Source organism: Flavobacterium ardleyense (genome assembly GCF_033547075.1).
In the GTDB taxonomy this organism is placed as follows: domain Bacteria; phylum Bacteroidota; class Bacteroidia; order Flavobacteriales; family Flavobacteriaceae; genus Flavobacterium; species Flavobacterium ardleyense_A.
On sequence record NZ_CP137891.1, the window covers coordinates 3,114,259 to 3,171,929 of the forward strand.

Consider the following 57,671-nt stretch of genomic DNA (forward strand, 5'->3'; position numbering starts at 1 on the left):
AAAAATATGCGGCTTTGATCGCAACTACAAACGTAAGCGCGCTTGGAGACGTTGATATTAAAGAAGATAACAATGTGTTGTATATTACCGCAACGGTGCATAATGGTACCGAGAAAGATCAATTGTGGTATCTATATAACCTTGCTGATCCTGATTTTCGCGCAGGAGATTTAATTCTTAATATTAATGTTGATCCAAATGCAGCGGCACAAAAAATGCGCGTGGATACAAAGCACTCTAATCTGAATGTCCGAAAAGGACCAGGTACAGATACTGAAATTGTCTCTAAAGCGGCTCATCATTCGGAAGTAACATTGTTAAGTAAATTTGACGACAATTGGTATTTAATTCGTACCGAAGATGGCGTTGAAGGGTACTGTTCAGCAAATTATCTTACCGCCATTTAGATTGCAATTAAGTTTAATTAAGTGCCTCAAAAATAAAAATTTGGGGCACTTTTTCATTTTAGCAAAGATTCTGGATACTTAATTTCACATTAATTATAAAATAGTATGCTTGCATATAATTTTCTTAAACGGAGTTCCTGAATTGAGAAATGTTCTATCTTTATAAAAAACACGATATAATGAATTTTAAAAATAAAATGTTGCGAGATGATGCTCTTCTTGGTAAGACGATAGTGGTCACTGGTGGCGGAAGCGGTTTAGGAAAAGCGATGACTGCCTATTTTCTAGAGTTGGGCGCTAATGTCGCCATTACAAGTAGGGATTTAGAAAAACTTCAAAACACTGCAGCCGAACTTCAAAAGGATTCAAAAGGAAAATGTCTTGCGGTGCAATGTGATGTACGGCATTATGATCAAGTTGAAAATATGCTTGCTAGTGTTTTAAAGGAATTTGGTCAAGTAGATGTACTACTCAATAATGCGGCGGGAAACTTTATATCGCCAACCGAAAGACTTTCGGCAAATGCATTTGACACCATTATAGATATAGTATTGAAGGGATCAAAAAACTGCACATTAGCTTTTGGCAAACATTGGATTGACCAGAAGCAAGAAAGTGCAACAATTCTAAATATTGTTACCACTTATGCTTGGACTGGATCTGCTTACGTGGTTCCATCGGCAACGGCCAAAGCAGGAGTGCTAGCAATGACACGCAGTCTTGCAGTTGAATGGGCAAAATACGGAATCAGGTCTAACGCAATTGCGCCAGGTCCTTTTCCAACAAAAGGAGCTTGGGACAGATTACTTCCGGGGGATTTGAAAGAAAAATTTGATTTGGCAAAGAAAGTTCCATTGCAACGAGTTGGTGATCATCAAGAACTTGCAAACCTTGCTGCTTATTTAGTTTCTGATTTTTCGGCCTACATCAACGGAGAAGTAATTACTATTGACGGTGGTGAGTGGCTTAAAGGGGCGGGACAATTTAACCTGCTTGAAGCGGTGCCAGAAGAGATGTGGGACTTGCTCGAAGCGACAATCCGGTCTAAAAAAAGCAGCTAAAATTGTTAGAATTTAATGGCAATGATGCCACTAGAAACCAAATATTATACGTGACCTGCCCAGAGTCACGCGATTATGTATTGTTAACAACTAAGAATTGATTAAACCATAAATAATTGTATTTTTACAGCTCAAAATTTTTAAAATTAAATGGGTAAAATCATTGCAATAGCCAATCAGAAAGGCGGTGTTGGAAAAACAACAACATCCGTCAATCTTGCAGCCTCACTAGGTGTTTTGGAAAAAAAAGTTCTTCTTATTGATGCTGACCCTCAAGCTAATGCGAGTTCTGGATTGGGAATTGACGTAGAAAGCGTTGATATTGGAACCTATCAAATACTAGAACATAGCCATACGCCCATTGAAGCCATCGTTTCTTGTAGCGCTCCCAATGTGCATATAATTCCAGCGCATATTGACTTAGTTGCCATCGAAATTGAATTGGTCGATAAAGAAAACCGCGAGTATATGCTCAAGCAAGCGCTCGAAAGTATAAAAGATCAGTATGATTATATTCTAATTGACTGTGCTCCTTCTTTAGGATTGCTTACGTTAAATGCACTTACGGCAGCAGATTCTGTTTTGATTCCGATTCAGTGTGAATATTTCGCTCTTGAAGGTTTGGGGAAATTACTAAACACCATCAAAAGTGTTCAGAAGATTCACAATCCAGATCTTGATATTGAAGGCTTACTTCTTACGATGTATGATTCTCGATTAAGACTATCAAATCAGGTAGTAGAAGAAGTTCAAAAACACTTTAATGATATGGTTTTTAATACCATAATTCAGAGAAATGTGAAATTGAGCGAGGCACCAAGTTTTGGCGAAAGCATTATCAATTTTGATGCAACAAGCAAAGGTGCAACCAATTATTTGAGCCTTGCCGAAGAAGTAATCAAGAAAAACAGTATTTAAGTTAGATGGGAAAAGCAATAAAAAAACAAGCATTAGGACGTGGACTTTCGGCATTACTGAAGGATCCCGAGAATGATATTCAGTCTGTTACCGATAAAAATGCGGACAAGGTTGTAGGAAGTATTGTTGAGTTAGATATTGATTCAATTGAAATAAATCCGTTTCAGCCTCGAAGTAATTTTAACGAAGATACCCTTCGTGAATTAGCCACTTCTATAAAGGAGCTTGGTGTAATACAGCCAATAACAGTTCGGAAATCAGAGTTTAATAAATACCAACTAATTTCTGGAGAGCGTCGTCTGCGTGCTTCAAAACTTGCAGGACTTACACAAATTCCCGCTTATATTCGAATTGCCAACGACAATGAATCGTTGACAATGGCGTTGGTCGAAAATATTCAACGTCACGATTTAGATCCTATTGAGATTGCTTTATCATACCAACGATTGATGGACGAAATCCAACTTACACAAGAGCAAATGAGCGATCGTGTAGGGAAGAAAAGATCTACCATTGCCAATTACCTTCGACTATTAAAATTAGATCCAATTATACAAACAGGAATTAGAGATGGTTTTATCAGTATGGGTCATGGCCGTGCTTTAATTAATATTGAAGATCAAGATATACAAGCAGATATGTATCAGAATATCGTGCTGAATAATCTTTCGGTACGCGATACGGAGACTTTGGTAAAAAATTATCAGGAAGGTTTGAAACCTAAGGTTCCTGTTTCTAAGACTAAAGCTGCGACCTTTGCCATCGATGAGCAGCAGGAAATTAAAATTTCGACTTATCTAGGTACGAAAGCAGAAATTAAAGTGGCTGCCAACGGAAAAGGGAAGATTACAATCCCATTCAAATCTCAGGAAGACTTTAACCGCATCATCAAATTAATTCAAGCGGGTGAATAAATGGTTATACATAGTATATATTTTTCTTTTTTGCGCTCCAACGCTTAGTAGGGCGCAGGAAGATGATTTTCAAATACTAATCGCAAAAGATTCGATTATTGAATCAAATACAGATCCTTTACGTCCCGCAAAAGCTGCATTTTACTCGGCGATTGTTCCAGGACTTGGACAAGCGTACAATAAAAAATACTGGAAAATCCCGCTGGTTTATGGCGCGATGGGGACATCGATGTATTTCTATCTTGATAATAATAAAAATTATCACAAATTTAGAGACGCTTATAAACAACGTCTTGCTGGAATTTATACAGATGAATACGGCTTTCTTGATAACGCTAGGCTTATAAAAGTGCAGCGTACTTATGAACGCAATCGCGATTTGTCATTACTAATTACGGTTGGGTTTTATATTTTAAATATAGTTGAAGCCAATGTTGATGCGCATTTAATGCAATTTAACGTAAGTGAAAAGCTAACCTTAAATCCACAATTAATTCAAGACGAACGCACCGCTAAACCTTCTTTTGGACTCACTTTAAACTATAAATTATAATGAAAATTGCATTATTAGGATACGGCAAAATGGGTCAGGCAATTGAGAAAATTGCGGTTGAAAGAGGTCACTCAATAGTTATAAAAAAATCAATCAATGATTCTTTTGATGGTCTTGAACTGGCTGATGTTGCTATTGATTTTTCTATTCCATCAGCTGCCGTAGAAAACATAACAAAATGTCTTGAATCTGGAATCGCGATTATTTCGGGAACCACAGGATGGCTTGATGATTACGAAAAAATGGTTGATAAATGCAAAGCGAATAATGGCGCTTTTATTTATGGATCAAATTTCAGTTTGGGTGTCAATTTGTTTTTTGAACTTAACGAACATCTTGCGAGATTGATGCAGAAATTTCCGCAGTATAAGTCGGAAATTAAAGAGATCCATCACACCCAAAAATTAGATGCACCAAGTGGAACCGCAATAACTTTGGCGAAAGCCATAATCCAAAATTCCGATTATTCAAGTTGGGCATTAGAAAAAAAAGCAGCAGACGAACTTTTAATTGAAGTAGAAAGAACAGACAATGTTCCTGGTACTCACACCGTTTTCTACAACAATCCTATTGACACTATCAAAATTACCCACACCGCTCACAGTCGTGAAGGTTTTGCGCAAGGAGCAGTGATTGCTGCAGAATGGCTGCAAGGAAAAAAAGGTGTGTTTTCAATGAAAGACGTTTTGAATTTAAAATAAATTAATTTTCGGTTTAGTGCCGATTAATATAAGAGTTATGACTTTAACAGAATGGTTTGTATTTTTTTTGATAATTCAAATTGTGCACTTTGCAGGAACTTGGAGACTATATGAAGCTGCGGGCAGAAAAAGATGGGAAGCGGCAGTGCCAATTTATAATGCGATAGTATTAATGCAAATTATTAATAGACCTAAATGGTGGACAATTTTGCTATTTATTCCTATTATTAACTTAATAATGTTCCCAGTAGTGTGGGTAGAAACCCTTCGATCTTTTGGGAAAAATTCCACTACCGATACTTGGTTGGCAGTTTTTACGGCTGGCCTTTATATTTATTATGTCAATTATACACAGCCACTCAATTATGTAACGGATAGGAATTTAAATCCTCATACAAAAACTGGTGATACTATCAGCTCGATTTTATTTGCGATTGTTGTTGCTACTTTGGTACATACTTATGTAATGCAACCTTTTACAATTCCAACTTCTTCTCTTGAAAAATCACTTCTCGTTGGAGATTTTCTTTTTGTAAGTAAATTTCATTACGGAGCGCGAGTTCCGATGACCGCAATTGCGGCGCCAATGTTTCACGATACAATTCCTTTTATCAATAAAAAATCATATTCTTCTTGGCCGGAAATTCCATATATGCGTTTTCCAAAGTTGCAAAGTATCAAGAATAATGATATTGTGGTTTTTAACTGGCCTGTAGACACACTGTACAACATGTACAAAGCAGCAGACAAAAAGTACTACAAACCGGTTGACAAACGCACTAACTACGTAAAAAGAGCCATTGGTGTTGCTGGAGATACCGTTGAAATAAAAGACGGAATTGTTTATGTAAATGGCGATATCCTAAAAATGCCACTTCGAGCAAGACCTGAGTTTTCGTATGAAGTTACTACTGATGGAAGTAGTTTTGATCAGGCGTATGTAATTCAGGAATTAAATAGTACCGACGGAGTATATCAAACTTCCCAAACTACGTTCCAATTTCGAGCATTAACCGATGACGCCGTACGAAAACTACAGAATAATCCAACTGTAAAAAGTGTAGTTAGAAACATATCAAAAGAAACTGAACCAACCATTTTTGGTAAAAAAGAAAATTGGAATCTGGATAATATGGGACCTATTTACATTCCCAAAGAAGGAAAAACAGTTGCTTTGGATAAAGCGTCCCTGCCATTTTACAAAAGAATTATTACTGATTACGAGCATAATGATTTGAAAGTCATTGGTGATGAAATCCGCATAAATGGAAAAATCGCTACTTCTTATACCTTTCAGCAAGATTACTTTTGGATGATGGGAGATAACAGACACAACTCTTTGGATAGTCGTTATTGGGGCTATGTTCCTGCCAATCATATTGTAGGAAAAGCTGTTTTTATTTGGATGAGTATCGATCCCCATAAATCGGGATTCAAAAAATTCCGTACTGAAAGATTTTTCACAACCGTTGGTGGCGAAGGTGAGCCAGTTTCATATTTCAAGTTCTTCCTGATTGCAATTGCGGCATATTTTGGAATTTCGTATTTTGTAAAAAAGCGTAAAGAAAATCAGGCGTAAATTAGATTTAAAAACGATGGACATTCTTATACATCCTACTTATTTTCCTTCCATCAGTCATTATGTGGCAATGGCGAAGGCAAGTTCTATAACTTTGGAAATGGATGACAATTTCCAGAAGCAGACCAATAGAAATAGAATGTATATTTACAGCTCCAACGGAATGCAGTTGCTAAATATTCCGGTAAAACACTTGAGAAATAACCACCAGAAAACGCGTGACATCAAGCTTGAAACCGAATTTGATTGGCAGAAACAGCACTTTAAGTCATTGGAAGCAGCATATCGATCTTCACCTTTTTTCGAGTTTTTTGAGGATATAATAATGCCGGTTTTCGAGAAAGACTATATCTATTTGATGGATCTAAATCTTGATACGATGGACATAGTTTCGAAGTGTATTGGGATCAAAACCAAATTTCTTCAATCTGCAGAGTTTCATAAAGAGACAGATTTGGTTGATTTTAGGAATTTGGCAGCTGGTAAAAAAGACCAAACTGAAATTACTCCTTACACCCAAGTTTTTGGAGATAAATATGGATTTATCAATAATCTAAGTGTGCTAGATTTACTTTTTAATGAAGGTAGATATTCGCTTGATTACTTAAAATCTCAAAATTTTTAGAAGGCTTCCGCCAAAAATATTGCGGGTAGTGGACGAGGAATTTATTAAGAGGATGACGATTTCGAACTGTTCAGATTACTTTTCTATTTAATCAATTATTTATCACTTTCCTTACTATTTACAGTCTCGAATCAAGAGACTTTTGCGATGAGAAGTGGTGCGAACTCGAGCAAAGCGAAATGGCGACGCAAGTACCTTTTGTGCTTATTCTGCCCAACAAGATTGGGAGTGGAAACACGAACGAAAGAAATGCCCAAAAGAATTTACTTAGTTCTTGACTACCTTCGTAAATCGTAAATCCTAAATCGAATCTACATATTCAAACGGCTCATTATTGGATAGTGGTCAGAGTTTTTAAAATCCGTAAAAGTTTCAAAATTCTTAACTTTCATCTTCGGATCAACAAAAATATAATCGATTCTGGCGGGATAATATTTAAAATTATAAGTCTGTCCGAAGCCTTTTCCGTTTTCTTCAAAACTATCTAAAAGATTGCCTCGAATACTTCTGTAAACGTACGAATAGGCGCTGTTATTCATATCTCCACAGACAATTATTGGATAAGGAGAATCGCGTTTGTGCGCCATTATAAGTTCGGCTTGCGATTGTTGGGATCTGAAGGCTTTCGAAATTCGCTTTAAAATCATTTCAGACTTCTGCTGGTTGATTCCTTGAATATCATTATTAATTTCGTCAATATCGGGCGAAATCCGAATAGATTCCAAATGAATACTATAAATTCTAATCGTATCTAAACCTTTCTTAAGATCGGCAAAAATTACGTTATTATTGGAATCGGGAAGTTCTACCGACCCTGAATTTAAAATTCGGAATTTGGAAAAAATAGCTTGTCCTGTCTTTATCTTATTTCCCTGCATTACGATGTGCTTGTACTTATATACTTTCAAATCTACATTTGCCTTTTCTGAATATTCTTGAAGGCACAAAATATCTGGATTTTGCTCATCGATAAACTTCTTAATTTCGGCTGGAACATTTCTATCAGAAATCCAATCAAAAAGATTGAAAAGCCGAACATTGTAGCTCATCACCGTAAAATCTTTCTCCTGAGGGGCAATTTCAGTTTTTGAAAATTTATAAAATTTATTTATAAATGTAATTCCTAACAAGAGCACTATCGCAGACAAAAGAATTTGCCTTTTTAGCATTAGCAACCAATAAATAAAAAACGCAGCATTCAAAATAAGCAGCAAAGGCAAAACCAAGGTTAATACCGAGAGAATGGGAAAAAATTTGGGCGCCAAAAAAGGAAGTACATAGCCTAAGAATGTAAGCGTAGACAGCACTACGTTTAGACTGAACATTACTTTATTAAACACCGACAATTTCTTCATATGTTATACCTAACTAAAAAATTACTTATTTCCTGCTCTAAACAGGAAGTCTTTTTCATCTTTGCTAAGACTATCATATCCTGATTTACTAATCTTATCTAGAATTGCGTCGATCTGCCGTTGTGTACTGTCTTTCTTCACAATTTTTGAAGGCTCTGGTTTTGGCGCTGGTTTAAAATTCCTGTGTACTTTCTTAAATGGAGTTCGCTTCTTTTTATCAGTAATAGTTTGCAAAAATACAATGGTCGCGGTAAACCAATTGGTAAGATCCAGACCTCGTTTTAACTGAGTGGTAAAAATATAACCAAAAAATGCCCCACCCAAATGAGCAAGATGACCTCCAGTATTTGTTGATGAAAGCTGCAAAAAATCGATAATTAAAAAAACCACTGCTATATGCCACAATTTGACATTTCCTATTATTAAAAGTCGCAATTGCATCATTGGTGCGTACGTAGCGACGGCAAATAAAATTGCCATTACCGATGCAGAAGCCCCAACTACAGATGCCGAACTATTAATTAAGGCTGGTAAAATATTATAACAAATTAAATAAAATACACCCGCGAAAAGTCCGCCCGAAATATAGAGTCCTAGTAACTGTTTTTGTGTAAAATAGGTTAGAAACACTTTTGCCGCAAAGTTAAACATGATCAAATTGAAGATAATGTGCCAAATACCAGCGTGAAAAAATGAATAGGTAAGAATTGACCACGGCTTCCATAATAAATCTGAAACAGTAGAGGAAAGACTCACATAATACAAGAAATCTATAGTATTGCCCGACAGATGGATAAGTGCAGCAATTATATTTGGCACAACGAACAATACGATATTGAATACGATTAATCGCATGGTAATATCTCCGGACCTCAACTGTGTTTTTAAATCATCTAGTAGGCTCATAAAAAGATTTTATCTTAATGATTAATTCCAGCGTTTATCATTAAATTGATTTTTTTTCCAATAAAGCATCATCAAGAAACCAACCGCAGCTCCACCAATATGCGCGAAGTGCGCAATACCGCCACCGCCGCCAAAGATAGATTTTCCGGACACTCCAAGAAATAAATCCAGAAGTAAAATTGCAGGAACGAAGTATTTTGCTTTAATAGGAATTGGTAAAAAGATCATCATTAGTTCAGCATTTGGAAACATATAAGCAAATGCTACAAGCAATCCATAAATTGCTCCTGAAGCTCCGACGACAGGGATCATATACGCACCAATAAAGCTTTGAAACTGCTCCGGACTAAGAATTTGTTGCCAAACTGAATTAAATTTGCCTTCCGATAAAATTTGCATTACTTCGGCCTTGTTCTGACCGTTTTCTACAAGTGTTTTCATTCCATCTTGAAACATGTACCAATTGACACCTTCGTGCAGAAGTGCTGCACCTAGTCCGCAGGAGATATAAAAAAACAAAAATTTGGTTGGACCCCAAATATGTTCTAGACTTGATCCAAAACTATATAATGCAAACATATTAAATGCAATGTGCATCAACCCACCGTGCATAAACATGTGAGTTAAAATCTGCCAAATTTGGAAGCTTGAACTTTCTGGATAATAGAGTGCGAAAATATCCAATGCGATATCTCCAAGAAATTCCGAACCTATAAAAAATATAACATTAATGATAAGCAACTGCTTAACAAGAGGTGTGATGTTCATCATACTTTAAAACTTTTTATCTATATCTTCTACTCTAATTGTAGTAAAAGTGGTTTTTTGGAACGGGCATACATTCTGCTCTTTGCAAGCAAAAAGACCGTTTACTATATTTTCTTGATCTTGCTCATTTAAGGTAACCCCCGTCTTTACCGCTAGACTCTGCGCCATCGATTTTGCAATCTGATCACTCTGACTAAAACTCGTCAACGGAATATCAGAATGTAAATCAGACAGCAGCTGCTCTAAAACTAGCGAAACTTCACTCTCGGATACATTAACGGGAACTCCTGAAACAATCACGCTTTCGGCTTCATTCAGATCAAAGACAAAACCGACGTTGGTCAAGGAATCTTTCATTTCGTCAATTGCTTGAAGTTCCTCAGCTCCAAAATACAAATGTAGCGGAAAAAGCAATTGCTGACTAAGACCTTTTTTAATTGTAATGCTTTTTAAAAAATTCTCATACAAGATACGTTGGTGCGCTCTATGCTGATGCACAATTACCATCCCATTTTTAATTGGACTTACAATGTATTTTCGGTTTAGCTGATACGTTTTTGTAACCGTTTTTTCGTGAACATCATCAAAGAGTGACGAGGTAATAACATCTGCTTCAAATTCAAATCCAGTGGTAGGTATAGAATCTTTTTCATTTTCTAGTCCTATATACAAACTATCCCAATTTCCTGTTGCTTTTGGAAAGTGTCTGCCTGTAGAATGATTTACAGAAAAACTACTTGATTCGCGAGACGGAGTATTTGGCCTTGTATCCGCAAACGGATTATAATCACCATTAAATTCGACCGTGGGTGTTGCTGCAGAAGCATTTCTATAATCGTAAGGAGTATCAAGCGATGGATCTCTATCAAAATCTAGCACCGGCGCTACATTAAATTGTCCCAAACTGTGTTTTACCGCAGCCCTCAAAATGGCATATAATGCTTTTTCGTCGTCAAACTTAATTTCGGTCTTAGTTGGATGAATATTAATATCAATCGAACTTGGCGGAACTGTGAGATACAAAAAATAAGAAGGTTGTGAGCCATCTTTTAATAAACCATCGTAGGCCGACATAATGGCGTGATGCAAATAACCACTTCTTATAAATCTGTCGTTGACAAAGAAAAACTGTTCACTTCGGTTTTTCTTTGCAAATTCGGGCTTGCTTGCAAATCCACTAATTTTTACAATCTCTGTTTCTTCTTCTACCGGAACCAATTTTTCATTAGTTTTTCCAGCAAAAATATTTACAATACGCTGCCGAATATTGGATATCGGAAGGTTGTAAACATCACTTCCATTGTGATACATGCTAAAGTGTATTTGCGGATGAGCCAATGCTACGCGTTGAAATTCATCTATAATATGCCGCTGCTCCACAATTTCCGACTTTAGGAAATTACGCCTTGCAGGAATATTAAAAAACAAATTCTTGATGGCAAATGAGGTGCCTGTTGGCAAAACTGCCACTTCTTGCGAAACATACCTACTTCCTTCAATTACAATGTGATGACCAAGTTCGTCGGCATCTTGCTTCGTTTTAAGTTCCACATGTGCAATTGCTGCAATAGATGCAAGAGCTTCTCCTCTAAAACCTTTTGTTGATAAAGCAAATAAATCTTCAGCTTGTCTAATCTTGGAAGTGGCGTGCCTTTCAAAGCACATCCGTGCGTCGGTAACATTCATTCCTTGTCCGTTATCGATAACCTGCACAAGTGTTTTACCCGCATCCTTTACGATTAATTTAATGTCGGTCGCCCCTGCATCAACCGCATTTTCAAGCAGTTCTTTTACTACAGAAGCTGGCCGTTGCACAACTTCTCCAGCAGCAATTTGATTGGCGACATGATCTGGAAGTAACTGAATAATGCTTGGCATTCTTGATTTTTAATTAGCTGTCAAATTTACGTAAATATTGTAACAATAGGTTACATTGTAAGGTGCATTAACGCGAAGTTATCACAAACAAAAAAACCCATTTAAAAAAATCTAAATGGGTTTTGTAAAATATATTGAGAAATTCTTTACTCCTTGAGTTCCTTTGTGCCTTCTTCTAGTTGCAGTTGCGCATCAAGAAGATTTGTATTACTTGTTTTATAACAAAGATTAGCTTGCTGACGTAAAAACGCCATTTTGATCGCTGCAATAGCGGCCTCGGTACCTTTGTTACCATGCTCTCCACCACTTCTGTCTAACGATTGTTGTTGTGTATTGTCTGTAAGTACGCAAAAAATTACTGGAACGTCACTAGTAACATTAAGATCTTTGATCCCCTGAGTGACTCCTTCACAAACAAATTCAAAATGCATGGTTTCGCCTTTTATTACGCATCCAATTGCGATTACGACATCCACATTTTGAGTTTCAATCATTTTCTTAGAACCATAAACAAGTTCAAAACTTCCTGGAACATTCCATCGGGTGATTTTTTGCAATTTGGCACCGCAATCTAGCAGCGCTGCTTCACAACCTTGATATAACCCCTCAGTTACCTCATCATTCCATTCAGAAACAACAATCCCAAACCGAAAGTCATTCGCGTTTGGGATCATTTTTTTATTATATTCTGATAAATTTTTATTTGCCGTAGCCATATTTTTTATTTTTGTGACAAGCCAATCAGCGCATCTACTGAATTTGCTTCAGGAGTATTTTTGTAAGATTCCTTAATCTCAGTGAAATGCTTCAAAGCTTCATCGTTCTTACCCAAAGTTAAGGCAATTTTTCCAGCTTTTAATAAAAATCTTGGTGTTGTAAAATCATTTTTATCAACATTAGCAGCTTTCTGATAAAAATCTAAAGCTTCTTCGTTTTGATTTTTTTGAGCATACGCATCACCAATAGCTCCTTTGCTCAGCGCATCTAGAATCACTTCCTTAGTACTAAAGTCTTTAAGTGAAGCAATTGCCTCATCATATTTGCCTAAATTAAGGTATGATACACCAGCATAATAATTTGCAAGATTTGCAGCATCAGTACCAGAATACTTTTCAGCAATTTTTACAAATCCAAATTTTCCATCAGATCCATTAAGCGCCAACGTGAACAATGAATCACTAGAAGTACCTGCAACTGCTTTATCAAAATTTTGTTGTGCAGTAAACATTTCTTCTGAAGCTTCTGCCTCGTTAGGTTCTACAACAAATTTTTGGTATAAAACGTATCCTAAAGTAAGAAGTGCAATCGCACCTACTAAGATAAATATATATTTTTGGTTTTTTGCAACCCAAGCTTCAGCTTTTCCAGCACCTTCGTCAAGTGAAGTAAAAACACCTGCAGTTGTACTCTCTGCTTCGTCTACTTCTTCAACATTTTCAATGAAACCATTGTCATCCAGTTTTTCTTTCGGAGTTCTATAACCTCTTTTATTGTAAGTTGCCATTTATTTTTAATTAGTGAGCCGCAAAAATATAATTTTTATTCATATTAAAAAGTCATTTCAATTGAATTTTTCAATAATTTGCAGTTACTTTGAAATACTTCCGTTAAAGCAATCTATTTTTGCAGTCTATTTTAATTTCAGTCCCCTTTTTTGATGTATTTAAAAAACATTTCACTTTTCAACTACAAAAACTTTTCCGACATCTCATTTGATTTCGATACCAAAATAAATTGCTTTGTAGGCAAGAATGGCATCGGAAAGACCAATGTTTTGGATGCAATCTATTATCTCGCTTATGGCAAAAGCTACTTTAATCCTCAAGCTGTTCAGAATATAAAGCATGGAGAAGATTTTTTTGTCGTCGATGGTACTTTTGTGAAAGATGATCGCGAAGAGCAAATTGTCTGTAGTTTGAAAAAAGGCCAGAAAAAGATTTTAAAACGAAATAATAAACCGTACGAAAAGTTTTCTGATCATATTGGTTTTATTCCGCTTGTAATAATCTCCCCTTCAGATAGAGATTTGATTACCGAAGGCAGCGAAACTCGGCGAAAATTTATCGATATCGTAATTTCGCAGTTGGACTCAACTTATTTGCAAGGATTAATTTCCTACCAAAAAACATTGATTCAAAGAAATGCACTTCTCAAATATTTTGCAATTAACAGAGTTTTTGACGCCGAAACATTAGCAATTTACGATGAGCAACTATCACAATACGGAACGCCAATTTTCCAAAAAAGACAGCAGTTTCTAAGTGAATTTATTCCAATTTTTAATAAGCACCATCACAGCATTACAAATAGCGCCGAAAATGTGAATCTTGTTTACGAAAGTAGTCTTAACCACAAAAGCCTTTTAGAATCACTCAAAGAAAATCTTGAAAAAGACAAAGTCCTACAATATACGAGTAGCGGAATTCACAAAGACGATTTAATATTCGAGATTGAAGCAAATCCAATCAAGAAATTCGGCTCTCAAGGACAGCAGAAATCATATTTGATTGCCTTAAAGTTTGCGCAATTCGAATTTTTAAAAAAAGGCAGCGGTCAAAAACCAATTCTTTTATTTGATGACATTTTTGACAAATTGGACGAAGAACGCGTTTCAAAAATCGTGGAAATGGTCAACGAAGATACCTTTGGGCAACTATTTATTAGCGATACCCATTCAACAAGAACCGAAGAAATTGTGAAATCTTCTTATCAGAGTTATAAAATTTTTAACCTTTAAAACCGTAAATTAGCATTTCAAATATTTAAAATTATGAAACTAAGAATCCTATTTATCACAGCAATAAGCATCCTGTTTTTCAGTTGCAACGCACAAAGCAATAGTGACGTAAAGCTAGTGGATGCCAAAGAATTTTCAGCAGAGATTAAATCTGCCAATGCTCCACAGATTCTTGACGTGCGTACGCCACAGGAATTTAACGAGCAACATATCGCAAATGCTACAAATATTGATTGGAATGGCAATTCATTTGAGGAGCAAGCAAAGCAATTGGACAAAGATAAAACCGTCTATGTGTACTGCAAATCTGGCGGCAGAAGTGCAAAAGCGTCTGCAAAACTTGCCGAAATGGGCTTCACAGACATCGTAGAACTTGATGGTGGAATCACAAAATGGAATGACGCAGGAATGGACAAATAGCAATTTTATTGTGTTCCATATTTATTAGAATTAAGATTTTTTTTAAGAAGGCTTTCGCCGAAAGAACCCTGACGAAGTATTGACATTTTCAAGTCTAGAAGTTTTATTCTTCTATCAAATGTAGACCTTTCTAAAAATCCTTTTCCGAAACTATAATTTTATATGATTACAAAAGAAAGTTTAGCTTTTTTAGCAGATCTCAAGGAAAATAATGATCGCGATTGGTTTATCGAAAACAAAAATCGATATGAAATTTACAAGCAAAACTATTATAATTTTGCTCAGAAATTGCTTGACAAGATGATTGTTTTGGATGACAGTTTAAAAAATTTAGAGGTGAAAAATGTCGTTTTCAGAATAAATAGAGACATTCGCTTTTCTAAAAACAAAACCCCATATAAAACTCATTTGGCGATTTGGTTTTCGGCTGGAGCCAAAAAAGACAATCTTGCAGGATATTATTTGCATATTGAAAACGGAAAAAGTTTCGTGGCTGGCGGACTCTATTGGCCGGAAGCCGAAGCGTTATCAAAAATCCGAAAAGAAGTTGCGTTTTTCCAGAATGATTTAGAACAAATTATTGGAGATTCTGCCTTCAAAACCCTTTATAAAGAATTGGAGCGCAACGAAACAAACAGTTTAAAAACCTCTCCAAAAAATTACGACAAGGAGCATCCGGCGATCGAGTTTCTTAGATTAAAATCATTTGTAGCAAGTGCTCCGTTATCTAACAAAGAAATTTTAAAGAACGACTTTGCAGATAAAGTCGCGCAGAAGATGATTGTCCTAAAACCTTTGGTAGATTTCTTAAACCGTGGATTACAATCCTAAATAACACAATTTTCCGAATAAGAATTATTAAACAATATGGAAACTCAGAAAAATTTTTCTCTCAAAAATCACAACACTTTTGGTATCGAAGCTTCGGCTGCAGAATATATTAATATCAGCAGTATTGCACAATTAAAGGAAGTATTGGCATCTAATGTTGGCAGAGAATTATTTATTTTGGGTGGCGGAAGTAATATGTTACTAACCAAAAATATTGACGCACTGGTTTTGCATATTAATTTACGCGGAATCAAAATCATCAACGAGACGGAGAATTGCGCCATCGTACGTGCTCAAAGTGGTGAAAATTGGCATAATTTCGTTGTTTTTACTATTGAAAATGATCTTGGCGGCTTGGAAAATATGTCTTTGATTCCTGGAAATGTGGGCACTACTCCAATTCAAAATATTGGCGCTTACGGCACCGAAATTAAGGACACATTTGTAAGTTGCGAAGCGATGAATATTGCAACTCAAGAAATGAGAACTTTTTATAATGAAGAATGTGAATTTGGTTATAGAGAAAGTATTTTTAAAAATAAAATCAAAGGTCAGTATATAATTACTTCTGTAGATTTTAAACTTAGCAAAGGAAACCATAAGATCAACACTTCTTACGGCGATATCACTGCCGAATTAGCGAAGAACAATATTCAAAATCCAGGGATTTCTGATGTGAGCAAAGCAGTCATTTCTATCCGACAATCCAAACTTCCAGATCCACGAGAGTTAGGTAACAGCGGAAGCTTTTTCAAAAATCCCATAATTTCGAAAGAGAAATTTAAGGAAGTGCAAGCTAAATTTCCCGATATCAGGCACTTCCCTATTTCGGATACCGAAGTAAAAGTTCCTGCAGGTTGGCTTATTGAACAGGCAGGTTTTAAAGGTAAACGCTTTGGCAATGCGGGAATTCACGTTAATCAAGCATTGGTTTTGGTTAATTATGGTGGCGCAACCGGATCTGAAATTTTAGACCTTTCACAAAAAATTCAAAAGGAAATTTTTGATATTTTCGGAATTTGGATTGATGCCGAAGTCAACATTATCTAGAGGAAAATAATCTTAATTTTATTAGTATAAAGCATTGAAAAAATTAGAAATGATTGCCTAAATTTGCAGTCTTTTAAAAGCTAATCGCCTATATGCTACTCATTACTTTTTACGCATTTATATTTATAGTTTTTCTTCAACTCCTTTATTACCTAGTTATTTTCGGAAAGTTCGCTTTCGCTAAAATTACAACTGGTACACCAAAGAGATTGGCTGTTTCTGTGATAGTATGTGCCAAAAATGAAGCTGAAAATGTTTCAAGATTTGTGCCTTTGCTTGCAGCTCAGAATTTTCCTGATTTTGAAATTATCTTAATTGACGACGCTTCAAGCGACAACACCTTGGAACTTTTTGAAGAATTTGAAAAGCAATACAGCAATATCCGCTTAGTAAAAGTCGTGAATAATGAGGCTTTTTGGGCTAATAAAAAGTTTGCATTGACCTTAGGAATTAAAGCAGCTAAGAATGAATATCTCCTGTTTACTGACGCAGATTGCAGACCATCTTCTGAAAATTGGATAAGTGAAATGAGTTCGCACTTCACTCTTAAGAAAACTATTGTTTTAGGCTACGGTGCTTACGAGAAAATTGCCGGCTCTTTTATTAATAAAATTATCCGTTTTGAGACCATGCTGACTGCCGTTCAGTATTTTTCTTGGGCAAAAGCGGGAAAACCATATATGGGCGTTGGAAGAAATTTAGCTTATAAACGCGAAGAATTTTTCAAAACTAATGGATTTATAGATCACATGAAGATTCGATCTGGCGATGATGATTTATTTATCAATCAAGCCGCTACTAGTCACAATACTACAATTTCATTTGATTCGACAGGATTTACATATTCTGAACCAAATACGACTTACAAAGATTGGTTTAATCAAAAAAGGAGACACGTTTCAACAGCTGCGCACTATAAAGCATTTGATAAGTTTCAGTTGAGCGTTTTCTACATTTCTCAAATTATGTTTTTCCTCTTAGCAATATTATTACTAGCTTTTTTATACGAATGGATTATCGTTTTGAGTTTAATAGGTTTTAGATATCTTTTCACCTGGCTTGTGCTAGGATTTTCGAGCGGAAAATTAAAAGAAAAAGATGTGATGTATTGGTTTCCAGTTATCGAAATTGTGGTTATATTTACTCAGATGAATGTATTTCTTACCAATATTTTCTCAAAGCCAGTACATTGGAAATAGCAAAATTTATAGAGCGGGCACAAGCAGGCGATCAAGTTGCCTTAACCTACCTATTAGATTTTTATTGGAATGAAGTGTATGGTTTTATGCTTGTTCGCACCGAAAATGAAGCGGATACTGACGACATTACCATTGAAACATTTGCGAAAGCTTTCGAAAAAATTAAAACCTACAATCCCGAATTTCAATTCAATACTTGGCTGATTGCTATTGCAAAAAATGTTCATATTGATATGATTCGCAAGCGCAAGTCATCTCCATTTGTAACAATCGATGATTTTGACAATAGTGAATTTCTCAATCTTCCAGATACTTCACTTAGCGCCGAAGACGAATTAATTCAAGAGCAAAACTTGGCTCGACTACTAAAATATATTAAGGAATTAAAACCACATTATCAAGAGGTTATTCAGTTGCGGTATTTTCAGGAAATGTCTTATCAGGAAATCGCGGATAAATTGGAACAACCGTTAAGCAATGTCAAAATTAGAATTTTGAGAGCTAAGAATTTATTGGCGGAGATTATTCGCGGAAGGAAGTAAAACTGGATTAACTTTTACTTTGCATAATCACTTGCATTCTGACTTTCATCTTTAGGTAACTGTGCATTATCTAGCAATTTATTTGCCAAATTCAACTTTTTTTAAAATAGAATCCAACCCTTAAAATCTACTGATTTGGGGTCAATTTTTGCTTTTAACATTTTTATTTGGCTAAATCTACATCTGTGTTCAACTTGACATTATATAAAATTCAAATCTTTTACAGATAGTAAAACTTTGAGTTTTATTATGTGATTTGCTTCGCCTGTTCGCTTTGCTCGAGTCTCCTTCGTCGAAATGACAATTTTATGGAGTTTGGCTAATTGTAAAGTCCATATTATATTTTGCAATTTAACGAAAATTCATGTAACCTATTCGTCTAATGCCTGCAAAAAATACTATAACTATGGTCTTCAACACTATTATAATATTATTTCGATTTTACATTCCATATCCCCGATAGCGCGCATTTACTTCGTCAGTTCGGCAAAGCCTCGGGTGCAATCCGTGCCCGTAAACTGCTAAAGAATTCATTATTTAAAGATAATCTAGCTCAAGCTAGAAAACTGTTCAAAGCTCACATTTTAATAGATTTTTACAACAAAGCTTCAAATCATACTACTTGGTTTGTTTAGAAAAATAATTAGTATCAAATGCGAAATCCCCTAGCCCCGATTAGAGCGGCATCCTCTTTATGGTTGCGCGAAGCAGCAACTATGAAGAGATACAGCGGAAAGCGGGATAAAGCTCCAAAAAAAAATCATGAAAATGAAACGAATTTTCTAAAGGCTAAAAAAGTCTGAAAAAAGGTTGAATTCCAATTTAATCAAAATGCAAGTCGTACCTTTGCAAAGCATTATAAAATAGTACAAATGGAGACAGTTTTAGACAATACGTTACCGATTGGCAAACCAAAATGGCTTAAAGTAAAGCTTCCAATAGGCAAGAAATACACCGAACTTCGTGGGCTTGTAGACAAATATGAGTTGAATACGATTTGTACTTCGGGCAGTTGTCCGAATATGGGCGAATGCTGGGGCGAAGGAACGGCAACATTTATGATTTTAGGTAATGTGTGCACCCGTTCATGTGGGTTTTGTGGTGTAAAAACTGGACGTCCTGAAACCGTAGATTGGGGTGAGCCAGAAAAAGTAGCCCGCTCGATAAAAATTATGAATATTAAGCACGCTGTTGTTACTAGTGTTGACCGCGACGACTTGAAAGATATGGGTTCTATTATTTGGTTTGAAACCGTGCAAGCGATAAGAAGAATGAATCCGAAGACAACTTTGGAGACACTAATTCCTGATTTTCAAGGAATAGAGCGCCACTTAGATAGGATTGTTGAAGCAAATCCCGAGGTGGTTTCTCACAATATGGAAACGGTAAGAAGACTTACACGTGAAGTGCGAATTCAAGCAAAATACGACCGAAGTCTTGCAGTTTTAAAGTACTTAAAAGAGCAAGGAATCAATAGAACAAAGTCGGGAATTATGCTAGGCCTTGGTGAACTTGAAGAGGAAGTAATTGAAACTTTGCACGATTTAAGAGCTGCAAACGTGGATGTTGTAACTATTGGTCAATACCTTCAGCCGAGCAAAAAGCACCTACCTGTAAAAGAATTCATCACACCCGAGCAGTTTGCTAAATATGAAAAAATTGGACTCGATTTAGGCTTTAGACACGTAGAAAGTGGTCCACTTGTGCGCTCATCTTACAAAGCACAAAAACATATTTTATAAATTTATTTATAGCTTTTAATGTCAAAAATTAAAGTTGCAATTAATGGTTTTGGCCGTATTGGTCGAAATTTATTTAGATTATTACTTGATCATCCTCACATTGATGTAGTCGCGATAAACGATATTTCGGACAATCATACGATGTCTCATTTATTGAAGTACGACAGTATTCACGGAGTATTAAAGCGAAACGTTTCTTTTGATCAAGAAGCAATTTTGGTTGATGAAAAAAATTTCTTATTTTTTCATGAGAGGGATGCCATTAATTTACCTTGGGGAAGTTTAGATATTGACGTTGTAATTGAATCTACGGGGAAGTATAAAACTTTGGAAGATATTTCTAAACATTTACATGCAGGAGCAAAAAAAGTTATTCTTTCTGCTCCTGCAGAAGTTGATAGCATTAAAACTATCGTACTTGGAGTAAATGAGCATATCTTGGACGGTACCGAAACGATCGTTTCCAATGCTAGCTGCACGACCAATAATGCGGCGCCAATGCTGAAAATTTTGGATGAACTTTGCCAAATTGAAAATGCCTATATTACAACTGTGCATTCTTATACTACTGATCAAAGTTTGCACGATCAGCCTCATAAAGATTTGCGCCGCGCGCGAGCTGCTAGCCAATCTATAGTTCCAACAACGACTGGAGCGGCAAAGGCCTTGACAAAAATCTTTCCTTCCATGGAAGGAAAAATTGGAGGTAGCGGAATACGAGTTCCCGTACCTGATGGCTCGCTCACAGATCTAACTGCCTATGTAAAACGGGAAGTTACAATCGAAGAAATAAATGCAGCGTTCTTGAAGGCTTCGCAAAATGGACTGAATGGAATTCTCGATTATACCGAAGATCCTATAGTGTCTGTCGATATTTTGGGCAATCCAACTTCTTGCCTTTTTGATGCACAATTAACATCGGTAATTGGCAAAATGGTAAAAGTAGTAGGTTGGTATGATAACGAGATTGGATATAGTTCTAGATTAATAGATTTAATTATGCTACTAAATAAAAAATAAAGTAGTAAATTTATTCAAACTATAGCGTGAATTATGAGATTTTGGCAATACAGTCTATTACTGTTCAGTATCCTAACTTTTTCTCAGCCAAAAGCTGAAAAATTAGACAGCGTTGCGACATATCTTCAAATTGCAGCTTTTGACATCAAAACCAATAATTACATTGCTGCTCTTGATCACACTCAGAAAGCGATAAATTATGCAGAGGCAAAAAATGATATTGATAATCAAGCAAAATCGTATACGCTTCTAGGAGATCTTTATTTCCAAATTAAGAAATATGAAGATGCTTTTGATGGTTATGCCCACGCCTCCAAATTGTACGCCATACTTCCAGCGTCTTCTAACCAAGCTCTTGTATATTATAAAATAGGCCTTTGCTATATGCAAAAGAAGCAATATTCAATGGCTGAAAAATCATTTAATACTGCCAAGGAGATTTATCAATCTATTTCCTATCTCGATGCAATTGAACTTTTAGAATTGCAGAAAGGAATTTTATACAGAACGAACGGCAAAGTAGAAGAAGCTGCACAAATTTTTACTTCCCTCCTAGCTAAAACTGAAAAAGAAGATGTGTATAATATTCGGGCTGAAGCGCTTTATGAATTAGGCACTATTGAATTGGATAAAAAGCGTTCTAATCTTGCAATTAATTACCTAGATCGAGCTGCTATTTTCAATAAAAAAAATTTTAACCAAGATCTACAATCTAATATTTTCCTTGCTCTTAGTACTGCGCATGAAAATATTGGACAAAATACCAAAGCATTCGCTTACTTGAAAGAGCATTTGGAACTTCGAAATAATATATCACTTATAAATAATAAGCGACTTGGTCAGGCGGAATATAACAAGTTTAAAGAAAGTGAAAAACTCAAGACTATTGAGCAAATGCATTTGGAAAATGAGCAGCAAAAGAAATCAAATCGATTCTCGAAGGTAATTAGTATTTTAGCAATAGCACTTATATCAATTTTGTCACTCCTTAGTTTGTCTTTGTATAAGAATAATATTATTCGAAATCATTCCAATCAACTTCTCAAAGACAAAAACAATGAGCTTCAAGCTGCAAAAGATAAGGCAGAAAAAGCTTCAAAAGCGCGGACAGAATTTCTTTCCACTGTAAGTCATGAATTGCGTACTCCTTTAAATGCAATTAACGGAATAACGCATTTATTGATAACCGAAGAGCCAAAAAAAGATCAGTTAAAATACCTTAATGCCCTTAAATTTTCTGGCAATTATCTGTTGACATTTATTAATGAAATACTTGAAATAAATCGGATTGATTCTGGAACAGTGATTCCAGAAAAGATAGCTTTCAACTTACGACAACTTCTAGAAAACATCCATAGCTCAATGAGTGAATTGGCAATTGACAACAACAATTTATTTGTCCTAGAAATAGACTCCGAAGTGCCCGATAATTTACTAGGAGACCCAACTAAACTTTCTCAAATCTTTATCAATCTTATCAATAATGCACTCAAATTTACTTCTGATGGTAGTGTAAAAGTTATCGCAAAACGAGAAATGGCTGATGAAGGTACAGTTCTTATTAACTTTAAAGTTATAGATACGGGAATAGGTATTGCAAAAGAAAAGCAATCTGCCATATTTGACAGTTTTGCGCAAGGCTCAATTGAAATTAATCGAAAATATGGCGGTACAGGATTAGGCTTAAATATCGTAAAGAAACTTATCAAGATGATGGGAGGTAAAATTTCTCTTGAAAGTGAAATTGGACAAGGCTCCACCTTTTCATTTACTATAAATTTTGATCAAGGATCAGAGGTTTCTCGTCAATCAGAATATAGTTATAATGACGATGTATTTGTTAACAAAAAAATTCTGCTGGTAGAAGACAATAAAATTAATCAGATGATCACTGAAAAATTGCTTCAGAATAAGCAAATTATTTGTGATACAATTGATAATGGAGAAGAAGCAATTGAAATTATACGAGACAAGACATACGATTTAGTTCTGATGGATATTCATTTGCCGGGAATTAACGGAACGATTGCCACTCAGATGATTCGAGAATTTGATTCCCATACACCAATTATTGCATTAACTGCAATTTCGCTGAATGAAAACAGGGATATGTTGCTATCCTACGGGATGACCGATGTGATAACTAAACCATTTGATCCCGAAAATTTCTATAAAATATTATCTCAGAATCTTTAATAGTTTTGAATAAGGGTTGAGATTAAATACCGCACTTCAGGCTCCGCTTTTTTCGCTGCTTGCAAAACTTCGGCGTGAGAGATATTCTCCATCTGCCCTTCGACACCCATATCGGTAATTACCGAAATACCAAAAGTCTCAATATCCATATGTCTGGCTACAATTACTTCGGGAACGGTAGACATTCCCACGCAGTCGGCGCCTAGAGTTTTTACCATTCGATACTCAGCTGGTGTTTCAAACGTTGGTCCCTGTAATCCAAGATAAACTCCTGTATGAACTGTGATATTTGCTGCTACAGCTATTTCTTGAACCTTTGCAATCATTTTTTGACTATAAGGTTCACTCATATTTACAAATCGTGGTCCAAATCTTTGATCATTCGCACCTCGAAGCGGATGTTCGGGCTGCATATTTATATGGTCATTAATCAGAACAATTGATCCCACATTGAATTTAGAATTTACACCACCAGAAGCATTGGAGACAATTAGTTTTGTTATTCCTAACATTTTAAAAACTCTGATGGGAAAAGTGACTTCCTGCATTGAATAACCTTCATAATAATGAAAACGCCCTTGCATTGCAACTACTTTTTTGTCGCCTACTGTTCCAAATACTAAAGCTCCACTGTGACCTTCGACAGTTGAAACTGGAAAATTGGGAATTTCGCCGTAGGGCAATGTGAACTCGACCGAAATATCCTCGACAAAGCTGCCAAGCCCTGATCCTAAAATCACTGCGTATTCTGGTGAGAAATTTGTTTTAGATTTAATAAAATCAGCTGTAGTTTGGACGGTTTCCCACATAGGTTAGATTTAAAGATTGAAAAATTAAAAGATTGGAGATTGAAAGATTAGAAAAATCTAAGTAATCGAAAAAATCTAAATTAATTATTTGCGAAAGTATTTAACAATCACAAAATATGCTTTACGCTTTCTTGTAAATATAGCCAATAAAACCCAACATCTAATACCAAACATTATCTAAGAAAGTTTAGAAAATACCGAAGTATAGAGGAAGAAAAATAACCTAAAAGAGAAAAATTAAGCTTATTTTTTTTTAGAAAATATGGATTAACCTATTTGTTCGTAGACTTTTTTAAGAAATCCAAAATGCTTTTATCAAACAATTCCTTGTCTTTAAGAAATGCACTTTTAATTGGCAAATAATAGATATTATCTGAAACTACAGAATCATATAATCGAACGTAATCCTTTTCAGTGGTGATTACGAGATTTTCTTTTGCTTTCGCTTTTATCGACTCTATTTCCGTTGGACTAAAATTGTGATGGTCTGGAAATTCTAATAAAGTATCGGATGGCTTTTTTAGATAGTCGAAAAAGTATTTGGGTTTCGCGATTCCGGCGAGTAAGGTTTTATTTTTTAATTTTACTTCTTGGACATAAATAGAGTTGTTTTCAGAAAAGACAAATTCATCGTATTCAATTGTGCTAAAAAACAACTGTTGATTTTCAGTTAAAGCTAATTTCGACTTGACCTTTTGTTGTTGCTCTTGGCTCAGAGATGAAGGACATTTGGTTATGATTACAATCGCAGCTCGATCAGCACCTGATTTAGATTCACGCAAGTTTCCCGCAGGAAGTAGTAAATCATCAGAAAACAAATCAGAATAGGAAGTGAGCAAGATATATAATCCCGCTTTTACTTTGCGATGTTGATAAGCATCATCGAGAAGGACGACCTGAGTTTCTGGACGTAGTTTCAAAATATTCTGAATTCCTTGTGTGCGATTTGCATCAACTGCGACAGAAACTTTTGGGAATTTCCTATGATATTGAAACGGTTCATCTCCCAACATTACAGCCGTAGAATTTTCATCAGCAAGAAAAAATCCTTTACTACCTCTTTTATAACCACGACTTAAAATCGCAACCTTATAATAAGGAGTAAGTAATCTTGTGAGATATTCTACTTGTGGCGTCTTGCCGGTACCTCCAACATTGAGATTTCCAATGGCTATTATAGGAATATCAAACTCGGTCGATTTTAAAATTTCCTTATCAAAAAGAAAATTTCGAATACTAGTAATTCCGCCATACAGCAGTCCAAAAGGATATAGAAGTTTTCTGAGAATTTTCATTTTACGAAAGTATCAATTTTATTAATAGGAGAGCGAAAATTTCAAAATCTGATTCGGATATAATTTCAGTCAACGGCAAAATCAACTTACTCAGCTTCCTACTTTCCGGAAACCATCAGAAAAGAAAGCATTATATTTACATTCTTCTTTCGGCGAAAGCCAAAAGATTTTTAAACTTAATAATTAAGCTTTTTAAATAATTATAGAAATATGAAACTATCAGAAATTGCTGGGATTTTGGAAGAAATGTCTCCTCTAGCCCACGCCGAAGATTATGATAATGTTGGACTTCTCGTTGGAAATCCTCAAGCAGATATTCACGGAATTCTGGTTTGCCACGATGCTTTAGAATCTGTAATCGATGAAGCAATTACTAAAAATTGCAATATGATTGTTTGCTTTCATCCGATTCTGTTTTCGGGCCTTAAAAAGATTACCGGCAAAAATTACGTAGAGCGTTCGGTTATTATAGCCATCAAAAACGACATTGCTATTTATGCTATCCACACCGCTTTGGACAATGACAAAAACGGGGTTAATAAAATAATGTGCGATGCTTTGGGACTTACTGATACCAAAATTCTTATTCCAAAGAAAAACACAGTTGGAAAGTTGGTAACATTCACTGTTCATGAAAATGCAAATGCAGTGCGCAAAGCTCTATTTGCTGCGGGTGCCGGATCTATAGGAAATTATGATCAGTGCAGTTTTGTGACGGAAGGAGTAGGTAGTTATCGTCCTGGCGCAGGAGCTGCTCCAGTAATTGGAAAACTAAATGAACGTACCGAAGCTGCTGAGCAAAAAATAGAAGTTACCTATAATAAGCACGAAGAAAGCAAGATCTTAAAAGCGCTTTTTGACGCTCATATATACGAAGAAGTTGCCTATGAAACTTATACCCTAAATAATACCAATCAAAACGTAGGGTTAGGAATGACTGGAATCCTCAAAAATCCGGTCTCGGAACTAGAATTTCTCGAGCTAGTTAAGGACAAAATGCAGTGTGGGGGAATTCGACATTCGGCTTTTTTAGATAAAAAAGTTAGCAAAGTTGCAGTGCTTGGAGGTTCGGGCGCAAGTGCAATTTCTAATGCTATTGCGGCCCAAGCTGATATTTTTATCACTGCCGATCTAAAGTATCATAATTTTTATGAAGCTGAAAATAAAATAGTTCTAGCAGATATCGGACACTTTGAAAGTGAACGTTACACAAAAAATTATATTGTTGATTTTCTTCGGAAAAAAATCCTTAATTTTGCAATCATTTTATCAGAAGAAAATACAAATCCGGTTAAGTACTTATAATTATGGCGAATATCAAAGAATTAAGTGTAGAGGAAAAATTAAGAGCATTATATGATTTGCAGTTAATTGATACACGTATTGACGAAATTAGAAATGTTCGTGGCGAATTGCCTCTAGAAGTTGAAGATCTAGAAGACGAAGTTGCCGGTCTTACCACTCGTTTGGACAAATTAAAAGCAGATCTTGAAGGAATCGAAGACAACATCAAAGGAAAGAAAGTTGCGATTGATAACCATAAAGAATCTATCAAAAAATACACTAAGCAGCAAGAATCTGTACGCAACAACCGCGAATTTAACTCTCTTACAAAAGAAGTTGAATTTCAAGAGTTGGAAGTACAACTTTCTGAAAAACAAATAAAAGAGCTTAAAGTAACTATTGAGCACAAAAAAGATGTGATTTCTAAATCCAAAGAACAGTTGGAAATTAAGACAACACATTTGAAACATAAAAAGTTAGAGTTAGAATCAATTATGTCTGAGACTGCAAAAGAAGAAGAATTTCTTATTGCAAAATCAAATGACTATGAAGCACTTATCGAAGAGCGTTTGCTTAAAGCATACAAAAGAATTCGTTCAAGTGTAAGAAATGGACTAGCGGTAGTTTCTATAGAAAGAGGTGCATCTGCAGGATCTTTCTTTACAATTCCGCCTCAAACACAAGTTGAGATTGCTTCTCGCAAAAAAATCATCACTGACGAGCATTCTGGTCGTATCCTTGTAGATCACGCCCTTGCAGAAGAAGAGAGAGAGAAAATGGAGCAGTTGTTTTCAACTATCTAAAACATCTAGAAAAACCTTCGCATTGCGGAGGTTTTTTTTTATTATGAAGTCACTATTATATTTTATACTTACAAAGTCGATTGGACTTTATATCAATATTTTGCAATGGTTTGCAAAAAAAATCGCTGCAAAAACTGCCTATAATTTCTTTAGCCATCCAAGGGTAAAAAGACTTTCTCAAACTGACCTTCCTCCTATTTTGCAATCGGCAGAGAAACAGATTTTTGATTTCGAAAATCACAAAATTCAAACCTATATTTGGGTTGGAACTCAGGAAAATGTTTTGCTTATTCACGGTTGGGAAAGCAATGCTGCCCGATGGGAAAATATGGTTCAACTACTTCAGAAATATCAGAAAACCATTATTGCAATAGACGCTCCCGCTCACGGCTTGAGTAGTGGAAAGTCCTTTGATATTCCTACTTACGGAAAGTTTATCAAGTTTATTTCGGAGAAATTTCATCCACAATTTATCATCGCACATTCGTTAGGTGGCGCTTCTGCGGTGTATTCTCAAGCGATTTTTTCCTCTGCTAGTCTTCAAAAAATGGTTTTGATTGCCGCACCTTCAGATCAGAAAGTGCTTTTTGAAAATTATGTAGAACTTCTTAGCCTCAATAATTCTGTATTGGTTGGAATCGACAAACATTTTAAGAAGCGTTTTGGTTATAGTTTGGATGAATTTTCGGGTCAGAATTTCGCAAAGCTTATCACTATTCCAACGTTGATCATCCACGATCACACAGATGCAAGCGTTTTATACGAAGAGTCTCAAAAGATTTTTAGCAATCTTCCGAATGCCATTATGCATAGCACTAATGGCTTAGATCACAGTATGCAGGACGAAGATCTTAATCAGTTGATTTACAATTTTCTCTTCAAGTAACACTTTTCAATCATTTAGATTTTTTAGATATTTTCAATTTTTTAGATTTTTTTTCTTGGAGCTCTTTGCTTCGCCAGTTCGCTCTGATCGGGTCCCGCTTTCCCCTCTCAATCTTTTTGGGCAAAAAAAAGCCAAAAGGATTTGCTTCATCAGTTCGCTTTGCTCGGGTTCGGTACAATCCAGGCTAGGGCTTTTGTGATAATTTGAAAATCTGCTTTCAAACCACACAAATTTTGTATTTTTGCACAATGGAAGATAATTTAAAACGGCTTAATAAATTTATTGGTGAGACAGGTTTTTGCTCACGAAGAGAAGCCGACAAGCTAATAGAAGAAGGGCGAGTTACTCTCAACGGCGAAATTCCGCTGATGGGAACAAAAGTAACTCCCGATGACGAAGTGCGTATTGACGGTAAACTCATACGTGAGAAAAACGAAAAACCCGTTTATCTCGCCTTTAATAAACCGCCAGGTATCGAATGTACTACCAATCTAGAAGTGGATGGTAATATTGTAGATTACATCAATTATCCAAAACGTATATTTCCAATCGGACGTCTAGACAAAGCCAGTGAAGGTTTGATTTTTATGACCAACGATGGCGATATCGTAAACAAAATTCTTCGTGCGCGTAACAACCACGAAAAAGAATATGTGGTGACTGTAAAGCAACCAATATCTGATAGGTTTATCTTCAGAATGGGAAATGGAATTCCGATTCTCGATACGGTAACCAATAAATGTAAGGTAGAGCAAATTAGTAAATTTGTTTTCAAAATTGTTTTAACTCAAGGTTTAAATCGACAGATTCGTCGTATGACAGAGTATCTTGGATATGATGTAACAGCATTAAAACGTATTCGAATTATCAACATCTCTCTTGACGTGCCTCTTGGCAGATATAGAGATTTGACCGAAGCCGAGATTACCGAACTCAATCAACTAATTGAACCTTCGACTAAAACCGAAGAAGGAAGTTATGTAAAACCTGTTTCGCCACGCCCTCCAATGCGTCAAAGACCAGATCGGAATTCGCAGTCAGCAGACAGACCTTTTGAATCGCGTCAACCGTCATTTTTGAGACGATCAGAAAGTACAGACAGCGGAGATTCTAGAGATCATCGAAATTCTAGAGACGATAGAGGCTCGAGAGATCGAAGAGAATCTAGAGATGGCGGCAGTAGAGAATCTGACCGAGGAAATTTTACTCCAAGAGATAATAAGGATTCAAGAGATAGAGAAGATTCGAGATATAATGAGCGTGGTAATTTCCAGCCGAGAGACAATCGTGATTCTGGAGATTCTAGAGAAAGTGGAGATTCTAGAGATTCTAATCGAGGTATTTTCCAGCCGAGAGATAATCGCGAGCCAAAAGATAGCGACCGTAGGGATTTTCAACCAAGAAATAATCAAGATTCGAGAAATAGCCGAGATTCAAGAGATTCTCGAAATGACAATCGTGAAAATTCTGCTTCAAGAGAAGCAAAAGGCCCTTCGAGTGATCAGCCGAGAAAGGCAGAATATATCAAAAAGGATGATCCAAGATATAAGAATAAAGGCGAATATTAAAAAATATTCTACATGTTACTATTAAGCCAGAAAAAACTATTTTTCTGGCTTTTTTAATTTAATGACCATACTATGTGATTATAATTGCTTGCTTATATCTGTGTAATTCATCTTTTATTATTTCAAGCAGGCCCATTTCCCTTACTAAAATTTAACTACTAAACTTTTGCAAAATTAAATTGCACACAATTCTTTGGATTGTACCTTTGTCCACTCTTTAATTATAAAAGTTTAAAATTTACAAAATACATATACGATGGCATTACTAGAAAATTTAAAATGGAGACATGCGGTAAAAGGATATGATGCAACACAAAAAGTATCAACCGAAGACTTGAATAAAATATTGGAGGCAGCGCGTCTTGCTCCTACATCTTCGGGATTGCAGCCTTTTCGCGTGATCGTAGTTGAAAATCAGGACTTAAAAAATAGGATGGTTGAAGGCGCACTTAATCCGGAGGTTATGAGAGATTGCTCGCACGTTTTGGTTTTTGCGGCTTGGGATCAATATTCAGATGCAAAAATTGACAAGGTTTACGATCATCATACAGATGTGAGAGATTTACCACAGGGTCGTTTTAGTAGTTATACTGACAAAATTAAAGCAATATACAGTGCACAGACTCCCGAGCAACATTTTGCACACACTGCACGTCAGACCTATATTGCTTTGGGTCTTGCAATGGCACAAGCTGCAGAATTGAAAGTAGATTCTACGCCAGCCGAAGGATTTAGCAATGAGAAAGTAGACGAGATTTTAGAGTTAGCAGAGCGAGGTCTCAAAAGTGTTTCACTCCTATATCTTGGTTACCGTAATCCCCAAACTGATTATTTGGCAACTATGAAAAAAGTTCGAATTCCGATGGAAGAATTTGTAATTCGAAAGTAAAATTCTTTTAAAACATTTAAAATTCCTCAATTATGGAAAAGATCGATTCATTACGACTTGATAATCAAGTATGTTTTCCGTTATATGCACTGTCCAAAGAGATTACAAAACTTTACAGGCCTTTATTGGAAGAACTCGACATGACCTATCCACAATATCTCGTAATGATGGTTTTATGGGAGAATGAAGGACTTACAGTAAGTGAACTCGGCGAGAAATTGCTTCTGGATAGTGGCACGTTGACACCCTTACTAAAGCGATTGGAAAACAAATTTTACATCAATAGGAAACGAAAGAAAGAAGATGAAAGAGTTGTTGAGCTTTTCTTAACCGATCAAGGACTCAATTTGCAGCAGAAAGCGTGTACAATTCCTGCGGAAATGCTTCATAAAATTGACGTGAAAGCTGAAGATATTCAGAAGTTAAAAACGCTGCTTGATGATATGCTGGCAAAAATCCAGCAATAGAAAAATTTTCTAGAAAAACAGAAAAAGTCCGACACTTTAAAAGTTTGTCGGACTTTTTTTTAAAAACTGTTCTCCTAGCTATCTTCTTTTCTTCTTATCTTCCTTTCTTCCTATCTTCCTTTCTTCCTATCTTCTTATCTTCCTATCTTCCTATCTTCCTATCTTCCTTCCCGTCTTCCTACCTTCCTACCTTCCTGTTTTTCTATCATTCCTATCTTCGTATCTTCCTTCTTCCTATCTTATATCCTCCTTATTCTGCGCAAGGGATGGCAGTGGCATCCTTTGCTGCCAAGAAAATATGGTATTTAACGCTCAAGTTCTGGCAGCAAAGATATAACGGACAGCCCGACACGAGCCAACTGATTGCTAGTTTCGTTTACCTCAACATTGTGGCTCGGGTTGCGCCCAAAAAATGGAAAAGATATTCTAAATACGAACCGGTCGAAGGATAAGATTAGAGCAAAAAAAAACCTGCTCAACTTAATGAACAGGTTTTTAATTATTGTATTTTAAACTTGAATTAGAATTTGTACATCAAACCAATTGTTGGAGTAGCAAAAATATTATTCAAAACGTTTAAGTTACCATTGAATTCTGTCTGTGCTTTTGCATTATCAGAATCAACTTTTGAAGTTCCGTAAGACAATACATCAGCTAGTGTAAAAGAAACAGCCATGTTTTGTGTCAAGAAATAATTCATACCTACTGAAAGACCAACACCGATAGTGTTTACATCATCATTTTTTGTAGTTCCTAGTGGCGTTGTAAGTTCACCTTTGGCAGTTTGGTATCCTAAACCAAGTTCACCATAAGTTTTGAAACGCTCACCTAATTCAAGGAAATAATATCTACCAAATACACCGATTGACACATTATTTGCCTTTACTTCTGTATTAAGAAGATCGTCAGTAGTTTTTGCTGAACCAATTCCTAGTTCAATTCCTACCATAGTTTTGTCTGTTACGAACAAACCTGCTTTTGGAGTAAATCCTAAATTAGAAGTTTTTACTTCTGTATTTTTGTTGTTAGTTGTTCCAAATTGAAGCGCACCTTCTACGATGATGTCACCTTTTGCGAAACCAAAATTTTGTGCATTTTCCACTTCTTGTGCATTTGCAAATCCGAAAGCGAATACTGCTGCAACTGATAAAACAATCTTTTTCATAATGTGTTAGTTTGTATATTACGGCACAAAAGTAAACAAGATTACTAGTTTGATATGTGAAAAAATTGTCAAAATTGCTTTTTCATAGATTAATAATTTACAAAACACTCATAACTAAATCAATAGAAATTCCATTATTGCGATTATGTAGATAGAAAATTATATCTTTCTTAACAATTCAAGTCATTTCTAGACAAAATTCTGATCATAAAATCACTTTTTGGAAACTTAAAACACACTAAAAGTTCCCATTATTATGTGCATATAGTGTTTTGGGATTTTAATACTTGATTGAACTAAAAAACCTCTCGGAAAAGAGGTTGAAATTACATTAAAAGCAAAGTGACCTTTAGAAAGTATAACCAATCGAAACTTGGACAACCGCATTTTTGACTGCTTCTGTACTAGCACTCTCCTTGTTGAGATCTTGTAGACTGTGATTGTACCTTACAGTAGCAGAAAAATTTTTGACGAATTTATATCCTAAACCGAAATTCAATCCAAAATCCACAGTATTAAATTTTTCTTTTAGATCGCGACTTTGCTTTATTGCTGGACCACCGCCAACTGCGGAAATTTCTGCATCTGCTTTTGCGCTGGTTAAGAAACCAATCTGAGGACCTGCTTCCAAGCTAAAATCTTTTACAACATAATATTTTACTAATACTGGTACATATATATAAGAAAGTTTAAATCCACTTTGCCACTGTAAAGTACGCCGCTAATAGTAGCAGTTTCTTCTGCAGTAGCTCCCTGCCTACTATATAATATTTCTGGTTGGATTGAGAATCTTTCAGAAACTCTAACTTCAGAAAAACTCCCAATGTGATATCCCACTTTGCTATCTGCACGATCACTGGCACTAATAATATTTCCAACATTCACGCCTCCCTTAACTCCAAATCTAACTGACTGCGCGCTTGAGAAATAAAATGTAAATACTGCAAACGTTGATAATATAACTTTTTTCATACAATTTACTTTTGTTAACATGAAACACCTAATTAACCGATGTCTAAACTAGCTTAGGTGTGGTTGATAGAAAAATAATCTGAATCTCCTAAAGTAATAAAAGAACGTATTACTTAGATTTGTTATCGATCAATTTTTTAAAATTGTAGATTACTACAGAACGATCCCTTTATTAAAAAATTCTCTTAGACGAAGCTGATATAAATTTATAAAAAAAACCGCCTCGAAAGGCGGTTTCATTTAATATATCATATCAAATTACTAGAAAGAGTAACCAATAGAAACTTGAATTACTGAGTTTTTCACAGATAAAGCTTCACCATCAACCTCTTTATTGATGTCAGATAAACCTAAGTTGTATCTAGCTCCAGCAGAAAGATTTTCTGTAAATTTGTATCCAAGACCAAAGTTTAATCCGAAGTCAACAGTGTTTGTAAATTCTTTTGAATCTACCTCTACAGATTCGTTGATGTCCATTCCACCACCTGTAATTGTATAATCAGATTTAGTTTTAGAACTCATCAAGAACCCAATTTGTGGTCCTGCTTCAAGGCTAAATCCTTCAGCTACATACAATTTCGCCATAACTGGAATATTGATGTAATTAAGGTTTAATTTGTCAGTAGATTTTTCAGTAAAACCACCTTCGTTATAAGTGTACTCAGATTTTGCTCCTTGTGTAGAGAATAAAAGTTCTGGTTGAACAGAAAATTTCTCAGAAATTTTAATTTCTGCAAATCCACCAATGTGAAATCCAATTTTTGCACTTACATCTTCAACATCACCTGTGATAGACGCGATATTTACACCCGCTTTAACTCCAAATTCAACTTCTTGAGCGTTAACAAAACCAAAAGTAAGCATTGCTGCTACTGATAAAATAATTTTTTTCATGTTTAAGTAATTTTATAAATTATGAGACAAAAATAACAATATTTCAATTACAATTGTGAATTAAGTGTTAATTTTATTAAAAGAGCGTTAAATTAAACATACTTAACTCATAACCAATAACTTAATCATAAAATTTACCAACATTTGAGTATAAATTGTCATTAAATATTCCAAATACCGTCAATTACAGATAATGTATTGCTCCATATCTTAATTAAAAATGCAGTTAATAAATAAACACGATTCAAGATTTTAAGCTTGTTCTCGATTTAAATATTAACTGCAAATAATAGTAAAAACTTAGAATTTATATGCAGCTCCTAAATTTACAGAACTGAATGTTCCTCCGTCCAAGGAAATTCCCTTGTATGCAAGAAATACTTCAAAAGGCATGAAGTCATATCCAACTTTTGGTTGATAATAAAAACCTCCATTAGCATCTCCATCTCCTGTGTAAAATGCGTATCCAAGATCTGCAGCGATAAAGAAGTTTTCTGTAAGACCTAATCTAGCAGCGGCAGCTAGAGGAATAAATCCTGCATCATCTCTTTTGAACTTTGAGGTTACAAATCCTAATTCTGGACTATAAGTAACGATGTCATATTCTTTTGCAGAATAGTTAGTATATCCTGAAGCGATACCAAGATTGAATCCTTCACCCATAGGCCACATATAAGCTACATCAACGCCAAAGTTTGCACTAGAAGTGTCTTTAATATCACCCATTGGAATACCGGCGTGAAGTCCTAAACTGAACCCACCATCTTGCGCACTCATCGTACTAATTGCGAAAAGTGCTGCTACTGAAAATAAAATTTTTCTCATAATATCAAAATTTAAGATTATTTCCAAATATATCGCAATTAATCAGGAATTTTTCTTGCTATGTTTTAAATTATAAACATAGTTGTTAACCAGATGTAAATTGAGCAATCAGAAATGGGAATTATATAAGCTATTGACACTAGTGTCTACTATCTTTACATAAATAAAATCTTACATTATGAAAAAGGTAATTTTAGCATTTATTGCAGTCGTTGGTTTTAGCACGGCCTCTCAAGCTCAATTATTAAAAATCGGAATTAAAGCGGGTCCAAATTTTTCCAATTTTAGCGGAGGAATTAGTGATATTAATTACAAGTCAAGAACTAGTCTTCATGCCGGATTAGTGGCGGAATTAAAACTACTTGAAAACTTTTCCATACAACCAGAGCTTTTATATTCCTCTCAAGGTGCAAAGGTGGACGGTTTAGGCGACTTTAATCTTGATTATGTTGCACTACCAATAATGGGAAAATTTTATCTTATGACAGATAAATTAAGTCTTGAGGCAGGTCCTCAATTCTCGTTCCTAATTAATGATCCTCAAAAAGCCTATGACAACCAAGATTTTGATTTTGCTGTAGCAGGAGGCTTAGGTCTTAATTTGACCAAAAGCATCTTCGTATCAGCGCGATATGTTGTTGGATTGTCAGAAGTTTCGAAATATGCCGAAGTTAAAAATTCAACCTTTCAACTTTCTGCTGGATTCTTATTCTAACAGCAATCAAAAATCCTAAAAAAACCATTCACAATCGAATGGTTTTTTTATTTATATTGGCTTACGCTTTAATTTCAAATATCTTACCCTATACCAAATGAAAATTGCAATAATTAATGGTCCTAATTTAAATCTCCTTGGCAGCCGAGAGCCCAATGTCTACGGGGCTATTAGTTTTGAAAAATATTTACAAGATTTGAGAAAAAAGTATGCTGAAATAGAATTGATGTATTTTCAAAGCAATATTGAAGGTGAATTGATTTCTAAAATCCAAGAAGTAGGCTTTGATTATGACGGAATCATATTAAATGCTGCCGCATATACTCACACTTCTGTAGGAATTGGCGACGCGGTAAAAGCTGTGAACACTCCTGTGGTGGAAGTGCATATCTCAAATGTTTACGCACGCGAAAGTTTTCGTCAGTCCTCTTACATTGCCCCAAACGCAAAAGGTGTACTTGTCGGTTTTGGGCTTAGGGGGTATGAATTGGCACTACAATCATTTTTGTAAAATTACCTATATTAAAAGTTAACACTTATCATTTCATGAAGAATTTATTAGTTGCAGTGCTCCTACTTACTAGCGGCATTTTTTTTGGACAGATTAAAGGAAAAGTCACTCAAAGTAATGGGCAACCTTTACCATTTGTCAATATCATAATTGAAAATACCTATATTGGTACAAGCAGCAACGCAGATGGTGATTACGAATTACCGGTGACAGAAACTGGAAAATACACCATAGTTTTTCAATATCTGGGTTATAAATCAAAAAAAGTTCCTGTCACAACCACCTCTTTTCCTTTTTCTCTCAACGTACGATTGGAAGAAGAACAGTATGATTTAAGTGAAGTTGTAATTAATCCCTCCGCCAATCCAGCAATCGAAATTATAAAAAGTGCCATTGCTTCTCGTAAAGAGAATTCGGAGAAGACCCAACGGTTTACTGCCGATTTTTACTCTCGTGGTATGTTTAAGGTGAAAAATGTTCCGAAAAGTATTTTGGGACAGAAACTAGATATGTTTGACGAAGTTTTGGATTCAACTCGAAGTGGAATTTTATATTTGTCTGAAACCATTTCGAAAATAAAGTTTCAGCATCCTGATGAAATGACCGAAACAATCATCGCCAGCAAGGTGAGCGGTGACGATAGAGGTTTTAGTTTTAACAGTGCCGCTTCAGCAAATTTCGACTTTTACGAAAACACAATCGCCTTTGGGATTCCTGCCATTTCCCCAATTGCAAATAATGCTTTCAATTATTATAAGTATGAATACGGAGGTTCATTTTTTGATGAGAATGACCAACAGATTCACAAAATTGAAGTTATTGCTCGACGCACAGAAGAGCCAGCGATGCAAGGATATATTTATATTGTAGATAATAGTTGGGCGCTTTACGGTGTGGATCTTGTCGTGAGAGGAAGCCAAATACAAGTCGCAGCGATCGATGAACTGCGCATCGTGCAGAACTTTAATTATAATAAAGGAAATAAATTATGGGTGAAGAATGCTCAGACTTTGGATTTTATGGCGGGAATTTTTCAGATTAAGTTCTCGGGACGATTTACTTATGTATATAGTAATTTTGAATTTCCAGAATCTTTTGAAAAAAAGACATTTACCAAAGAAGTTTTAAATTTTGACACTAATGCTAATAAAAAAGATGACGAATTTTGGAATAGTGTTCGTCCAGTGCCGTTAACTGAAGAAGAAGCAACGGACTATGTCGTTAAGGATGAACTGCAAACAAAAAGAGAATCTCAAGCATATTTAGATTCAGTTGACCACAAGAATAATAAATTCAAAATATTTGATATTGTTACTGGTTATTCACACCGAAATTCTTTCAAAAATAATACTTATAAATATGATGGTATATTATTAGGAATCGGCTTTAATACTGTGCAAGGATACAATTTATCAAGTGGCGTATCATTCACACACCGCAATCCGGACGAACTCACCTACACAACGATTGGAGCAAAGATAAATTACGGTCTTGCCGAAGATCGTCTTAGGGTAAATGGTTATGCGAAGCGTCTTTTTAATAATACTAGTAAACGTACCATCATAGTAAGTGGCGGAAATTCAATCGAACAGTTTAATCCCAATGATCCGATTAGTCGAATTTTAAACAGTATTGCTACTTCTTTTTTTAAAAATAATTATATGAAGCTGTATGATAAAACATACGGCAAGATTGAATATTCAGAAGAAGTTGTTAATGGAATTAAGCTTGATGTTTCTGGAGAATATTCTAGAAGGCAGCAACTTTTTAACAATACTAGCAAATCGATTGTCCGTAATAAACAAGGATTTACGTCTAATGATCCGCTAAATCCGTTAAATTTTACGGTACCTTTCTTTGAACCTCATCAACTAGCAGTAGCAGTGCTTGGAGCAACATTTAGATTTGGGCAGCAGTATTGGACACGTCCTGACGGCAAATTCAATATTCCAAATGACAATTTTCCCGTACTTTATGTAGGCTATAAAAAAGGATTTGCAGGAACAGAAAAAAAATATGAATTTGATTATGTACAAGCAAATATAGTGTACGATTTAAAATTGGGAAACAAAGGTCTTTTAGGAACAGCTCTCAAAGCTGGAAAATTCTTTAATTCTGATGAAATATCTTTTGTTGATTACAAACATTTTAACGGAAATCAGACGCATGTCGCACAAGCTGATCGATATCTTAATGTATTTAATCTATTACCGTATTACGAAAGTAGCACCAATGACCAATTTGTCGAACTTCACACGGAGTACAGCGACAATGGTTTTATAATCAACAAAATTCCTCTTCTTAATAAACTTGAAGCACCTTTGGTCTTTGGATTTCACAGCCTTATCTTGCCTTCGCAAAAACCGTATTTAGAATATTCTGTAGGATTGGATAAATTAGGATTTGGCAAATTTAAAATTTTCAGACTGGATTATGTGAGGTCCTATAAAGATGGTAATAGTGCAGATGGAATTGTTTTAGGAATTAAAATTTTAAATATGCTTGAGTAATTAAAGCTTTCGCTAAATTTTTTACCAAATTAAATCGCGATAGTATCGGAGAAGATAGAAATATTGAATTGAATTTTCATTATATTTGTTAATATAACCTTAACAAACCAACTTTAATGATGAAAAAATTACTTTGTTTTTTAGCAATATTGGCGAGCACGGCTTTAAGTTACGCTCAATGTGGTAGCACTCCCATTCCAAAAACCGCGTGGTCCATACATTCTTTTGATACTCAAGAAACTGTGGGCGAAGGGCCTAATAATGGGAAAGCTATCCACGCAATTGATGGAAATGTGGCCACTTTCTGGCATACGAAATGGAAAGATTTCACACCTACTTATCCGCATGAAATTGCTGTCAATTTAGGACAATCTTATCCCGTTAATGGCGTCACGATCAAAAGTAGGAACGACAATAATACCGCTAAACCAAAAGCATACGAATTATTTTTAAGTACCGACGGCACTGTTTGGACAAGTGCACAATCTGCAGGAAACTTTGAATATCCAGACACCAATGCTAATGGTCAAGACGCGACTGTTTCCTTTGGTGCAATTAATGCTCAGTACATCAAACTAGTTTTTACTTCAAATTATAATAATAGTGCAAGTATTGCGATATCTGAAATATCTGCAACTCAAATTTCGGGTGCTGGAGCAGATTGTGTAGCAACTGGACAAATAAATCAGTTGATGACTTTTGAAGCCATTAGCAAAAAATATACAACCGATGCTTCATTCAACTTAAGTGCTTCTACAAATTCATCACTACCAATCACCTACACTATAGTAAGTGGACCTGCCACTATATCTGGTTCAACCGTGTCGCTAACTGGAGTTGCTGGAAATGTTATTGTTAAAGCTACTCAAGCGGGAAATGCAACTTACTATTCAAAAGAAATCACAAGATCTTTTCAGGTCGTAGATCTTACTGCAATTGCTCCAACGGTTTATAGCCGTCTTACTGCGGCTACCAATATTCATATGCCAACCTTAAAACCGTATTTATTGTATGCAAATGGTGAAATTGACGAAGCACAAGCATTAACAGTTGACAATATCGAATTTCTTGTAGATGGCGTATTAATTCCATCTCACTTTAGCCAAGGTTCTTTTAAAGCTTGGTGGACGCCTGCAACCTACGGAAGTCATTCAGTAGAGATGAGAGCAACTGCTTCAAACGGCGTTTTAAATTCTAAAACAGTGAATGTAACTGTAGACAATGTAATGGCTACAACTACTGTTCAGACTTTTAATAATGATGTAATTGACTTTGGAACAATTGGTTCGCAATGGTTTTATGGAACTTATGTACTGCCGCAGTCTGTGAGTACTTACAATCAAATTATTGCAAATTTTGCTGTGACTTGCCCAAATGTTCCTGGAGGATGCGATGACTGGGACAGACTTGCTTGGGTGCAGATAAAAAATCCAGAAGGACAGTGGGTAGAACTTTTTAGATATATTACTCCTTACGGTGTTGCTTGTAGTCACTCTATAGACGTAACAGATTACGAATCGTTACTTCAAGGTGAAGTTGAAATTAGAATGTTTATAGAAACTTGGGGATCCGGTGGATGGAAATTGGATCTTAATTTAGAATATACTCAAGGTACTCCTACTTATGCATACACTTCGGTTGAAGAAGTTTGGCAAGGAAACTTTAACTTTGGAGATATGTCAAACCTGCAGCCAGTACCTCAGAAATCAATTTCGATTCCTAGTAATACAGAATCTGCCTCTTTTAGACTTGTAACAACTGGTCACGGTTGGGGAGGAAATAATACTGGAAATGCAGCAGAATTTTACAATGCTACTCATAAGCTAAAAGTAGATGGTAACGATACTTTCACTCAGCACTTGTGGACTACTTGTAATCCAAATCCGGATAGTTGTACAGGACAACAAGGAACTTGGCAATACAATCGTGCTGGATGGTGTCCAGGAACAATTCCTGCGCCGTATTTTTACGATATTACGCCATTTATAAATAATCATACATTTACATTTGACTACCAGTTTAAAACTACTTATAAAGATCTGTGCAATCCAAGCAATCCAGCATGTATTTCAGGTACTACTTGTGCAGATTGTAATGATGGATACAATCCTTTTTACAGAGTTGGAGGTTATATGATTTATAAAGGAAATTCGCCAGTTGAAACTTTAGGACAATATATTCCAACTGCTGAAACAACTGGAATTGCAGTGTATCCAAATACAAATAATGGAGTTTTTAATATCAAACTGGACAGTTCGATGGAACAATTTGTGGTAAATATCTTCAATGTTTCAGGACAAAGTATAAAAACTTACCACTTTAAAGATGCTGATCACCTAAATGCTTATCAATTTAATTTAAGTAATGTTGCCAAAGGAACATATTTTGTAAAAGTTTACAATCAGACAACATCCACTACTGCAAAAGTATTAATCAAGTAATACGTTAGAAATTAGAAATAAGAAAAATCCTGAGATGTAAGTCTCGGGATTTTTTGTTTTTGAATTGTAATGGAGAAAATTTAGTAAGCATTCTATAATGATCTAGGTGAAAATCAACTGCTCGTATTGGCAAGAAACAGAATTAATTGGGATTGGATTTCGCCGATTCATTAGCTGCAATAATACATTAAGAAGTGTCATCTTAGAATAACTTAAGGGGTTAATAGAACTAGACTTTGATCCATTCCTTTAAATGGTTGTGTGAAGTGCTTTTGCGAGAGGGATAGAAGTGAAAATCCTTTGTTGTGGCGTTGCGGAGCAAAAGCTACAACAAAGATTGGGAGCGAATAGCCCGACCTGAGCCACATTAAAATTTCGATGTTACCGAAAAAATTCTGGCGAAGGTCTCGCCCAAATAATTCTAAAATGAACTAATTATCCAAAAAAATCCCGCAATTTGCATTGCAGGATTTCAAATATAATATCGATTATGCTATTCTCTAGTAATTTTGGCACCCAAAGCGCGTAAACGTTCGTCTATATTTTCGTAACCTCGATCAATTTGATCAATATTCTGAATCGTACTAACACCTTTTGCCGAAAGTGCTGCGATCAATAAGGAAATTCCAGCCCTTATATCTGGCGATGTCATTACTGTTGCCTTAAGTTCTGATTGAAAATTATGACCAATCACAACCGCGCGGTGTGGATCGCAAAGGATAATTTTGGCACCCATATCAATCAGTTTATCTGTAAAGAATAATCTACTTTCAAACATTTTTTGGTGAATTAAAACTTCACCTTTCGCTTGACAAGCAACCACCAAAACAATACTCAATAAATCTGGCGTAAATCCTGGCCAAGGCGAATCAGAAACGGTCAAAATTGAACCATCGATATCAGACTGAATTGTATAATTTTCGTGGGTTGGAATAAAGATATCATCACCTCTTTTTTCAAGTGTAATTCCTAGTTTTCTAAAAACAGTAGGAATCTGTCCCAAATTTTCCCAACTGACATTTTTGATTGTAATTTCGCTTCTAGTCATTGCAGCAAGTCCAATCCACGATCCAATTTCGATCATATCAGGAAGAATTCTATGCTCACAAGAGTGAAGTTTTTCGACACCTTCAATAATTAGTAAATTGGAGCCGATACCTTTAATATCTGCACCCATAGAATTCAGCATTTTGCATAGCTGTTGCAAATAGGGCTCACATGCGGCATTATAAATCTGCGTTGTACCTTTTGCTAAGACAGCAGCCATAACAATATTTGCGGTGCCAGTAACACTAGCTTCATCTAGAAGCATAGAAGTTCCTTCAAGGCCATTGGGTGCTTCTACACCATAAAAATGATCTTCACGATTGTACCTAAAGGTAGCGCCTAGATTTATAAAACCTTCAAAGTGCGTATCCAATCTACGGCGACCTATTTTGTCTCCTCCGGGTTTTGGAATATATCCTTTACCAAAACGAGCTAATAGTGGACCGATAATCATAATTGATCCGCGCAATGATCCACCTTCGGCTTTAAAAGCTTCGGTTTCGAGATAGTTTATATCAACCTCATCAGCCTGAAAAGTAATTCGACCTTTTTCGTGTCGGTCGATTTTTACACCTAGATGTTCTAATAAAGTGATTAGCTTATTAACATCAATAATATCTGGAATATTGCTAATTGTAACTTTTTCTGAAGTCAGTAAAACTGCACATAAAATTTGCAATGCTTCGTTTTTTGCTCCTTGAGGTGTAATTTCTCCTTTAAGACGAACGCCCCCTTCTATTTTAAAAACTGCCATTATAAAGTTTTTGAATTTTAAATTATACCCGCTACTTAAATCCCTCTACTCTGAGTATTTTTTACTGCTTGCGAGGATTGATTTTATGCGTTGGATTATGCGGTTTGTTTGTCTTAGATATTTTTGGTTTAACCGTAGTTGAAGTTGTAGAGGTTTTATTGCTTATTCTTTTATTAGTCCGCAGTAAATCGGATGAATTTAAAAGCTCTTCGCTGCTTTCTATAAGATTAATTTTACCATCAGACAATTCATAGAGATGTTCAAAGATTACATCATCTTTCACGGTATCCTTATTCCAGCTCAAGTAAGATTTTTTCATGTGATTGGCAATGACCTTGATAAGTGCCGTTTTCATGTCGCTATCCTCCCATTTATTAGCAACATCTATCATATACTTGATATTATTGCCATAAAAACGGTATTTTGGAAAATTCTGAGGATATTCCAGTTTATCTGGTCTGAGTTGCAAAACTTCTCTAGATGGAATTGGGTACGGCGAATCAACGTCAATCTTAAAATTTGACATTATAAATAATTGATCCCATAATTTATGCTGAAAATCTAAAACATCTCTGAGGTGAGGGTTTAAATTTCCCATTACTTGAATAATGTAATTTGCCGTTTTATTACGTTCGTCACGATCTTCAATAGCTGTTGCTTGATCTATTAACTTCTGAAGATGTCGGCCATAATCAGGAATTATTAAGTGAGATCTCTCCGCATTATACTCCAAGTGTTGTACAACATCACCCGCATTCTCTTTTTGATAAGTCTTAGTCATAAATAATTTTATAGCGATATAATGCCTTCTATAGCTGCAGCTAGCTTATATTTTTCAATTACAGCATCAGCACTTTCCATTTGAACATTGACAGAAACACTGGTGTAATTTTCGTTTTTTGATTTTTTTGTGTTGATAACAGCGCCCATATCATTAAAGATATCTTGTACTGCTAACGTCTTTTCATCAGAGGTAGGAACAATAAATTTAAATAAGTATTCTGATGGCCAAGTGCTGCTCTTTTCGAGTTCGCCTTTTAGTCTCTCGAAAAATTCGTTTAATTTCTGATCCATAGTTTTGATTATAATCACAAATATACAAGATTTTGCCCGAAAATTAAATTATATGGTGTTTAGAAATAATTTTCTTCAAACGCTTTGAAGCAACAAATCTGCAAATCCTGCTGGCAACTTGCCATCTACAATTTTCAATACCAATCCCCATTCCATTAATCCCCATTTCGCAATTCAATCTCTACTTTCCCCTCTCCAATTACCAATCCCCACTTCCGAATCCATAATTTCTATTCCCCATTCTCCATTTGGGCGAGACCTTCGCCAGAGCTTTTCCGTAAAAATCGATAATTCTCTGTGGCTCAGGTCGGGCTGTCTGTTCCCAATCTTTCTTGTAACTTTTGCTCCGCAAAGCCACAAGAAAGGATTTACACGTCCATCCCTCTCGCAAAAGGAAGAAATCTAAAAAATTAAAAGTTTGAAGTCATCGGCAAGTAAATTTTAAAGGAACTGTACACTGCCAAACGATACTTGTACACTGTAAACCGTAAACTGTAAACCGTAAACTGTAAACTGTGAACTGTGAACTGTAAACTATCGCAAGATTGATCAAGATAAAATTTTCAGTTTCAAAATGTTTAAGTAATTTTGCACCTTATTTTTATTTACAGTGCAAAAACAATTAGTTGTAATAATCGGGGGTCCAGGTACAGGTAAAACTACCATCATTGAGGAATTGAAAAAACGAGGACATTGTTGCTACGGGGAAATCTCGAGAGACATAACTCTTGAAGCAAAAAAACAGGGAATCGATCAGTTATTTTTAGAAAATCCTATGCTCTTTAGCGAACTTTTACTGAATGCTCGAAAGGAGCAACACTTAAAAGCATCCGCAGAAGCTGAAGAATTTGTATTTCTTGATAGAGGTATTCCAGATGTACTCGCTTATATGCATTATATTGGAGATCCTTACCCTTCTTTTTTTGATGAAGCTTGCACGCAGCATCCATATGGAAAAATATTTATTCTTCCGCCATGGGAGGATATATATGAAAGTGATGAGGCTCGATATGAAAATTTTGAGCAAGCAACACTTATTCACAATCACATCAAAGAAACTTACGAGAAATATGGCTACGAATTGATCGAAGTTCCAAAAGCGGATACTAATTCGAGAATAATGTTTATCTTAGACCTACTCTCTAAGTAAAACTATGAAGGAGCCCTTAGAAATTTTAAAAAAATATTGGGGTCATAATGAATTCAGACCTTATCAAAAAGAAATCATCACTAGTATTCTTAGTGGTCAGGATACCTTGGCACTTTTACCTACAGGCGGCGGAAAATCTATTTGCTTCCAGATACCTGCACTTTTACAAGATGGTATATGCATAGTAATATCACCACTAATAGCTTTGATGAAAGATCAGGTGGACAACCTTACAAAAAGAGGTATCAAAGCACTATCCATTACCGCGGGAATTTCTCCAAATGATTTGAGTGACCTTTTTGATAATTGTCAATTTGGCAACTACAAATTCCTTTACTTATCTCCAGAAAGGTTACAATCTGAATGGGTCATCGAAAGAATTAAAGCACTTAAAATTTCACTGATAGCAATTGACGAAGCCCACTGCGTATCGCAATGGGGACACGATTTCAGGCCTGCATTTCTAAAAATTTCGGTCTTAAAGGAAGTTTTCCCTGACAAAACATTTGTGGCTTTGACTGCTTCTGCAAATGCACGAGTTGAGGAGGATATTAAAAATCAATTAAAATTAGAAAACCCCACCGTTTTCCGTCAATCCTTTTCACGACCAAATATCAGCTACAATGTTTTGGAAGTGGAAGATAAAATTTATAACATTTCAAAAATACTCAAGAAATATCCCGATCCAACGATAATATATGTCCGAAATAGGAAGATGTGCATAGATGTTTCTTCACAACTAAAGTTTCTTGGCTTTACTGCAACATATTTTCACGGAGGATTAAAAAATCGCGAAAAGGAAAATAACATGCAATCGTGGATGACCGAAGAGTCACAAGTTATTGTCGCTACAAATGCTTTTGGGATGGGAATTGACAAAGCAAATGTTCGAACTGTCATTCATATGCAATATGCCGAAAATATCGAAAGTTATTATCAAGAAGCTGGTAGGGCTGGCCGGAATGGAGAGCGTGCCTTTGCGGTAGTTTTGTCCAGTCCCTCCGATAAACTAAATGCCGAAGGACAATTTTTAAGCGTGCTTCCGGATCGAACCTTTGTTTTGACCGTTTACAATAAACTTTGTAACTTTTTTCAGATTGCCTACGGCGAATGCCCCTTAAACGAATTTACCTTCAATCTCAATAAATTTTGTTTAAGGTACGAGCTGCCAGTCCTTAAGACGTATAATGCTCTTCAGTTTTTAGACCGTGAAGGAGTTTTATCGCTTACTAAAGATTATTCGCAAAAAGTTTCTCTACAATTTCTGATAGAAAGTCGAGAAGTGTTGCGTTATATCAGTTTACACCCCCGAGATGAAGCAGTAATTCTTACATTATTACGTACCTACCCTGGAATTTACGAGTATGCAGTTAAAGTTAACACAGATCTTGTTGCCAAGAAAACTCCCACTACAACTGCGGAAGTAGAAAGAGTGCTCGCAGCTTTAAATTTAAATGAAATTGCTGATTACACCGCCCACGACACCGATTCTGCACTGATATTTTTAGAAAATCGTGATGATGACCATATGATTAATAGAATTGCAAAACATTTGAAAAGTCAGAATGCGTTAAAAATCAATCAAATGGAAGCGTTTGTACATTATGTAAAAGACAAAACGACCTGCAAAAGCAGGATTATTCTACAGTATTTTGATGAAAAAACATCCGAAAACTGTGGCATTTGTTCCTACTGTCGTGATCAAAATTCAAAGCATAAAATTGATTTAAAAGACATAAGTTTCCGAATGCTAAGTCTCTTGCAGATGCAGGATTTTGATTCACGAGAACTTGAAAGATTATTAAAGATACCGGAGTCAGATATTATTTCGGCTATCCACGAATTACTCGAACGAGAAAAAATTGTACTCACAAGCATTAACAAATACACCTTAAAAAAATAGATGAAAGCATTACGAATAATATTTATGGGTACTCCCGAATTTGCAGTGGGCATATTGGACAGTATATTACAGCACAACTATAATGTAGTTGCAGTAATTACAGCGCCAGATCGTCCAGCAGGTCGCGGACAGAAAATTAAATTCTCTGCGGTCAAAGAATTCGCAATACAACGGGAGCTTCCTGTCTTGCAACCAACAAACTTAAAAGACCCATCATTTATTGAGCAACTTACATCCTATAATGCAAATCTTCAGATTGTAGTAGCTTTTAGAATGTTGCCTGAAATAGTTTGGAAAATGCCCAAAATAGGCACTTTTAATCTTCACGCATCTCTTCTTCCTCAATATAGAGGTGCAGCACCTATCAATTGGGCGTTGATTAATGGCGATAAAAAAACGGGAGTTACTACATTTTTTATTGACAATAAAATTGACACTGGCGCAATTATATTGAGCAAAAGTTTGGACATTGGCGATAACGAAAATGCCGGATCTCTACATGACCGCCTAATGCTCTTGGGAAGTGCAGCTGTTGTCGAAACTCTAGATTTACTTGGTCGAGAAAATATTAATTTAACAATTCAACCGCAAGAGGGTGATTTGAAAACTGCTTACAAACTAAATAAAGATAACACAAGAATTGACTGGAATCAGAATGCAGTAACAGTGCACAATTTGATACGAGGTCTCTCTCCCTACCCAGCTGCTTGGACAAAATTTGCCGAAGAAACCAAAGAATATGATGTCAAAATTTACGAAAGTCGAATTTCCGATGTTATTTTGGATGGGAAACCGGGTGATATTAAAACCGATAAAAAATCAATGCTGATTAAAACTCGCGACGCCTGGATTGAAATTTCATCCATACAATTCCCAGGAAAGAAGAGAATGGAGATTGAATCATTTTTAAATGGCCAAAAACTACAAATTAGCACGAGAGCTTATTAAAATTTCGCTAGTAATTATCAATTCTTGTAAGAATTGTTAACATATTCTTTAACTTATCAACAAAAAAACCAAAAAAGATGAAAAAGTGTTGTGTAGTAAGGAAATCCTATTAAATTTGTTATCATTAACTCAATGTTTAACCAACACTAAAAACTATTATTATGAATAAATCAGAATTAATCGATGCTATGGCTGCGGATGCCGGAATAAGCAAAGGTGCAGCTAAGTTAGCTTTAGAATCTTTTTTGAGCAATGTTACTAGCACTTTGAAAGATGGCGGAAGAGTATCTCTTGTAGGATTTGGATCTTGGTCTGTTTCTGCTAGAGCGGCTAGAGATGGTAGAAATCCACAAACTGGTAAAGCAATCAAAATTGCTGCAAAAAATGTTGTGAAATTTAAAGGTGGTGCTGAATTAGATAATTCTGTTAACTCAAAGTAATTTAGCAATATAGCGTATAAAAGCCTTTTCTTTTGAGAAGGCTTTTTTTTATTTATCAATTTTTATTTGGATATAAAGATGTTTTTTTGCTAAATTTAAATAAAATTGCAACAAAATGACATCAGAAATACTTAAAAAAGGACAATTGTTAATTGCGGAACCTTCACTATTAGGAGATACCTCTTTTAACAGATCTGTTATTTTACTTGCAGATCATAATGATGAAGGCTCGGTTGGGTTTATAATTAATAAACCGCTACGTTATTCTATTAGAGATTTGGTGCCCGAAATCCACGCAAGTTTCAAAATCTATAATGGAGGTCCTGTCGAGCAAGACAACTTATATTTTATTCACAATGTTCCTGATCTAATTCCCGAAAGCATTGAAATTTCAAATGGAATTTTTTGGGGCGGCGATTTTGAACTTACTGCCCAACTGATTAATACTGGAGTAATAAAGAAAAGCAACATTCGATTTTTTCTAGGCTACACAGGTTGGGATGCACAGCAAATTGAAGATGAAATTCAAACTAACTCATGGATTATTTCCGAAAATTCTTCAAAAAATAAAATAATTGGAAAATCATCCAATAACTTTTGGAAAGAAAAAATTCTAGAGCTAGGCGGTGATTATCTAATTTGGTCCAACGCTCCAGAAAACCCGGTACTAAACTAAATTCAGACTTTCATTTAAATCCTGAAGAAGCTTCGTTGCAATAAAATTTTTATATACTTTCTTACGATATTTAGTAATAGGTTGTATTCCCGTAATTACGTTGGTAACAAACAACTCGTCAGCCTTTTGCAGATCGAATGGCGAAATTGTACCCTCCAACACTTCTAATCCGTAATTTTCCTTCTTAGTAAGCTTCAAGAGTTGCTTTCTAATCATTCCGTTAATGCAACCTTCATCTAAACTTGGGGTAATAAGCATATTATCTTTAATCATAAAAAGATTTCCATTGATTGCTTCTACCACGTTTTTTTTCTCATTAATGAGAAGGCAGTTTTGGAAATCATTTTCCTGTGCATAGATACTAGCTACCGTATTGATAATCTTATTGGTAGTTTTGAGAGTTGATAGAAGTTGTGCCGTAACAAAGAAATCTTTGTACAATTCTACTTCGTATGGATTCTCGTCCAATATATATTTGGCGGAAGCCAAAGACTTAGCAGTAATACTATAAGAGACCTCCCGCGATTGCGGAAGATATAAGCCACCATCATTTCTAAACATTGTAATGCGCACTCGCGCGCTTTCGCTACAATTGTTGGCTTCGGCAGTAAGCAACAGTTGCTCATCAAAGTACTCCATCGTAAAGTTTGAAGGAATCTGCATTCGAAGGATGCGCATAGATGACATCAACCGAAAATAGTGCTCCTCAAGCAGCAAGACTTTTGAATCAGCAATCTTTATTGTTTCAAAAACAGCGTCTCCATAGAGGAACGCTCTGTTATCTGTAGTTAATTGAGTTGTATTAGATTGAATAGTACCGTTAAAATTGATCATAAAAAACCCCGAATTTTGTTCGGGGCAAATATAAGTTTATTAAAACAATTTAGACAGATCCAATGACATGTTTTAAGTCAGCAATTTGGTTTTCCCAAAGAAGTTTAGATTCTTCAATTTCTTCTTCAAGGGCGTAATCAATTACCATTAGCGAGACGTCTTTTGTAATTTCATCTTCTAGAATGCGCAATTCAAAGTAAAACTCAGTGTCTTGATTATTATCATCAACCCATTTAAAGCGAACTTTTTCCCCGGTTTTTTTTGATGACAAACGTGCTTTCTCTTCAGAGTCGTTCCAGATAAAAGTAAAGAACTCACCTCTTGAATTTACATTGTCTGCAAACCATTCGCTTAGTCCTGACGGTGTAGAGATATATTGGTATAGTAATGCCGGCGATGAGTTCACCGAGAATTCTATTTCATAACGTTGTTTGCCTTCCATAAGTTCAATTTTTGCGGAAATATATACAATATTAATCCAACAAAAAAGCCTTTTGAAAAAAAATAATATTTATTTAAATAATGCTTGCAACATCTAATAATAGTTCTATCTTTGCACCCGAATAAATATTGACAATAGGTCAATAAAATGGCGAGGTAGCTCAGTCGGTTAGAGCGCAGGATTCATAACCCTGAGGTCACGAGTTCAAATCTCGTTCTCGCTACAGAAGTTAAAAAACGGTTTAGATCTCTAGACCGTTTTTTTTGTTTTATACTTTTTTTGGAAAATCATCATTTACTCGGGTAACTACATTTTTCCATAATCCTTCTATTTATCAGGCTTTTCGTTTTAAAGAAGTTTTTTTTTTTATTTCGGCGAGTCCTTTCGCCAAAACGACTTCGTTAAAACAACCTATTTAAGCTGGCTCAAGGTCAGGCTTTCCGTTCCCAATCTTTCTTGTAGCTTATGCTTCGCAAAGCCACAAGAAAGGATTTTCACTACTATCCTTCTCGCAGACTTGTGCGAGTATTGAAATGTAATGCTTGATTGAAAATCAAGCATTAATCCAAATCTTAATTGCTAGAAATCTCGATTTTAACTAAAACCAAATCGCAAAAAAAATTCAATTTAATTATTACCGATTTTCCTGCAAAGTTTTTTGAACCTTGTAGGTAATTGAGACTGCAAAAGACATTGAAGGATAAGTTGATCGTTCACATTTAATTAGATATTTCAAGAAGCCTCTCAAATATATCGATTCTTCATTCACCCAACCTTTCACCAACAATTAGATCTTGTATATTCGATAATCTTCTGCCCACCACTTAAATGTTTTTATCTGAATAAAAATCTAAATATCAGCAAAATAAAGGATATATTAGCACGACTTATTCATTGTACCGCGACATGGATCGCGATAGGAGGATGGGTACGTCTGCAGATGTAATATGTAATATGTATTAATGAGTTAGCTGCAATGAAAACAAAATACTAATCTATATAAAATGAGTTTTACAAGCGAACAAAAGGACGGTTTCTTTGAGGCAGTAGAGTCTATGAAAAAATATAGACGGGCTGACTTAATGGATGAAAAAGGTAGAAGCCTTCTGGAAAAATTATATACAGATCTTTTACCCAACGAATTGGTATTAAAAAAAGCCTTGCTAAATAACACTACATTTTTTATTGGCAGAAAAGGAACTGGTAAATCCACAATATTTTTACGGCTTGAACAGGAACTTAGAAAAAAGGAGAATTATCTTTCTTGTTATTTAGATGTCAAAACCATTTATGAAAAATCACAATCTCAATATTCATCAATTGCTAAAATAAAGGAAATAATTCCTGAAGAACTTTTCAATAAGTATTTGATTGAACGTACTTTTATTCAAAACACTTTAATTGCAGTTCAAGAGGAATTAAATAAGAAATATAACTCTTTGGGTGATAAATTTGCAAGTATTTTTATAACTACTAAGCCCGAAGCAGTTAAAGAAAGAATTGATGAATTACTTCAAAGAATAAGTGACAATAAGACCCTTGAAAATATCGAAATCCCACTTCTTAGAAGCATTACCTCAAAATTCAAAAACACAAATGAAAACTTTAAAGAAAGAGAGACAAAAGTAGGAGGAATAGAAGTATCTGGAGGCATTAAGACTGACGGAATAGAAGGAGGAATAAAAACTGACTCAGGTATGAGTTGGAAAAAAGGAACTAAAGATACAAATGAAATTGAAAGCGAGCTTTCAAGTGTGCTCCTACAAGTATTTCAGATTAAGGAAATAATAAACGAAATTAAAAGTATTTTAAGTATTTTAAAAATTGATCACTTATTTATTCTTTTAGATGATTTTTCCGAAATTGATGACCATGCAATAATTAGATTTGTTGATGTGATTTTGGCGCCTTTAAATAATTGGTCTGATGAGTTTATCAAATTTAAAATAGCAGCATACCCGGGAAGATTATATTATGGGAAAATTGACCCGGGCAAGATTGACACCATCTATCTTGACTTTTATAATCTCTATTCTCAGTTCGACCGAGATAAAATGGAAATTAGTGCGACTGATTTTGCCAAGCGCCTAGTTGATAGTCGCATACAATATTTCACGAATACAAATACTGATGAATTTTTTGATACAGATAGTCTTACAATGAACGAATATTACAGCCTTTTTTTTAAGGTATCAATGAACGTTCCCAGAATACTAGGATATATTTTGTCATTCTGTTATCAATCAAAAACAATTTATGATAAAAAAATAAATAGAACAGATATTGAGTCTGCTTGTCAGCGTTACTATGAAGATAAAATTCTAACATTTTTTGATTCAACAACCTACTCTCTTTTAAGTATTGATGAAAAAATATCCATACTCCAATTAAGGGAATTACTTGAAAAAATAACAAATAAACTAAGTGAAATTAGAAAAAAAATTCAAACTAAAGAACTAACGGGTGCTTCTTATACTCCTACAATACCCTATGCGACACATTTTCATTTTAATCCAGATTTAGAAAAATTTTTAAAAACCTTGGAGCTTAATTTTTTTATAAATAAGTATAATGATATGAGTGATAAAGATGGCCTTTCATCTTCCATTTATTGTATAAATTATGGTTTAGCTAGAAAGTTAAATATTCCTTGGGGAAAACCTGAAGGTAATCAATATAGAAAATATTTTATTGAAAGACCTTTCAGTTTTACCAAACTAATCGTTGAATTTTTAAATGGGTCAAAAAGAATTCAGTGTATAAACCCCGAATGTAAAAAAGAATATAGCATTGACGAACTTAAATTTTTGGAATTTAATAAGTTCAAATGCAATGTTTGTTCATTTCCAGTTGAAATGAAAGCCATCTCTGAAAATATAGCGCAAGAAATTGAGTCAATTGATAAAAGCAAATTTCTTCCAACTCCCGAGTTAAAAATTATACAAGAATTATTAAAATCTGTTGACCCACTTTTCGCAAGGGAAATTGCTCAGGAAATTGACTACTCGGGACAATTAATTGGCTGGCGAGGAAAAAAGCTAGCAGAAGACCATAATTATGTTACAAGAGTTAGGGAAAAAGAAGGTGCTCCTTATAAATATTTACTAACGAAAGAAGGGAAAGAATATTTTGAATAAAGTGAAATCACCAACCACTAACAGCTAAGGCTTCGTCGGCCTTCAAAAGCCAGACAATTAAGCCTTTGATGAACAGCCTGTATCGATTTTATTGAGAGGTACTCATTAAGATTTGATTCTTATGAAGTTGGTGAAAGACGACAGAGTAGCGTTTAATTAAAATTTCGACTATTAGTTAAAGAAGCATATCTTTATAATTTCGATTCCGTTAATATCTATTTCCTGCAAGTTTTTTTAACCTTGTAGTTTTAGTAGTAAATGAAAAAGTCTGCAATGACGAGAAGGCGTCCATTTACATCTAAAGGAAAAAGAAGGCATTACACCTCGACCAATCTAAGACCCCCATACGCAAAATATGAAATTCAGCCACGCTTAATCTTGCAGTAGATAAATCAAAATTTGATGTAGTAAAAACAAAATCAGTTTTAAGAAATTAATATATTAGCTTGAATATTTTATGTTATCTAAACAGACAAGATAGAATTATAAGATCTTCACATTAATCACATTGGCAATTTAAACGCAATAATATTAAACGAATTATGGTAATAGACGACATTTTAGTAAATAATAAAGATTACTTTTCTTTTGAAACATTCGTAATTAGTTTACTTAAATTACATATTGAAAGTCAAAATAAATCTTACCGGATAGTCAACCATAGCTCTCTTGGTGATGCTGTCGCAGACAGTGGATTTGATGATTTTAACGGTAAAACAATAATCGAGATTAAGCCAATACTCCAGACAAATACGATTCTACAAATTCTACATCATTTTCGGAGAAATTCTCTAAAAATTGATAATACGTTCGCTTTTGAAAATCTGCTAGTTATATCATCAAGAAAAATTTCATTAAACGCGAAAATTTTAGCGGAACAAATAATAAAAACACATGATTTATCAGGTGTTAATATAACATTTTGGGGTCCAGACGAGCTTAATAAAATTATAGCAAAACATAAAAAAGAAGCTACAAATATTGCAAACAATCTTTTTACAAAAAGACTAGAAAATGCTTTAAGCGTGGAAACCAAAGATTGGAAAATTGAAAGAGATGAGAGATTAAATGTTTTAAAAGACATTTATTCAAAGGGACAGTTTTCATTATTTTTAGGAGCTGGTGTATCTGCCAGTGCAGGTATGGCAGATTGGAATACTTTATTAAACTCACTTTTTGTTACATATCTAACCAACGAATTTAGTGATGATAAAAAAATTATAGAAAAAGATATCACTGAAATAGTTTCAAGATTAAATAATTTGGACGAAACATCTGCCATAATGGCGGCAAGATATTTACGCAAGGCATTGGTAAAGAACACGAAAGAGGAGACTCACTTTCTAAATGCAATTACAGAAAATCTTTATAGTTTGCGGGACAAAATTCAGCCAATCGACTCCACCTTACTTCATTCTATCACCAATTTATGTATGCCTATGCGAACAGGTGCTAAAGTTCGTTCCGTAATCACGTACAATTTTGATGATCTTTTAGAGAGAATTCTAGAATTAAAAAACATCAAACATCATAGCGTTTACATCGACAATGATTTTTGCGATCCTGAAGATTTACCAGTATATCATGTTCATGGATTTTTGCCAGAAAATAGAAAAAAATATACAGCTCTGCAAAAGAGCACATTAGTATTCTCAGAAGAAGGTTATCATCTAATTTATTCGGATTCATATCATTGGTCTAATTTAGTGCAGTTAAGTAATTTACGAGACAGTAATTGTTTAATGATAGGCCTATCAATGACTGATCCGAATTTGAGACGATTACTCGATATATCTGCACGCAATCTTGACAAGCCGCGGCATTTTGCACTTATGAAACGTATTTCACATTCAAAATTTTGTTATCAAAAGGACAAGCAAAAGAATCCTGATTTGCAAATTGTAAGTAACTTAAAAGCCGCGAGCAACTTTTTGGAAGTCCATCATAAACTTAATGAAGATTTAATGCGGGAACTAGGTGTTACTATAATTTGGTATGAAAATTATGAAGACATACCTCTCTTACTAGATAAGTTGAATATATAATTACTTTAATTAAAGTCAAAACTTCGGTGAACTTTAAAAGGGTACTAACTCAGCCTAAGTTAAATAGCCTGACAAGACTTCGATCGGGAGTACCACTTGTGCATCCATCCTTATGGAGTTGTCGTAAAAAAGTTACGACAGTTACAAGTAGATTAATAAACTACTTTTTTGGGAATATTATGATTAATTGTTTTCTCGTGTTTCCCATCACTTTAGTACATAAGTACACTTATCCGTACCAAGTTAACATAGTTGGGTTACAAATTTTTAATATTGTCAACATACCATATAAGCAGACTTGCGTATCAAATTGTACAGTCGTGCGGTAATAACCACAAAATGAAACTTTTCAATTTCTCATTGCTACTGCCTCAGGTTTTCTCTACGACAGGTGTTAAATTTCTACAAGTGCAACACCCCAACTAAACGCAATTTACTAAGTGCAAGAATTCCAAATTCTATGTTTTTAATTTTTTTATTACATAAACTTAACTTTTCTCATGGAAATTTCTGCGAGAAGGATAGAAGTGAAAATCCTTTATTGTGGCGTTGCAAAGCAAAAGCTACTATAAAGATTGGGAACGAATAGCCTGACCACCGCCTCCCAAAACAATCTACTTTAGCGAAAAAGTTCTGGCGTTGGGCTCGCCCAAAAAAAAAACCTGCATAGAGAAATTCACATCTTATATTGAACATTAAAAAAGGCTGCTCATCTCTGAACAGCCTTGCTTTATTTTAGCTAAAACTTCTTTTATTCTAATATTAAAACACAATCATCCTGCTCTACCATTGAGTTTTCACCTAGCACAACGCGTTTCACAATTCCTGATTTATTTGCGCAAATACTGGTCTCCATTTTCATGGCTTCGATAACAAACAAAGGACTGTCCTTCTCTACTTTGTCACCTTCGTTAACCAAAATCGTTACTAATTTCCCTTGCAATGGCGCACCAATATCGTTAGGTCCAATAATTTTTGCATGACTAATTTTAGTTGATTGTACCGCATTGTCCTTTACAATTATATTACGCGTCTGACCATTGATTTGGAAAAATACTTCTCTAAAACCTTCTTCATTGGCATCACCCATATGACGGAATTTAATTAGAAGATTTTTACCAGAATCGATGTTCACCAACATTTCCTCGTTGGTTTTCATCGGGTAATAAAACATTGGCGTTGGCAGCACTTCTACTCTTCCAAAATGCTTTCGGAAGGCGTGGAAGTCGGCAAAAACTTTTGGGAACATTATGTATGAAAGTAAATCTTCCATCTTTAAATCTCCATCAAATTTCTCACGAAGTTTTATTAATTCAGCATCAAAATCAATTGGCTTTAAATGCGCATTAGGCTTTTCAGTGTACGGTTTTTCATTCTTTAAAATGATCTTCTGCAATCTTTCAGGAAATCCGCCATAAGGCTGCCCTAAATCTCCTCTAAAAAGCTGCTTTACCGAATCTGGAAAGGACAATGTTTCTCCTTTTTCTAAAACATCTTGAGCGGTAAGATTATTGGAGGTCATAAACAAAGCCATATCACCCACCACTTTTGACGACGGTGTAACTTTAACTATATCGCCGAATAGTTCGTTAACTACCGCGTAATTGTGCTTGATTGTTTCAAATTTTTCTTCCAATCCTAATCCGCGCGCTTGTGGCAATAGATTTGAATATTGTCCTCCAGGAATTTCGTGCTCGTAAACCTCTGCAGTTCCAGCTTTTAATTCACTTTCAAATGGATAATAATATTCTCTAACCGCTTCAAAATAATTTGAATATTCGTTTA

Annotated in this window: 52 protein-coding genes, 1 tRNA gene and 1 pseudogene (2 of these 54 only partly in view); 35 read left to right on the plus strand and 19 right to left on the minus strand. The window is 35.2% G+C overall.

All coding sequences use genetic code 11. The features are described from left to right. The 8 genes from SBO79_RS13610 to SBO79_RS13645 form a co-directional block, all read left to right on the plus strand. Window positions 1–407, plus strand: the 3' portion of a protein-coding gene (locus tag SBO79_RS13610) for an SH3 domain-containing protein (RefSeq protein WP_318640942.1). The gene continues 13 nt to the left of window position 1, outside the view; 407 of the gene's 420 nt are visible here — the last part of the coding sequence; its start codon lies beyond the left edge, outside the window; its stop codon occupies window positions 405–407. A gap of 179 nt (window positions 408–586) precedes the next feature. After that, window positions 587–1,468 (plus strand): SDR family oxidoreductase, encoded by an 882-nt coding sequence (locus tag SBO79_RS13615; RefSeq protein ID WP_318640943.1) that lies wholly within the window; start codon window positions 587–589, stop codon window positions 1,466–1,468. Between the two features lie 150 nt (window positions 1,469–1,618). Then, window positions 1,619–2,386: a ParA family protein gene (locus SBO79_RS13620; RefSeq protein WP_318640944.1), complete on the plus strand. Its 768-nt coding sequence runs from the start codon at window positions 1,619–1,621 to the stop codon at window positions 2,384–2,386. Between the two features lie 5 nt (window positions 2,387–2,391). Further along, on the plus strand, window positions 2,392–3,300 hold the full coding sequence (locus SBO79_RS13625; RefSeq protein WP_318640945.1) for a ParB/RepB/Spo0J family partition protein: 909 nt from the start codon (window positions 2,392–2,394) through the stop codon (window positions 3,298–3,300). After that, window positions 3,293–3,853, plus strand: a complete 561-nt coding sequence (locus tag SBO79_RS13630; protein WP_318640946.1) for a DUF5683 domain-containing protein — start codon at window positions 3,293–3,295, stop codon at window positions 3,851–3,853. Before SBO79_RS13625 ends, SBO79_RS13630 begins: the two co-directional genes overlap by 8 nt. Then, window positions 3,853–4,554 carry a 4-hydroxy-tetrahydrodipicolinate reductase gene (gene dapB, locus SBO79_RS13635; protein ID WP_318640947.1) on the plus strand — a complete coding sequence of 234 codons (702 nt, stop codon included), beginning with the start codon at window positions 3,853–3,855 and terminating at the stop codon, window positions 4,552–4,554. Before SBO79_RS13630 ends, dapB begins: the two co-directional genes overlap by 1 nt. 37 nt (window positions 4,555–4,591) lie before the next feature. After that, complete coding sequence (gene lepB / locus SBO79_RS13640; protein WP_318640948.1) at window positions 4,592–6,133, plus strand: signal peptidase I; 1,542 nt, start codon at window positions 4,592–4,594, stop codon at window positions 6,131–6,133. A 16-nt stretch (window positions 6,134–6,149) separates the two neighbouring features. Next, entirely contained in the window at window positions 6,150–6,758 is a 609-nt protein-coding gene (locus SBO79_RS13645) for a WbqC family protein (protein ID WP_318640949.1), read from the plus strand. A 311-nt stretch (window positions 6,759–7,069) separates the two neighbouring features. Here SBO79_RS13645 and SBO79_RS13650 read toward each other — a convergent pair whose 3' ends face one another. From SBO79_RS13650 to SBO79_RS13675, 6 genes are all read right to left on the minus strand, one after another. Further along, window positions 7,070–8,113: an endonuclease/exonuclease/phosphatase family protein gene (locus SBO79_RS13650; RefSeq protein ID WP_318640950.1), complete on the minus strand. Its 1,044-nt coding sequence runs from the start codon at window positions 8,111–8,113 to the stop codon at window positions 7,070–7,072. A 21-nt stretch (window positions 8,114–8,134) separates the two neighbouring features. After that, window positions 8,135–9,019: a rhomboid family intramembrane serine protease gene (locus SBO79_RS13655; protein WP_318640951.1), complete on the minus strand. Its 885-nt coding sequence runs from the start codon at window positions 9,017–9,019 to the stop codon at window positions 8,135–8,137. A 21-nt stretch (window positions 9,020–9,040) separates the two neighbouring features. Further along, window positions 9,041–9,790: a rhomboid family intramembrane serine protease gene (locus SBO79_RS13660; protein WP_318640952.1), complete on the minus strand. Its 750-nt coding sequence runs from the start codon at window positions 9,788–9,790 to the stop codon at window positions 9,041–9,043. Between the two features lie 3 nt (window positions 9,791–9,793). Further along, window positions 9,794–11,665 (minus strand): DNA mismatch repair endonuclease MutL, encoded by a 1,872-nt coding sequence (mutL, locus tag SBO79_RS13665; RefSeq protein WP_318640953.1) that lies wholly within the window; start codon window positions 11,663–11,665, stop codon window positions 9,794–9,796. 146 nt (window positions 11,666–11,811) lie between these two features. Continuing rightward, window positions 11,812–12,381: a 6,7-dimethyl-8-ribityllumazine synthase gene (gene ribH / locus SBO79_RS13670; RefSeq protein WP_318640954.1), complete on the minus strand. Its 570-nt coding sequence runs from the start codon at window positions 12,379–12,381 to the stop codon at window positions 11,812–11,814. A 5-nt stretch (window positions 12,382–12,386) separates the two neighbouring features. Next, window positions 12,387–13,169, minus strand: coding sequence for a tetratricopeptide repeat protein (locus tag SBO79_RS13675; protein WP_318640955.1), 783 nt, complete (start codon window positions 13,167–13,169; stop codon window positions 12,387–12,389). Window positions 13,170–13,322: 153 nt separating this feature from the next. Here SBO79_RS13675 and recF point away from each other — a divergent pair, with 153 nt between their 5' ends. The 9 genes from recF (at window position 13,323) to SBO79_RS13720 (ending at window position 23,402) form a co-directional block, all read left to right on the plus strand. Further along, a complete protein-coding gene (gene recF, locus SBO79_RS13680) occupies window positions 13,323–14,402 on the plus strand; it encodes a DNA replication/repair protein RecF (RefSeq protein ID WP_318640956.1) in 1,080 nt (359 codons plus the stop codon). Window positions 14,403–14,435: 33 nt separating this feature from the next. Continuing rightward, a complete protein-coding gene (locus SBO79_RS13685) occupies window positions 14,436–14,822 on the plus strand; it encodes a rhodanese-like domain-containing protein (protein WP_318640957.1) in 387 nt (128 codons plus the stop codon). Between the two features lie 162 nt (window positions 14,823–14,984). Continuing rightward, window positions 14,985–15,653 carry a DUF2461 domain-containing protein gene (locus SBO79_RS13690; protein ID WP_318640958.1) on the plus strand — a complete coding sequence of 223 codons (669 nt, stop codon included), beginning with the start codon at window positions 14,985–14,987 and terminating at the stop codon, window positions 15,651–15,653. A gap of 36 nt (window positions 15,654–15,689) precedes the next feature. After that, window positions 15,690–16,703 (plus strand): UDP-N-acetylmuramate dehydrogenase, encoded by a 1,014-nt coding sequence (gene murB, locus SBO79_RS13695; RefSeq protein WP_318640959.1) that lies wholly within the window; start codon window positions 15,690–15,692, stop codon window positions 16,701–16,703. Window positions 16,704–16,795: 92 nt separating this feature from the next. Then, entirely contained in the window at window positions 16,796–17,902 is a 1,107-nt protein-coding gene (locus SBO79_RS13700) for a glycosyltransferase (protein ID WP_318640960.1), read from the plus strand. Beyond that, entirely contained in the window at window positions 17,893–18,444 is a 552-nt protein-coding gene (locus SBO79_RS13705) for an RNA polymerase sigma factor (RefSeq protein WP_318640961.1), read from the plus strand. Before SBO79_RS13700 ends, SBO79_RS13705 begins: the two co-directional genes overlap by 10 nt. Window positions 18,445–19,316: 872 nt before the next feature. Beyond that, window positions 19,317–20,186: a lipoyl synthase gene (lipA, locus tag SBO79_RS13710; RefSeq protein WP_318640962.1), complete on the plus strand. Its 870-nt coding sequence runs from the start codon at window positions 19,317–19,319 to the stop codon at window positions 20,184–20,186. A gap of 18 nt (window positions 20,187–20,204) precedes the next feature. Further along, window positions 20,205–21,206, plus strand: coding sequence for a type I glyceraldehyde-3-phosphate dehydrogenase (gap, locus tag SBO79_RS13715; RefSeq protein WP_318640963.1), 1,002 nt, complete (start codon window positions 20,205–20,207; stop codon window positions 21,204–21,206). 33 nt (window positions 21,207–21,239) lie between these two features. After that, a complete protein-coding gene (locus tag SBO79_RS13720) occupies window positions 21,240–23,402 on the plus strand; it encodes a tetratricopeptide repeat-containing hybrid sensor histidine kinase/response regulator (RefSeq protein ID WP_318640964.1) in 2,163 nt (720 codons plus the stop codon). On the opposite strand, the gene SBO79_RS13725 is transcribed toward SBO79_RS13720, so the two are convergent. Both SBO79_RS13725 and lpxK read right to left on the minus strand, forming a co-directional pair. After that, window positions 23,399–24,211 carry a purine-nucleoside phosphorylase gene (locus tag SBO79_RS13725; RefSeq protein ID WP_318640965.1) on the minus strand — a complete coding sequence of 271 codons (813 nt, stop codon included), beginning with the start codon at window positions 24,209–24,211 and terminating at the stop codon, window positions 23,399–23,401. The genes SBO79_RS13720 and SBO79_RS13725 overlap by 4 nt on opposite strands. 272 nt (window positions 24,212–24,483) lie before the next feature. Further along, window positions 24,484–25,506 carry a tetraacyldisaccharide 4'-kinase gene (gene lpxK, locus SBO79_RS13730; protein ID WP_318640966.1) on the minus strand — a complete coding sequence of 341 codons (1,023 nt, stop codon included), beginning with the start codon at window positions 25,504–25,506 and terminating at the stop codon, window positions 24,484–24,486. 210 nt (window positions 25,507–25,716) lie between these two features. Here lpxK and SBO79_RS13735 point away from each other — a divergent pair, with 210 nt between their 5' ends. The 6 genes and pseudogenes from SBO79_RS13735 (at window position 25,717) to SBO79_RS13760 (ending at window position 31,403) form a co-directional block, all read left to right on the plus strand. Continuing rightward, the gene (locus SBO79_RS13735) at window positions 25,717–26,811 is read left to right on the plus strand and encodes a Nif3-like dinuclear metal center hexameric protein (protein ID WP_318640967.1); all 1,095 of its coding nucleotides are present in this window, start codon (window positions 25,717–25,719) and stop codon (window positions 26,809–26,811) included. Window positions 26,812–26,813: 2 nt separating this feature from the next. After that, a complete protein-coding gene (locus SBO79_RS13740) occupies window positions 26,814–27,593 on the plus strand; it encodes a zinc ribbon domain-containing protein (RefSeq protein ID WP_318640968.1) in 780 nt (259 codons plus the stop codon). Window positions 27,594–27,636: 43 nt separating this feature from the next. Then, a complete protein-coding gene (locus SBO79_RS13745; RefSeq protein ID WP_318640969.1) occupies window positions 27,637–28,479 on the plus strand; it encodes an alpha/beta fold hydrolase in 843 nt (280 codons plus the stop codon). Between the two features lie 248 nt (window positions 28,480–28,727). Continuing rightward, window positions 28,728–29,492, plus strand: a pseudogene (gene rluF, locus SBO79_RS13750) (23S rRNA pseudouridine(2604) synthase RluF); the annotation flags it as partial. Between the two features lie 811 nt (window positions 29,493–30,303). Beyond that, window positions 30,304–30,936, plus strand: a complete 633-nt coding sequence (locus SBO79_RS13755; RefSeq protein WP_318640970.1) for an NAD(P)H-dependent oxidoreductase — start codon at window positions 30,304–30,306, stop codon at window positions 30,934–30,936. A gap of 32 nt (window positions 30,937–30,968) precedes the next feature. Further along, window positions 30,969–31,403 carry a MarR family winged helix-turn-helix transcriptional regulator gene (locus SBO79_RS13760; protein WP_318640971.1) on the plus strand — a complete coding sequence of 145 codons (435 nt, stop codon included), beginning with the start codon at window positions 30,969–30,971 and terminating at the stop codon, window positions 31,401–31,403. Between the two features lie 520 nt (window positions 31,404–31,923). Here SBO79_RS13760 and SBO79_RS13765 read toward each other — a convergent pair. From SBO79_RS13765 to SBO79_RS13785, 5 genes are all read right to left on the minus strand, one after another. After that, complete coding sequence (locus tag SBO79_RS13765) at window positions 31,924–32,568, minus strand: outer membrane protein (protein ID WP_318640972.1); 645 nt, start codon at window positions 32,566–32,568, stop codon at window positions 31,924–31,926. Between the two features lie 349 nt (window positions 32,569–32,917). Next, window positions 32,918–33,247 carry an outer membrane beta-barrel protein gene (locus tag SBO79_RS13770; protein ID WP_318643521.1) on the minus strand — a complete coding sequence of 110 codons (330 nt, stop codon included), beginning with the start codon at window positions 33,245–33,247 and terminating at the stop codon, window positions 32,918–32,920. Then, window positions 33,229–33,540 carry an outer membrane beta-barrel protein gene (locus tag SBO79_RS13775; RefSeq protein WP_318640973.1) on the minus strand — a complete coding sequence of 104 codons (312 nt, stop codon included), beginning with the start codon at window positions 33,538–33,540 and terminating at the stop codon, window positions 33,229–33,231. Before SBO79_RS13775 ends, SBO79_RS13770 begins: the two co-directional genes overlap by 19 nt. 261 nt (window positions 33,541–33,801) lie before the next feature. After that, complete coding sequence (locus SBO79_RS13780; protein ID WP_318640974.1) at window positions 33,802–34,434, minus strand: porin family protein; 633 nt, start codon at window positions 34,432–34,434, stop codon at window positions 33,802–33,804. A 300-nt stretch (window positions 34,435–34,734) separates the two neighbouring features. Continuing rightward, window positions 34,735–35,259, minus strand: coding sequence for a hypothetical protein (locus SBO79_RS13785; RefSeq protein ID WP_318640975.1), 525 nt, complete (start codon window positions 35,257–35,259; stop codon window positions 34,735–34,737). Between the two features lie 178 nt (window positions 35,260–35,437). Between SBO79_RS13785 and SBO79_RS13790 the strand changes: the two genes are divergently transcribed. The 4 genes from SBO79_RS13790 to SBO79_RS13805 all read left to right on the plus strand — a co-directional run bounded on the left by SBO79_RS13790 (window position 35,438) and on the right by SBO79_RS13805 (window position 41,436). Further along, window positions 35,438–35,974, plus strand: a complete 537-nt coding sequence (locus SBO79_RS13790) for a porin family protein (RefSeq protein ID WP_318640976.1) — start codon at window positions 35,438–35,440, stop codon at window positions 35,972–35,974. A 97-nt stretch (window positions 35,975–36,071) separates the two neighbouring features. Beyond that, window positions 36,072–36,485, plus strand: a complete 414-nt coding sequence (aroQ, locus tag SBO79_RS13795) for a type II 3-dehydroquinate dehydratase (protein WP_318640977.1) — start codon at window positions 36,072–36,074, stop codon at window positions 36,483–36,485. Between the two features lie 35 nt (window positions 36,486–36,520). Continuing rightward, window positions 36,521–38,995 carry a DUF5686 and carboxypeptidase regulatory-like domain-containing protein gene (locus SBO79_RS13800; protein ID WP_318640978.1) on the plus strand — a complete coding sequence of 825 codons (2,475 nt, stop codon included), beginning with the start codon at window positions 36,521–36,523 and terminating at the stop codon, window positions 38,993–38,995. Window positions 38,996–39,111: 116 nt separating this feature from the next. Then, a complete protein-coding gene (locus tag SBO79_RS13805; protein WP_318640979.1) occupies window positions 39,112–41,436 on the plus strand; it encodes a discoidin domain-containing protein in 2,325 nt (774 codons plus the stop codon). A 493-nt stretch (window positions 41,437–41,929) separates the two neighbouring features. Here the strand turns inward: SBO79_RS13805 and murA are convergent, their stop codons facing one another. The 3 genes from murA to SBO79_RS13820 form a co-directional block, all read right to left on the minus strand. Further along, entirely contained in the window at window positions 41,930–43,237 is a 1,308-nt protein-coding gene (gene murA, locus SBO79_RS13810; RefSeq protein WP_318640980.1) for a UDP-N-acetylglucosamine 1-carboxyvinyltransferase, read from the minus strand. 61 nt (window positions 43,238–43,298) lie between these two features. Next, window positions 43,299–44,018, minus strand: coding sequence for a DUF4290 domain-containing protein (locus SBO79_RS13815; RefSeq protein ID WP_318640981.1), 720 nt, complete (start codon window positions 44,016–44,018; stop codon window positions 43,299–43,301). An 8-nt stretch (window positions 44,019–44,026) separates the two neighbouring features. Further along, window positions 44,027–44,311, minus strand: a complete 285-nt coding sequence (locus tag SBO79_RS13820; RefSeq protein WP_318640982.1) for a DUF493 family protein — start codon at window positions 44,309–44,311, stop codon at window positions 44,027–44,029. A 610-nt stretch (window positions 44,312–44,921) separates the two neighbouring features. On the opposite strand from SBO79_RS13820, the gene SBO79_RS13825 reads away from it, so the two are divergent. From SBO79_RS13825 to SBO79_RS13845, 5 genes are all read left to right on the plus strand, one after another. Continuing rightward, a complete protein-coding gene (locus tag SBO79_RS13825) occupies window positions 44,922–45,461 on the plus strand; it encodes an AAA family ATPase (RefSeq protein WP_318640983.1) in 540 nt (179 codons plus the stop codon). Window positions 45,462–45,465: 4 nt separating this feature from the next. Then, complete coding sequence (locus SBO79_RS13830; RefSeq protein WP_318640984.1) at window positions 45,466–47,364, plus strand: RecQ family ATP-dependent DNA helicase; 1,899 nt, start codon at window positions 45,466–45,468, stop codon at window positions 47,362–47,364. Then, the gene (gene fmt, locus SBO79_RS13835; protein WP_318640985.1) at window positions 47,365–48,312 is read left to right on the plus strand and encodes a methionyl-tRNA formyltransferase; all 948 of its coding nucleotides are present in this window, start codon (window positions 47,365–47,367) and stop codon (window positions 48,310–48,312) included. Window positions 48,313–48,473: 161 nt separating this feature from the next. Continuing rightward, entirely contained in the window at window positions 48,474–48,752 is a 279-nt protein-coding gene (locus SBO79_RS13840) for an HU family DNA-binding protein (RefSeq protein ID WP_318640986.1), read from the plus strand. 115 nt (window positions 48,753–48,867) lie between these two features. Beyond that, window positions 48,868–49,428: a YqgE/AlgH family protein gene (locus tag SBO79_RS13845; RefSeq protein ID WP_318640987.1), complete on the plus strand. Its 561-nt coding sequence runs from the start codon at window positions 48,868–48,870 to the stop codon at window positions 49,426–49,428. On the opposite strand, the gene SBO79_RS13850 is transcribed toward SBO79_RS13845, so the two are convergent. Together SBO79_RS13850 and SBO79_RS13855 are read right to left on the minus strand one after the other, a co-directional pair. Next, the gene (locus tag SBO79_RS13850; protein WP_318640988.1) at window positions 49,420–50,262 is read right to left on the minus strand and encodes an aminotransferase class IV; all 843 of its coding nucleotides are present in this window, start codon (window positions 50,260–50,262) and stop codon (window positions 49,420–49,422) included. The genes SBO79_RS13845 and SBO79_RS13850 overlap by 9 nt on opposite strands. Before the next feature lie 49 nt (window positions 50,263–50,311). Continuing rightward, window positions 50,312–50,704: an START-like domain-containing protein gene (locus SBO79_RS13855; RefSeq protein WP_318640989.1), complete on the minus strand. Its 393-nt coding sequence runs from the start codon at window positions 50,702–50,704 to the stop codon at window positions 50,312–50,314. A 149-nt stretch (window positions 50,705–50,853) separates the two neighbouring features. Here SBO79_RS13855 and SBO79_RS13860 point away from each other — a divergent pair. The 3 genes from SBO79_RS13860 (at window position 50,854) to SBO79_RS13870 (ending at window position 55,886) form a co-directional block, all read left to right on the plus strand. After that, window positions 50,854–50,927: transfer RNA gene (locus SBO79_RS13860), tRNA-Met, on the plus strand. 781 nt (window positions 50,928–51,708) lie between these two features. Next, window positions 51,709–53,841, plus strand: a complete 2,133-nt coding sequence (locus tag SBO79_RS13865) for a hypothetical protein (protein WP_318640990.1) — start codon at window positions 51,709–51,711, stop codon at window positions 53,839–53,841. 542 nt (window positions 53,842–54,383) lie between these two features. Then, window positions 54,384–55,886 carry an SIR2 family protein gene (locus tag SBO79_RS13870; protein WP_318640991.1) on the plus strand — a complete coding sequence of 501 codons (1,503 nt, stop codon included), beginning with the start codon at window positions 54,384–54,386 and terminating at the stop codon, window positions 55,884–55,886. A gap of 751 nt (window positions 55,887–56,637) precedes the next feature. Here SBO79_RS13870 and SBO79_RS13875 read toward each other — a convergent pair. After that, a protein-coding gene (locus SBO79_RS13875; RefSeq protein WP_318640992.1) for a pyruvate carboxylase crosses the window boundary here: on the minus strand, window positions 56,638–57,671 show its final stretch. Its footprint extends 2,410 nt past the window's final position; the window shows 1,034 of its 3,444 coding nt (coding positions 2,411–3,444); the start codon falls outside the window, past its right edge; the stop codon is at window positions 56,638–56,640.

Coding starts and splice junctions, on each gene's coding strand:
- SBO79_RS13615 (WP_318640943.1), top strand. CDS start 587: ATGAATTTTAAAAATAAAATGTTGCGAGATGATGCTCTTCTTGGTAAG.
- aroQ (WP_318640977.1), top strand. CDS start 36,072: ATGAAAATTGCAATAATTAATGGTCCTAATTTAAATCTCCTTGGCAGC.
- SBO79_RS13845 (WP_318640987.1), top strand. CDS start 48,868: ATGACATCAGAAATACTTAAAAAAGGACAATTGTTAATTGCGGAACCT.
- SBO79_RS13815 (WP_318640981.1), bottom strand. CDS start 44,018: ATGACTAAGACTTATCAAAAAGAGAATGCGGGTGATGTTGTACAACAC.
- SBO79_RS13820 (WP_318640982.1), bottom strand. CDS start 44,311: ATGGATCAGAAATTAAACGAATTTTTCGAGAGACTAAAAGGCGAACTC.
- murB (WP_318640959.1), top strand. CDS start 15,690: ATGGAAACTCAGAAAAATTTTTCTCTCAAAAATCACAACACTTTTGGT.
- SBO79_RS13855 (WP_318640989.1), bottom strand. CDS start 50,704: ATGGAAGGCAAACAACGTTATGAAATAGAATTCTCGGTGAACTCATCG.
- SBO79_RS13840 (WP_318640986.1), top strand. CDS start 48,474: ATGAATAAATCAGAATTAATCGATGCTATGGCTGCGGATGCCGGAATA.
- SBO79_RS13740 (WP_318640968.1), top strand. CDS start 26,814: ATGGCGAATATCAAAGAATTAAGTGTAGAGGAAAAATTAAGAGCATTA.
- fmt (WP_318640985.1), top strand. CDS start 47,365: ATGAAAGCATTACGAATAATATTTATGGGTACTCCCGAATTTGCAGTG.
- SBO79_RS13655 (WP_318640951.1), bottom strand. CDS start 9,019: ATGAGCCTACTAGATGATTTAAAAACACAGTTGAGGTCCGGAGATATT.
- SBO79_RS13625 (WP_318640945.1), top strand. CDS start 2,392: ATGGGAAAAGCAATAAAAAAACAAGCATTAGGACGTGGACTTTCGGCA.
- SBO79_RS13830 (WP_318640984.1), top strand. CDS start 45,466: ATGAAGGAGCCCTTAGAAATTTTAAAAAAATATTGGGGTCATAATGAA.
- lpxK (WP_318640966.1), bottom strand. CDS start 25,506: ATGAAAATTCTCAGAAAACTTCTATATCCTTTTGGACTGCTGTATGGC.
- SBO79_RS13805 (WP_318640979.1), top strand. CDS start 39,112: ATGATGAAAAAATTACTTTGTTTTTTAGCAATATTGGCGAGCACGGCT.
- SBO79_RS13700 (WP_318640960.1), top strand. CDS start 16,796: ATGCTACTCATTACTTTTTACGCATTTATATTTATAGTTTTTCTTCAA.
- SBO79_RS13725 (WP_318640965.1), bottom strand. CDS start 24,211: ATGTGGGAAACCGTCCAAACTACAGCTGATTTTATTAAATCTAAAACA.
- SBO79_RS13675 (WP_318640955.1), bottom strand. CDS start 13,169: ATGGCAACTTACAATAAAAGAGGTTATAGAACTCCGAAAGAAAAACTG.
- SBO79_RS13650 (WP_318640950.1), bottom strand. CDS start 8,113: ATGAAGAAATTGTCGGTGTTTAATAAAGTAATGTTCAGTCTAAACGTA.
- SBO79_RS13755 (WP_318640970.1), top strand. CDS start 30,304: ATGGCATTACTAGAAAATTTAAAATGGAGACATGCGGTAAAAGGATAT.
- SBO79_RS13720 (WP_318640964.1), top strand. CDS start 21,240: ATGAGATTTTGGCAATACAGTCTATTACTGTTCAGTATCCTAACTTTT.
- SBO79_RS13685 (WP_318640957.1), top strand. CDS start 14,436: ATGAAACTAAGAATCCTATTTATCACAGCAATAAGCATCCTGTTTTTC.
- lepB (WP_318640948.1), top strand. CDS start 4,592: ATGACTTTAACAGAATGGTTTGTATTTTTTTTGATAATTCAAATTGTG.
- mutL (WP_318640953.1), bottom strand. CDS start 11,665: ATGCCAAGCATTATTCAGTTACTTCCAGATCATGTCGCCAATCAAATT.
- SBO79_RS13870 (WP_318640991.1), top strand. CDS start 54,384: ATGGTAATAGACGACATTTTAGTAAATAATAAAGATTACTTTTCTTTT.
- SBO79_RS13660 (WP_318640952.1), bottom strand. CDS start 9,790: ATGATGAACATCACACCTCTTGTTAAGCAGTTGCTTATCATTAATGTT.
- recF (WP_318640956.1), top strand. CDS start 13,323: ATGTATTTAAAAAACATTTCACTTTTCAACTACAAAAACTTTTCCGAC.
- SBO79_RS13745 (WP_318640969.1), top strand. CDS start 27,637: ATGAAGTCACTATTATATTTTATACTTACAAAGTCGATTGGACTTTAT.
- SBO79_RS13790 (WP_318640976.1), top strand. CDS start 35,438: ATGAAAAAGGTAATTTTAGCATTTATTGCAGTCGTTGGTTTTAGCACG.
- dapB (WP_318640947.1), top strand. CDS start 3,853: ATGAAAATTGCATTATTAGGATACGGCAAAATGGGTCAGGCAATTGAG.
- SBO79_RS13865 (WP_318640990.1), top strand. CDS start 51,709: ATGAGTTTTACAAGCGAACAAAAGGACGGTTTCTTTGAGGCAGTAGAG.
- lipA (WP_318640962.1), top strand. CDS start 19,317: ATGGAGACAGTTTTAGACAATACGTTACCGATTGGCAAACCAAAATGG.
- SBO79_RS13735 (WP_318640967.1), top strand. CDS start 25,717: ATGAAACTATCAGAAATTGCTGGGATTTTGGAAGAAATGTCTCCTCTA.
- ribH (WP_318640954.1), bottom strand. CDS start 12,381: ATGGCTACGGCAAATAAAAATTTATCAGAATATAATAAAAAAATGATC.
- SBO79_RS13765 (WP_318640972.1), bottom strand. CDS start 32,568: ATGAAAAAGATTGTTTTATCAGTTGCAGCAGTATTCGCTTTCGGATTT.
- SBO79_RS13620 (WP_318640944.1), top strand. CDS start 1,619: ATGGGTAAAATCATTGCAATAGCCAATCAGAAAGGCGGTGTTGGAAAA.
- SBO79_RS13780 (WP_318640974.1), bottom strand. CDS start 34,434: ATGAAAAAAATTATTTTATCAGTAGCAGCAATGCTTACTTTTGGTTTT.
- SBO79_RS13785 (WP_318640975.1), bottom strand. CDS start 35,259: ATGAGAAAAATTTTATTTTCAGTAGCAGCACTTTTCGCAATTAGTACG.
- murA (WP_318640980.1), bottom strand. CDS start 43,237: ATGGCAGTTTTTAAAATAGAAGGGGGCGTTCGTCTTAAAGGAGAAATT.
- gap (WP_318640963.1), top strand. CDS start 20,205: ATGTCAAAAATTAAAGTTGCAATTAATGGTTTTGGCCGTATTGGTCGA.
- SBO79_RS13800 (WP_318640978.1), top strand. CDS start 36,521: ATGAAGAATTTATTAGTTGCAGTGCTCCTACTTACTAGCGGCATTTTT.
- SBO79_RS13760 (WP_318640971.1), top strand. CDS start 30,969: ATGGAAAAGATCGATTCATTACGACTTGATAATCAAGTATGTTTTCCG.
- SBO79_RS13690 (WP_318640958.1), top strand. CDS start 14,985: ATGATTACAAAAGAAAGTTTAGCTTTTTTAGCAGATCTCAAGGAAAAT.
- SBO79_RS13645 (WP_318640949.1), top strand. CDS start 6,150: ATGGACATTCTTATACATCCTACTTATTTTCCTTCCATCAGTCATTAT.
- SBO79_RS13775 (WP_318640973.1), bottom strand. CDS start 33,540: ATGAAAAAAGTTATATTATCAACGTTTGCAGTATTTACATTTTATTTC.
- SBO79_RS13850 (WP_318640988.1), bottom strand. CDS start 50,262: ATGATCAATTTTAACGGTACTATTCAATCTAATACAACTCAATTAACT.